This is a genomic window from Chitinimonas sp. BJB300 (assembly GCF_002735695.1).
Lineage (GTDB): Bacteria > Pseudomonadota > Gammaproteobacteria > Burkholderiales > Chitinimonadaceae > Chitinimonas.
This window is the reverse complement of sequence record NZ_PDZH01000019.1, coordinates 1-48131: the sequence shown is the minus strand read 5'-3', so window position 1 is coordinate 48131 and position 48131 is coordinate 1. Positions and strand designations below refer to the sequence as shown.

Below are 48131 nucleotides of genomic sequence, written 5' to 3'. Positions count from 1 at the left end.
GAATGCCTGAGCATCAAGACGAAGAAGAAACCATTTGCGCTTTGCCGCAAGTTATTGATCAACGCCTCCCGCGCGGCTTATGAATCAGCTACAGCTGTTTCTCGCAGCTACTGCGTAACATCAGTTATTTGCTATAGATAGGGCATGAAGCGATCAGTCGTTTGCCTTTGCGCTTTGGCCGATCTTGCCTTCTGTGCCCCCTAATAAGTTGATGAGATTTCGTTTATGACGCTGTACCAAAAGTGCCGCAATAGCGAGTACAGCACCAAAAATGGCTGGATGATCAGGTACGAGGAAGTGGCAAAGCAGTGGGGCAGAGATCGCTGCAAGGATGGCTGCCAAGGAAGAAAGTCGGGTGATGAGGGCGACCAAAAACCACACGGTCAGCACTGCAAGGCCCAGTTTCCAATCCAGTGTCAGCAATACACCTGCTGCCGTTGCGACACCTTTACCACCCTGGAAGCGGAAGAAGATGGGCCACATATGTCCCACGATAACGGCAATGGCTACTGCCGCAATCCATTCTTCTGCTACACCCAGTTGCTGAGCGACGGCCACAGCCAGCAAGCCTTTCAGCGTATCGCCCAACAAAGTGAACAGGGCGGCCTTCTTTCGGCCAGAACGTAAAACGTTGGTGGCGCCCGGGTTCCCCGAGCCATAGCTGCGGGGGTCAGCCATTTTCATAGTCCGACTGACGATGATGGCAAATGAGATGGAACCAATCAGGTAGGCGGCGATGACGAGAACAAATGGGAGCACAGCGGGCGGCATCAGGCGATTTCCTCTACAATGAGTGCCCCGGATTCTAAGCCGGATGCGGCCTTCAGCGGTAGCAAGCAAGCGCTGGAGTCGCTTCCGCACTCACCATGGACATTATTTATTTACACGGCGTGAAGGCCAGGACGCTGATCGGTGTTTACGACTGGGAGCGTATCGCCCCCCAGGTTGTCGAGATCGACCTTGAGCTTGGCATCCCTAGCGCCCGTGCTTGTCAGACCGATGATTTGGCCGACACCATTAATTACGCCGATGTGGTGGATCGCTTGCGCGCGGTATTGGCTGAACAGCATTTTCTGCTGCTGGAGCGATTGGCTGAGTACATTGCCCAGGATTTGATGGGCGCATTTTCCACCCCATGGATACGTGTATCGGTGACCAAACTAGGTATTCTGCACGAGGTAGGCCGTGTGGGTGTGACGGTGGAGCGTGGTCATCGGGGTGGTTAGAGCAGCTCAGGGTATGACAGACAGGTATGTGTGTTGTCTAACTTGTGATACCACCCAAATTAAAAGCGGCTGATCGGCCGCTTTTAATTTGGGTGGTAAACATTCACTCCTTTTCAAACCAGGCCATTGATTCCACATGCCCTGTATGGGGGAACATATTCACGACGCCCGCAGTTTTCATGGTGTAGCCCTTTACATTCACCAGTACATTAGCGTCACGTGCGAGGGTAGCAGGGTTGCAACTCACGTAGATGATGCGTTTTGGGCCGTTTTCCATTGCAATGGACTTGCACACTTCCATTGCCCCATCGCGCGGTGGATCGATCACCATGCGGTCGAAGTGGCCTAAGCTCGCCATGATTTCTTCGGTAATCTCAAACAGATTCGCCATCTGGAACTCGGTTTTATCTGCGAGACCATTCTTTTCCGCGTTTTCAATCGCTCGTTCCACCAACTGTTGGCTACCTTCTATGCCAATTACTTGCGCACCGCTGCGGGCGATGGGCAGGGTGAAGTTACCCAGGCCGCAGAACAGGTCGGCGATGCGTTCGCCCGGTTGTGGGTCGAGCATACGAATAGCGCGGCCAACGAGTACGTTGTTGATATGCGGGTTGACCTGGGTGAATTCGGTTGGCTTATAAGGCATGACGATGCCAAATTCTGGCAGGCTGTAACTTAGCTGCGGTGCATTTAGGGGATAAAAAGGGTGGGCGGTGTCAGGCCCTTTGGGTTGCAGCCAAAACTGTACCGTGTATTGGTCAGCAAACGCCTTCACTAGCACTTCGTCTTCGGGTGTCAGTGGGTCCATGATGCGCAATACCAGAACATCGACATGTTCACCCAGTGCCAACTCAATTTGTGGCATCCGTTCGCGAATCGATAGTGCCATTACCAAGCTGCGTAACGGCACTAAAAGGTCGGAAATCTTCTTAGGCAGAATCTCACAGGATTTCATGTCGGCAATAAAGCTGGATCGCTTTTCATGAAAGCCGACAAGCACGGTACCCTTTTTGGCTACATAACGCGCTGAAAGACGCGCGCGATGGCGATAGCCCCATGTTGGCCCGTAGATGGGGGCAAGCAGGGTTTGGGGTTTCACCTCTCCGATGCGGGTGAGATTCTCTTCCATAACACGTTGTTTGGCGGCGACTTGGGCGGTTGCTTCTGCATGCTGTAGCGAACAACCTCCACAAACACCGAAATGGGCACATTTTGGGGTGGTACGCATGAAACTTTCGCTTAGCACCGCGGTAACTTGGGCATTTTCGAAAGTGGGCTTCTTACGATAGCTGGAGTATTCAACTGTCTCAAAGGGGAGGGCGCCATCGAGGAAAATGGTCTTGCCATCCACATGGGCTACACCATGGCCTTCGTAATCAAGTGATTCAACAGTGGCAACGGGATTACGGCGAGGTTCAGTCATGGGGGGAGAAGGGCTGGGAAGCGAAGAAAAGTCGGCGATTATAAGCGCTTGAGACTATTCGGGAAAATGCAAAAAACGAGGCCGACACGGTGTGTGTCGGCCTGTAAGTCAGGCGGTGGTATACCGCCTTCGAGGGAGTTGTTACTCCGGAGAGACTGAATCCCGTTATAGAGGGCAGACAAATGATTACAAAGAATAGACAGGCCCCGTCTGTCGTTTCACCCTATAGGTAGTGAATTTGTTACCTTGGCAAGTTCGCGTTTCGCTGAGTGGAACCAAATTTCCGCACAGATCAATAACCGACTGTCGTCCAGTAGGCCATCTTTGTCGTAGATAGTCAGCTTGTCTATTGAAGTTTATTCAGAATAAACCGATATTCAGGTCATAAGCCGATTGATCAGAGTGCGCCATGGGCGCAGAAGGGATGCAAGATGATCACTATCTTCGAAATGGCTTCCGGCCAAGAGGATGTGGTGGCAACCCACAAAGTTGAAGTGGCGCATGCTGCATCAGCTATGACTAATCCGGCTGTGAAGTTGCGTTTGCTGACGCTGGATGAGGCGGTTGCCGTTGAACAACGTATTGCTAAGCCCAAGGTTAATTTCCAGGCTTTATTGATGATTCTTTAGCGTAGTGCTTTCTTCGGTCTGGGGGCATACGGATTATGTTATGCACGGCATAGATTTTCCCAAAACGCCCGGACTGGGAAGATAACCCTAATTAGGAAGTAAATCCTGCTTGCAAACTCTTTAAGCTACACCTAGCTTGCGTGGACGGAGTATTTTCTTCCGTAATACGCATCGAAACCGCTTAAGGAGGATTATCAATGAAAGTCTTACTTGCTAGTGTGCTTGCCGCTCTGGCCCTCGCCGTTCTGCCTGCCATGGCAGTCGTCAATATCAATACTGGTACTGTTACTGAATTGGAATCTTTACATGGTATTGGTGCCAAGAAGGCGAAAGCCATAGTCGATTACCGTACCAAGAACGGTGCATTCAAGAGTGTCGACGAGCTTGAAAAAGTCAGCGGAATTGGGAAGGCGACTGTCGAAAAGTTGCGTAAGGATATTACGGTAGGGGGCGCAGCTACTCCGCCTTCTGCTAAGCCTGTTTCGGCAGCGGCTCCAACCTCTAAAACTGGTCCTGCCCCCAAAAAACCTTGATCAGCCTAGATGGTTTATAAAAAAGCCTCGCATCTGCGGGGTTTTTTTGTGGCGAGCAAGACAATTAATAAATCTGACTGATTGTTTGCGCAACGCAATTTATTTAACCCGATCACCATATTTAATAGAAACCAATGCACCATTTTTAAATTGTAGCGTGGTCATGAATTGCCCCGGGCCTGGATTGTAGGTCCATTCGTCTATCGGCTGACAAGCTGTCTTTTCGTGCTCAGGCTTGCAATAGGAGCCGCGCGCAACCGGTTCACCGCACTTTTGCAGCCGGCGGCCTTATTGTCACCTTCCTGGGCGCTATCGCCATTGCAACGCAGGAATTCAGCGTGAGCATGAAGCCCTATGCTGATCAACATTAGGGCAAAAGCCCCGCGTATTGTTTTGTATTGCAACATTTCTTCTTTCCTTGTGGTGTGGGTATTGACTATTCCTTTGGCTTTCGGGTCAGATCAAAGTGCCCTAGTCAAAATTCCATAAATAAAAACCAGTAATTGTGTTTAGCAAGTTGCCAATCTGTGCCTCTAGAAAAGGCTAGCAGGATCTACATAAGCCCCAGCTGAATCAGTTAAAACGAATATTTCAGCGTCTCATCGTCATGAAATTTTTCTAGGTAAGGGAAGCGTGGCGGACCCGATCTCCAGTACTAATTTCAGATGTCACTAAACGTTATATTTTTGCAACAAAAATATACTATTTGTTGTAAAAACATTCTTAGTAATTGCTAATAACCTGTACCTGTCAGTACGATCAAATCAGCTTCTTGTGTAGCAGTTTCGGTATGCGAGGTGGCTGCTAAGCAAGGGCGCGCCTGATCGGCGCATCAGGATGGCGAGGGTTGATGCCTAATACCAATACACAACCAATGCCATCGAACATTTGACTTACTGTTGGGGAGATCACTCGAATGAGGATCAAACAGCTTGCTTATGCAATTGGGATGATTGGCGTTGGTTCCATTGGCTTTGCCAGTGCGGCTGATGAAGTACAAAAAGCGGAAAAAATTGAAATCACAGGTTCGAGTATCAAGCGAATCGTGAAAGAGGGAGCTTTACCAGTCCAGACGCTGAAGCGTGAAGACATTACACGCACAGGCGCCACTTCTGTTGCTGAACTGATGCAAGCGATGCCGGCCATGCAGGGTTTTACCGCAGCCAGTGATTCGGTCGGTGGCGGTGGTGGCGGCTTAGTTACGGCATCGCTGCATAACATTGGTGAAAAATATACGTTGGTGCTTTTGAATGGCCGTCGTATTGCACCTGCAGACAGCGGTGGTACGGTAAACCTTGCTTCTATCCCCCTGAGCGCAGTTGAGCGTGTTGAGATTCTTACCGATGGTGCATCTGCGTTGTACGGTTCAGATGCGATTGCGGGTGTGGTCAACTTCATTCTAAAGAAAAACCAGCAAGGTGTTGACCTTGAAGCCCGTTATACCAATCCGCAGCATCCCGGTGGCAAGAACTGGAGCGCTAGCGTTACGGCAGGGTTTGGTGATCTCGCCACCGATGGCTTTAACGCCATGGTTTCCTATTCGCATGAATCTCAAGATCTGTTGCGCGCCAAAGATCGTGATATTTCCAAGACCGGTATTATTCCGTTTGGCAACAACGGGCAGAGCTTGTTGTTCTTCAATGGATCACCCCGAAGCATTCCTGGCAATGTAGACGTCAACTACAAGGATGCGAGTGGCGCTGATCAGACTTTCTCCTTCAATCCTTACTACAAAGCGAATCAAGCTTGTCCAGCCGACCATCAGCGAGTGGATTCCACGCCGGGCCAGTACTACTGCTATTTCGACTACGCTTCGACCGTGCAGATCATGCCGGAGAGTGCCCGTGACAGCGTGTTTGCGACAGGGCGGCTAAAGGTTGGTGATGGTTGGACTTTGTTCTCTGATGTTGCCGTCTCCAAGTATGAAATGAAAACGAGAATCGCAGCGCAGACTGCGAATGTGCCGATTACGATTGATGCCAGCAATGGCACGCTTTACAGCACTTATATTCTTCCCTATTTACCTGCAGATGCAACTGCAGCGGGCGCTACGGTAGTTGATGCTGCTGCTGCATACCGTGTCCTTGATCTGGGCGGGCGAGCCTCCAAGTACAGCAACGAATCCAAGCACATAGTGCTTGGTGCCGAAGGAGACTTGGGAAGCTGGAGCCTGAAGGGTTCGGGTACGATTGCTGAGAACACTTTGAGTGAAGATCGGATTGGCGGCTACGTTCTACAGCAGCCGTTTGTTGCTGCCGTCCAGTCTGGTCAGGTGAATCCCTTTGTTGGACCCGGGCAGCAGACTGCGGCAGCGATGGATTTGCTGAACAAGGCGCTGTATTTCGGGCCCTTGTCGAAAGATAAGGTCAAGTACAAGGGCATTGAAGGAAGTGGTTCGACTGAGCTGATGGAGTTGGCTGGTGGCCAGGCAATGATCGCGGTTGGGGGCGATTTCCGAGACTATGCCTTTATCACTACCAGGGACCCTGCCTCTAACGGCAATATTTTGAATGAGCTGGCCCAGCCGAATTACGATCTGACCCGTCAGTCGATGGGGGTGTTTGGTGAAGTCGCGTTGCCGGTACTTGATAGCTTGGAACTCAACGTATCCACGCGTTATGACAAGATCGACAGCGTTAAGGATAAATTGGCAGGGGTGAACGTTGGCAGCAGTAATGCAAAAGCCACCTATAAAATCAGCGGTCGCTATCAGCCGACCAAGTCGACACTACTTCGCGCGTCTTACGGCACAGGCTTCCGCGCGCCATCCATGTTGGATATTGCCCGCCCATTGAGCGATTTTGGGGTGAGCGCAGGAACGTACACTTGTCCTAACTTCCCCGCAGGCGACATTCTGGGCACCTACTGTAAGGTAGGTAAACAGCAGGCTGAAGTTTTCAAGCAGGGTGAAGCGACGCTGAAGCCAGAGAAGTCCGAGCAGTGGTCAGTGGGCTTCCGTATTGAGCCCAGTAGCTCGTTTGGCTTTGGTATGGATATGTGGGATGTATCGATTACTGATGCGGTCAGGGAGATCGATGAATCCGTCATCTTTGATGATCCTGTGACTTATCATGACCGGTTCACTTATAAGACCAACACAGCTACGGGCCGTAAGGATTTGGCTATCATTTTGAAGGCAGAGAATATCGGCAAGCTCCATAACCGGGGTATCGACTGGGATACGGTAGGCCGCTTCAAAGTGATGTCTGCGCGGGTAACCACCAATTTGACGGGTACCTACTTGCTGAAGTCGGAGTATACCAAGCCAGGTTCACAGGCTTATGAGTCCAGCCTGGGGCAATACGGCTCCGATGATAAGGTTGCCTTCCGCACCCTTGCTAACCTAGCAACGACAGTTGAGTTAGGGAACTGGGCTAATACCGTGGCGATTAAGTACAAGTCCGGTTACAAGGATAAAACTTATTCGGTGGCGGATTGCAGTGTGACGAAACCCGACCTGGTTACATGCATGCCGTATGAAGGGACGGTATCCAGCTACACCACAGTAGACTTTCAGGCTCGTTATACGGTTAAGAAGGGCTTTATGATTACCGGTGGTATTAGTAATCTGTTTGATCGTGATCCACCACGCTCGCTACGTAATACGGGTTCGCATCAGCTGGGATATGACCCGCGTTATGCAGATGCGCTTGGCCGTGCGTATTACGTCAGTGGTAACTACAAATTCTAATGGTTATTGCGATTTTTTAGTTTAAAAGCCGCCCTGTGTCAGGGCGGCTTTTTTATGTTGGTGTTACTGCAGGATCAATGATTGGCCTTAGCGGAAAAATCCATTAGTAATGGGATATCGCCAATCTCGCCCAAATCCCCGTGGCGTAATTCGTGCGCCTACCGCTGCTTGCCGACGCTTGTATTCATTGACCTTTAATAGTTTTACCACTCTCAAGACATCGGCTTCGGCAAACCCGGCAGCAATGATGTCGGCAATAGACTCGTTGTCTTCTACATAGCGCGCCATGATGGCGTCCAGGACCTCATAGGGTGGCAGGCTGTCTTGGTCGACCTGATCCTCGCGCAATTCGGCAGAAGGGGGGCGGGTAATGATGCGCTCGGGAATGATGTCAGACAGGCTATTACGGTAGCTCGACAAGCGATAGACCAAGGTTTTGGCAATATCCTTGAGCACTGCATAGCCTCCAGCCATATCGCCGTAGAGCGTAGCGTAGCCAGTCGTCATCTCCGATTTATTGCCCGTAGTTAGCACCAGCCGGCCGGTCTTGTTAGACAGCGCCATCAAAATGACACCGCGAATGCGTGACTGAAGATTCTCTTCCGTGGTATCGGCGGCCAACCCAACGAACTGTTGTGCGAGTGCTGTGCTGAAGGCATCGTACATGGGCTCGATGCTGATTTCATCGTATTGCACACCTAGTCGGCGGACCATCTCGCGAGAGTCGTCCAGGCTGATTTGGGCGGTATAGCGAGAGGGCATCATGACGGCGCGGACACGATCGGCGCCGAGTGCATCGACGGCGATGGCAAGGGTCAGCGCCGAGTCGATACCCCCTGAGAGGCCGATGATGACACCAGGGAAGTGATTCTTCTGGATGTAGTCTTGGGTAGCCAGGGTGAGTGCCTGATATACGCTGGCTTCCAGATTGGGTGTTGCTGCGATTTTGCCTGTCAGCAAGTCCTTGTCGGCAAATTCCAGTAGCGCCAAATCGGGGGTGAAACTGGGCGACTTGGCGACAAGATCGCCTTGGCGATTCAGCGCAAAACTGCCACCGTCGAAAACCAATTCATCTTGGCCGCCTACCCAGTTGCAATAAACGATGGGCAGCCCCGTTTCTTCCACTCGCGCGCGAACCATTTGCTCGCGCATGGCCTCTTTGCCTACATGGTAGGGAGAGGCATTAGGCACGAGCAGAATCTCTGCGCCTTGGTCGGCCGCCTCGGCGGCAGGTTCCAAATGCCAGATATCTTCACAGATCAATACACCTACTTGTACGGTACTGCCATCGTGGCAGCGCTGTTCAAATACGCAGGTGTTTGCGCCGGGCGTGAAGTAACGGCATTCATCAAATACTTCGTTATTGGGCAGGACCATTTTGTGGTACCGCGCCACGTAGTTTCCATCACGCAATACGGTGACGGCATTAAAGCGTTCTGCACCGAGCTGCTGTGGGTGGCCAACCACCAGCGTAATGTCATCCGCTGCATCAAGCAGGCGGTCTAGCTGTTCATTGCACGCTTGGTAAAAGCTGGGCCGTAACAGCAGATCCTCCGGTGGATAACCGGAAATGGCCAATTCGGGCACCAGCAGAATATCCGCACCGGCTTGCCGTGCTTGCTCGAGCTGGGAAAGGATCTGATCAGTGTTACCAATATGATCACCGACAGTGGCGTTGAATTGGGCTACGGCGATTTTCATAGGATTGGATAAGGGTGATTAGGGCTGGTTTTTGATGTAAGTGGGGCCTTTAGAACCTGTCTAAAGTCTCGCGAGCTAGGGCAAGATAAGGCAAAAACAGCCGAGGAAGCGAAGTTTACAAGTGGTAAATGAGCATTCCGAGGGTGTATTCAACGCCATATTGCCGACGCGCAGCAGACTTTAGGCAGGTTCTTAGGCTTGAGCACCGATTTGCAATGAAATGGATGTCGGGTTCGGGCAGTGTTCGAATCGGCCCCGTTCCGCGCATAGAAGCATCATCAAATAGCATAGGCGGCGAGCAAAATGGATGGGCTTCCGCTTATTATTTACCCGCATACAGCACAAACATGGCTGGGCGTTTTTTCAATTCGGGGCGAGGTTGGTTTTTCCAGCGCGAGAGGGCTTGTGAAATCACCAGCTCATCGTCTGTCGTCAGGTCCCGTGCGATGGTAAGCCAAGTATTGGGTTTACAGGCTTGTAGGGCCGCATCAAGCATCGCCTCGTTACGGTAAGGGGTTTCGATGAAAAGCTGGGCTTCATCGAGCTTGGTTGAGTCACGTTCCAATTCCCGCAGCTTTTCCAGGCGGGGTCCAGCCTCTACGGGTAGGTAACCGTGAAAACGGAAACGCTGGCCGCTTGCACCAGAAGCCATGAGGGCCAATAAAATCGAGGACGGCCCAACCAGTGGCGCAACCCGGATGCCTTGGGTGTGCGCCAGGCGGGCCAGTTTGGCGCCGGGGTCGGCGACACCCGGGCAGCCGGCTTCCGACATCAAGCCAACATCATGGCCCGCCTGTAGCGGAGCAAGCAGGGTGGCAAGTTCGTTATCTTTTGTGTGCTCGTTCAGCTCGCTCATCTGCAGCCCAGCTATTTGCCTTGCCGGTTCATAAAGCTTAAGAAACGCGCGGGCTGTTTTGGGGTGCTCGACAATCCAATGTTCGATGCGATTGGCTATTTTCCTTACGTCGGCTGGCAAGATATTGTCGAGATTGCTATCTCCGAGCGGTGCCGGAATCAGATAGAGCGTGCCGGAACTCATAGTAATGGGAAACCTTCTGCGCGCAGCATGCGGCATAGTTCAATCAGGGGAAGGCCAATGATTGCGGCGGGGTCGCTGCCTTCCATGCGTTCGATCATGGTGATACCCAGGCCTTCGGTTTTGGCGCTGCCTGCACAGTCATACGGTTGTTCGCGCTCCAGATAGCGGCGGATTTCCGCATCGGTATAGTCACGCATGGTCACTTGCCATGGCACGACCGCTTCCTGCGTTTGACCGCTGCTTGCGTTGTGCAGAGCTAATGCCGTATGGAAAATAATGGTGCAGCCCCGCATGGCGCTGAGTTGGCGAAAGGCTTGGTCGAAATTGCCTGGTTTGCCCAATTGTTCATTGTTTAGCAGGGCAACTTGATCTGACCCGATGATCAATGCTTTCGGATAAGTCGTTGCGAGAGACTGCGCTTTGACTCGAGCCAAGCGGACGGCGGTTGTGGCTGCGCTTTCATGAGGAAGCGGTGTTTCATCGCAAACGGGGGCTGCGACGTCAAATGTTATGCCTAAGCGCTCAAGCAGTTCGCGCCGGTAGCGGGAGGTTGAACCTAATACAAGCTGTGGTGTGGTCATCGGTATTATTCGTTTGAGAACCTGTTTACGATCTTACTGCGCAGCCGTGATCAGGGCTCATGTGCTGCTCAAAATCCTCATGTACAAAAGTACATTCCGGTTTCTGCGCTGCGCTTCACCCTGCTGACGGCTGCTCGTGACAGATCGTAAACAGGTTCTGAGGCGTACAGCTGCAAAATCAGCCTGCCGCAATTAGTCGCTGCGGCTAAGCTAAGCGGCAGATTTCTTTGACGTTTCAGGGGGCGAAAGTATATCATCCGCCGTTTATGTCCGAGCTCATCTTCGATAACGGTCAGTTTGCTAGGCAGCAAAGAGTCTTGGCAGGCAAGTTGGCCCTCAGTGATTTACCCCGTGTGGCTGGCGAGTTGCTAGATGGAAGCGCCGTTGAGTATGCCTTGGTAGGTAGTACCGACCGGCTACAGCGTTTGGCGCTGGATTTACGATTGACAGCGCATTTTCAGCTCAAATGCCAGCGTTGTTTATCTGCGATGCCGTTTGAGTTGGATGTGGCGGCTCGGTTTGCGCTGTTTTCTGATGAAGACAGGCTGAATGCAGCCGAGGCTGAGGAGGAAGAGCTTGAAGGGTTGATGTTTGAGCGAGAGTTTGCGCTGCTTGACCTGATTGAGGACGAGATTTTACTGGCGTTGCCCTATTCCCCGACACATGACGAGTGTGAGTCGGAGACCGAGGGGGCGGTAGAGGCGGATGTATCGCCGCAAAAGCCTAACCCGTTTGCCGTGCTGGCGGATTTCAAGGCCAAGTTAAAGCGCGGCGACAACTAAGCCGTTTTCAGAGTTAACAGTTTTTAAAGTTTGATCTAGGAGCACAACCATGGCCGTTCAACAGAATAAAAAATCCCCGTCCAAGCGCGGCATGCATCGCGCTCATGACTTTTTGACCGCTCCTGCATTGGCTGTTGAGCCAAGCACTGGTGAGGCTCACCTGCGCCATCACATCAGCCCGAATGGCTTTTATCGCGGCCGTCGCGTGGTTAAGGCCAAGGGCGAGTAATTGCCCATTGAGTCTGTAGCTGCACGTTCATAAAGGCGCGCTCCTAGAGCGCGCCTTTTTCTTTCGAGCTAGCGCTTGGCACTGCTCGCAGTAGACCTTACTCTTCCCGCATGGAAATCACAGTCGCAATCGATGCAATGGGCGGCGATCACGGTACTCACGTTACCGTACCGGCCGCAATCAAGTTCCTCAAGGCGCATCCTGAGGTCAATGTAGTACTGGTCGGATTGAAGGATGCCATTGAGGCAGAACTGAAAGCTCGTCATATCCACCCAGGCCCGCGTCTACGTATTCATCACGCTAGCGAAGTTGTGGCGATGGACGAATCGCCACAGTCGGCACTGAAAAACAAGAAAGACTCGTCCATGCGCATCGCCATTAACCTGGTCAAGACTGGCGAGGCACATGCTTGTGTCTCGGCTGGTAATACCGGCGCTTTGATGGCGACAGCGCGTTTTGTACTGAAGACCCTTTTGGGTATTGAACGGCCGGCGATTGCCAAGATGATGCCGACCATGCGCGGCACCAGCTGCGTATTGGACCTTGGGGCGAATGTAGACTGCACACCCGAGCAGCTCTATCAGTTTGCTGCCATGGGGTCGGCGCTTTATGGTGCGCTAAACCACAGTGAGCGTCCTACTGTCGGCTTGTTGAATATTGGTTCGGAAGACATCAAGGGCAATGAAACGGTCAAGGCTGCCGGTGAGCTATTAAAAAAATCGCGCCTCAATTTCTATGGCAACGTGGAAGGGAATGACATCTACAAAGGGACCGTAGATGTTGTGGTTTGCGATGGATTTACCGGTAATGTGGCACTAAAGACTTCGGAAGGCCTTGCCAAGATGTTGACGGAGTTCCTCCGGCAGGAATTCTCCATGAGTTGGTGGCGTAAGCTGATTGCTGTTGTCGCCATGCCTGTGTTGATGAGTTTCCGGCATCGTATGGACACACGTCGTTATAACGGTGCGAGCTTGCTGGGACTACGCGGCATCGTGGTCAAGAGTCATGGTGGGGCGGATACGCTGGCCTTTTACTACGCTATGGAGCAAGCATTGGAGGAAGCCCGCTCCGGTGTTCTGAGCAAAATCAGCGAAACCATGGCAGACCATGCCACGACAGCTGCTAATTCGCTTGATGATGGCATCTAATAATCGACTGGCGCACCGACGAGTGTGCCGGCTATTCCCAAGCTAGGTGCAACCGCCTGGTTGCTGATGGAGTTTTTCAATATGAGCCGCCCCCAAATGTATTCCCGCATCGCTGGTACGGGTAGTTATCTGCCTGAACGCGTGCTGGGAAATACCGAGTTGGCACAGCAGGTAGATACCAGTGATGAGTGGATCGTGACTCGTACGGGTATTCATGAACGACGTATTGCTGCTGTCGATGAGCTGACCAGTGATTTGGCGCTGAAGGCCAGCTTGGCGGCGTTGGCGTCAGCCAGCGTTGCTGCTACAGAAATTGACCTAATTATTGTTGCGACAACCACACCCGATGTGGTTTTCCCCAGCACTGCTTGTATTTTGCAAGACAAGTTGGGTGTGCATGGTTTTCCGGCTTTTGACGTGCAAGCGGTCTGTGCCGGATTTGCTTATGCGTTGGCGACGGCCGATCAATTTGTCCGTGGTGGTATGGCCAAGACAGCCTTGGTGGTGGGGGCAGAAGTTTTTTCGCGGATTCTTGATTGGGATGATCGCGCTACTTGTGTCTTGTTTGGCGATGGCGCGGGTGCCGTGGTACTGAAGGCTTCAGAGGAGCCGGGCATTCTGGTTACCAAGCTTAAGGCGGATGGTCGTTATCGCGACATCCTTACTACGCCGGCGAGCATCATGCATGGTGATGTGCAAGGTAAGCCTTTTTTGCATATGGATGGCCCGGCGGTTTTCAAGTTTGCAGTTAAGGCGCTGGCGGAGTTGGCATCTGAAACATTGGCAGCGGCCGGGCTCAAACAGTCTGACCTCGACTGGTTGGTGCCCCATCAAGCCAACATCCGCATTATCGAATCGACTGCTCGTCATTTGGGCCTGAACATGGACAAGGTTGTAGTGACGCTTGCCCGACATGGCAATACTTCGGCGGCATCCATTCCTCTGGCGTTGGATGTGGCTGCGCGTGAAGGGAAATTCAAACGGGGTGAATTGATCATGCTGGAGGGGATAGGTGGTGGATTTGCCTGGGGTTCGGCCCTCATGCGTTGGTAATGATCAATCTGAACAAGCGCCCGCTTGGTGGTGCTTCTCCTCTTGGCCGGTTAATATCGCGGCCGCTTGAATTTTTCAGCTAGAAATTTTGCCTACAGTTTGCTGGATATTGGCGAGTTTGTTGGTAATACGGTGGAGTTTTTATGTCGCTTGCTTTTGTGTTTCCAGGTCAAGGTTCCCAAGCGCTCGGTATGCTCAATGCTTTTGCCGACCTGTCGGTGGTGCGCGATACCCTCGAAGAGGCAAATGCGGCGCTTGGTTTTGACTTGGCTGCCTTGATGGCTACTGGCCCCAAGGAGGTGCTTGACGCTACCGTGAATACCCAGCCGGCGATGCTGGTGGCGGGTGTCGCCACTTACCGGGCTTGGTTGGCGGGTGGCGGTGAGCAACCGGTTTTTCTTGCTGGCCATAGCCTGGGCGAGTATGCCGCGTTGGTGGCGTCCGGCGCGTTGGCATTTACCGATGCCCTCAAACTGGTGCGCCTACGTGCTGAAGCCATGCAGGAAGCTGTACCGGCAGGGCAGGGGGGGATGGCTGCCATTCTGGGATTGGATGACGACGCAATTCGTGCTGCCTGTGCTGAAGCGGGCCAAGGCGAAGTGGTTGAGGCGGTGAATTTCAATTCACCCGGTCAAGTGGTGATTGCAGGCAGCAAAGCTGCAGTGGAACGAGCTTGTGTATTGTGTAAAGCTGTCGGCGCGAAGCGGGCGATGCCGCTGCCGGTATCGGTACCTTCGCATTGCACATTGATGAAGCCTGCTGCCGTAAAATTGGCGGCAGCCTTGGCCGAGATCGACATCAAGTCGCCCTTGATACCCGTGTTGCACAATGCGGACGTTGCAGCCTATACCCATCCGTCCCAAATCAGGGATGCGCTTGCGCGCCAGCTATTCAGCCCGGTGCGTTGGGTGGAAACCATTCAACAGCTACAGGCAGATGGTGTAACCGTGGTGGCTGAATGCGGACCTGGCAAAGTATTGGCTGGATTGAATAAGCGCATTGTTGATGGCATGCAGTCTTTTGCTTTGACTGACCCCGCTGAATTTGAGTCGCTCAAGGCAACGTTGCAATGAAATTATTGGAAGTATTTGGGCGTATGCCTTGGATGGACCGGTTGTTTATTCCGGTTGCGCTGGTGCTCGCATTGTTGCGGATCAGTGAGGGGTTGGAGACCGGCCAAGCTTCGGCGTTGGCCGCTGGCGCCGGCTTTGCGTTATACGCCGTGGGTAAGCTGCTGCAGTACTGGTACGCTCATGACCCACGCGTAGTTGGCTTATCCCTAAAATTGCAGATGGCTGGTATTGGCCTCTGGTTGGCTTCCATGATCTGGCGCTTTGCCGCCTGATCCAAGTAAAAGGAGAAGTACCTTATGTCTTTGCAAGGCAAGCTTGCCCTGGTTACCGGCGCATCGCGCGGTATTGGACGGGCGATTGCAGAAGCACTGGGGCGCGAAGGCGCTATCGTGGTGGGTACGGCGACCAGTGAAAGCGGCGCTGCTGCCATTGGGGCGTATTTGCAACAAGCCAGGATCCAGGGAATGGGGCTGGCGCTGAATGTGAATGAGCCTGCTGCCGTCGAAGCTGCATTGGCGCAAATTGAGAAGGCGCATGGCCCGGTGGCTGTGTTGGTCAACAATGCCGGAATAACCCGTGACCAACTTTTGATGCGTATGAAAGAGGATGATTGGGATGCCGTGATGGATACCAATCTGCGTTCGGTCTATCGTCTGTCAAAGGCGGTGCTGCGGGGCATGATGAAAGCCCGTTGGGGCCGTATTATCAGCATCGCATCAGTGGTCGGTGCCTCTGGCTCTGCAGGGCAGACTAACTACGCAGCAGCCAAGGCTGGCATGATGGGCTTTACGAAGTCGCTCGCCCGAGAGGTTGGCAGCCGTAATATCACGGTCAACTGCGTCGCACCTGGCTTTATCGATACTGATATGACGGCCCTGCTGGCAGAGGATTACAAGCAGAAGTTGCTAGCCCAGATTCCGTTGGAACGGCTGGGTCGGCCGGAAGAGATCGCAGATGCGGTTACCTTCCTGGCTGGTGAAAAAGCCGCTTACGTGACGGGGAATACCCTTCATGTAAACGGCGGTATGTACATGAATTAATTGATTTTTTAGCGCTTTTACTTGCGTGCCGTGTTTTTTGTTAGAATGCGGGCGCTTTTGACCATCCAACACGAAAGGCTTGGGTTCAAGAATGGAAAATATCGAACAACGCGTGAAGAAGATCGTCGCCGAGCAATTGGGCGTCAACGAAGCCGATATCAAGATCGACTCGTCCTTCGTTGAAGACCTCGGTGCCGACTCTCTCGACACCGTTGAACTCGTGATGGCCCTCGAAGAAGAATTTGAGTGCGAAATTCCGGACGAAGAAGCCGAAAAGATCACTAACGTTCAACAGGCCGTTGACTACGTTAAGGCTCACCTGGGCAAGTAAGTCCATATGGTAAATACAGCATGCCCTGTGAGGGTGCATGCCTGCTGAACCAGTCAAGACCCCTGCACGAATTCATCGCGCAGGGGTCTCGTTGTATGTGTCATTTGATTTGAGCGGTTGCTAGTTTGAGATCGCTACATGGTCACTAACCTGTCGTATGCTGGCAGGCGTGACCTTGTTACAGAAGGAAGACTTTCATGTCCAAACGCAGAGTTGTCGTCACCGGCCTGGGCCATGTCTCGCCGGTCGGTAACGATGTCGCCACAGGGTGGGCCAATCTATTGGCCGGTAAGTCCGGTATTGGCACGATTACCCGTTTCGATGCTTCCGACCTTGCCTGCACGATTGCCGGTGAAGTGAAGGAGTTTGATCCCACCCAATACATCAGCCCCAAAGATGCACGACGCATGGATGTGTTTATCCACTATGGCATTGTCGCAGCGCTTCAAGCGATTGCAGATGCCGGCCTTGATGACGTTGCAGGGCTGGATAAGACCCGCGTGGGTATGAACATCGGCTCGGGTATCGGTGGCTTGCCCCTGATTGAAAATACGGGTGTTGCCCTCGTTGAGGGCGGCCCACGCAAGATCGGGCCGTTCTTTATTCCTGGTTCCCTTATCAATATGATCGCCGGCCACGTGTCGATCATGAAAGGATACCAAGGGCCCAGCTATGGCATCGTGTCAGCCTGTACCACAGGTGCCCATTGTATTGGTGATGCTGCCCGCACGATTCAGTACGGCGATGCGGACGTCATGGTGGCCGGTGGCGCAGAGTGTGCGATTGCGCGGCTCGGCATTGGTGGTTTTGCTGCCATGAAGGCGTTGTCGACGCGTAATGACGACCCGACCACCGCCAGCCGCCCGTGGGACAAAGGGCGCGATGGTTTTGTGATGGGCGAAGGCGCCGGCGTACTGGTGTTGGAAGAGTACGAGCATGCAAAAGCGCGTGGTGCGACGATCTACGCAGAGCTTGCCGGGTTTGGTATGAGTAGCGATGCCTACCATATGACCGCACCGTGTGAAGACGGTGAAGGCGCATCGCGTGGCATGCTGAATGCCCTGCGCGATGCCAAAGTCAATGCAGATGAAGTCGACTATATCAATGCCCATGGTACGTCCACGCCCTTGGGTGATGCGGCCGAGACCATGGCGGTGAAGCGCGCCTTTGGTGACCACGCCAAAAAGCTGGTGGTGAATTCGACCAAGTCGATGACAGGCCACTTATTGGGTGGCGCTGGCGGCGTAGAGGCGGTTTATTCGGCATTGGCGCTGCATCATCAAAAGAGTCCACCGACGATCAACCTGTTTGAGCAGGATATCGAAGGTGGGTGCGACCTCGATTACGTAGCAAATGAAGCGCGCGACATGCCGATCCGGGTGGCTATCTCGAATTCATTTGGGTTTGGTGGCACCAATGGCACGCTGGTTTTCAAGCGGATTTGATAAAAACTCAGATTGACGGCTCTTGCCAATCATCACGCCGCGCGGGAGACTGCGCGGCGTTTTGTTTTGATGGTGTTTCGATGCCCACCCTATCACTTGCTCAGCCGCCCGATCTTCTGGCGCTGGCAGCAGCCTACCCGGCTGAGTTTCCCTACCTGCTTCAGTCGGCGGGCGATACCGGCTGGGACATTCTGTTTGCGCTACCGGAGTCCGTCCGTTTATATGGGGCGGATGAAGGGGCCGCGCTCTTTGCCGATCTTACAAAAATTTCGGTAGCGCCTAAGCTTGAATCCACTGGCTTGCCTTTTACCGGCGGGTGGTTCACCTACCTGGGGTATGAATGGTTGGAGACGTTGGAGCACACAGTGCCGGCAAGAAAGGATGCCGGTTTTCCGCTGGGGTTGCTTGCGCGTATCCCTGCGGCCATCTTACATAACCGCCATACCGGCCAGACTGAACTCGTAGCGGAAAGTGCCGCGCAGCTGAAGCGATTGCGCGTATTGCTGGCTAAGCCACCTGTGTTTATATCCAAACCTATCGTGCTGGAAAGCCTGAGTGAAGACGAGCCGACCGCCTTTTTGCAGGGAACGCATCGCTGCAAGGACTATATCTATGATGGCGATGTTTTTCAGGTCAATCTCTCGCGCGGGTGGGATGCCAAGCTGGCGCACGATGCTGGCCCGCTCGACCTTTTCGCCCAGCTGCGTCATGCCAACCCTGCACCATTCTCGGCTTATGTGGACCTGGGTAATGGCCAGGCCCTTGTCAGTTCTTCACCCGAGCGGTTGGTAAAGATAGACCGGCACGGCCATGTGGAAACCCGGCCCATTGCAGGGACCCATCCACGCTCAGTCGACCCGGTGGAAGATGAAGCGCAGAAAGCCCGGCTGATAGCATCCAAGAAGGAGCGCGCCGAGCACATCATGCTGATTGATCTGGAGCGCAATGACCTGGGCCGGCTTGCCATCCCCGGTACGGTACAGGTGGATGCCTTGATGGAGGTGACCAGTTATACCTATGTGCATCACCTCGAATCAACCGTCAGTTGCGATATACGGGCCGGGCAGAATGTGGCCGAGGTGGTGCGTGCCTTGTTCCCTGGCGGCACGATTACCGGCTGCCCCAAGGTGCGCTGCATGCAGATTATCCGCGAGCTGGAAGACCGGCCGCGCCGGGCATATACCGGCAGCCTTGGCTATATCAACCTCGATGGCTCGCTCGATCTCAATATCCTTATCCGAACCTTCGTGCAGGATGGCGATGCACTTTACTTCCGTGCGGGCGCTGGCATTGTGGCGGACAGCGACCCCGAGCGCGAACTGAATGAAACTCGCGCCAAAGCGCGCGGCCTTCTAAGGGCCTTGGGTCTATGAATACCTTGGTCAATGGTCAAGCAGGCGATTACATCGCTGTACGTGATCGTGGTTTTGCCTATGGGGATGGCGTATTCCGTACGTTGAAGTGCGATGCCGGACGCTTGCTGGCCTGGCCGCGCCACTACGCCAAGCTGGCTGCGGACTGCGTAGCATTGGGCATCCGCTGCCCGGCAGAGTCAATATTGCTGGCGGATCTGGCCCAGCTTGCGCCGGAAAATGCCGCGGTCAAGCTCACGATCAGTCGTGGATTAAGCGCCAGGGGCTACGCTTGCGACCCGAATGCCAATCCAACCCGTATTGTGCAGATTGGTGTGCTGCCGACGTATCCGGCTGATCTGCACACCGTGGGTGTACATGTTCGGCTATGCGATTGGCTGCTCAGCATCCAGGCCGGCCTTGCCGGTGTTAAGCATCTGAACCGGCTTGACCAAGTGATGGCGCGGCGTGAATGGGACGACACGGTTATTTTTGATGGCTTGATGAGTAATGCCCGTGCAGAGGTGGTGGAAGGTGTGATGACCAACCTCTATCTTCTGAAGGACGGCATTCTCTACACCCACCCGCTGGCAGATTGTGGTGTCGCCGGCGTGATGCGTGATTTGGTATTGGAAGCGAGTGTCACGTTGCGCATACCAACACTGCAACAACCTTTTACGGTTGAAGCATTGGCCCTGGCAGATGCGGTGTTATTGAGCAATAGTCTGGCTGGTGTTGTACCAGTCGCCCAATGTGGTACACACCAATGGCATAATTTCACCACTGCACAGCGCTTGCACGCTGCTGTGGTTAATCAATCAATTCTGGAGAGCACCCTATGCCGAGTCGCCTGATACTACTTGCACTGTTGTCCTCCACCGTCTTGGCTGCGTTGCCTGATAAGTATTCACCGATTCTGTACGAGCACCTGGAAGGTAAGGAAAAAACCCGGTGTGACAAATATGTCGATGAATTGAAGATTATTGAAAAGCGCAAATCCGGTGGTCGCATCAAACCGTGGGATCGGGACAAGATGGACGCCAAAGAAAAGCTGATCGAAAAGAACTACGACAAGTACTGTCTGCGTTTGCCCCAACAACCCCAACCACAGTCACAACCACAAAAATGATGGCAGGCCGCCGGGCGGGGTAGGTTGCTACTACGCAGGCCACCAGAGCCAGTTGAACCTGGGGCATTTGATCCACCGTGCCGACAATTACCGGGGCAGCTTCCGGGGTGAAGTGGCGGAACGGCGCACCGACGCCATGCTGCCCGACAATATGGCAGTGGTACTGTGTTACTTCGATACTCGCATCCTGCCCGCGTTGCTGGGGGTACTGGATAAGCTACAAGCTCAAGCATAATCAACCGCCTTGGCGCTATGTGTATCGGCCGGAAATGTTGCCGCAGGCTTCAATCCTCAGTCCTCATCTTGTACACCCAATGGTTTATCTGCCCATTTAACAGGCGTTAGAACCTGTCTAAAGTCTGCTGCGCGTCGGCAATATGGCGTTGAAAACACCCTCGGAATGCTCATTTACCACGCGTAAACTCCGCTTCCTCGACTGTTTCCGCCTTATCTTGCCCTAGCTCGCGAGACTTTAGACAGGTTCTTAGTGTACTTGCGCCTATCGCGGTGTCTCCGTTTTGCCTCGTTACGTTAGACATTTTTGGCGCGTGCTCATAACCAGTAGGTGCTTGACAGCGCTAAAAGCGCATTTCGTGCCCATTTGGGTGATGGGCTGGGCGAATTTTTCGTTCAAATTCAATCCGCTTGTTTGTGGTGCCGATACTACGTGTGGGGTAATGAGGTTGCGCTTGGTATTGGAAGGCGGTGCGGCTTTGGAGAAAACCACTGTATGAGGTTCAGAGCCGCTTCCGTGGGGCTTTTGAGCGTATGTACGTATGGCAACCGCATGATGTGAATAGGGTATTGCACGCGATTTCAGGCGTGGATGCCCACTGCAACAGCTTGCAAGCCGTATTTAATTTTGCACATTGTGTTGATTGCTGGCTGCCATTCTCCAATACGCAAGCTATATAGATAGCGCGCTCCCTGCCATCAGTCGGCTTGTTTGCAAGCTGCAAGGCCCTGGTGACGGGGGTAAGTGACCCGGCTGTACCGCTCGCTTTATGGTGCAAATATGCCGCATGACTTACTTTTGCGCGTCGCCAGACCGTATTTGCTTCGAGTAGACTTGGCACTCGATCGGCCTGGGGTGTAGGCGGTCGTTTTCAACCATCTGAGGATTGAGGGGCATACCAATGAACAAGAGTGAACTGATTGATGTCATCGCCGAAAAGGCCAACCTGAGCAAGGTCGCTGCTGGTAACTGCTTGGACGCTTTCCTGGAAGCTGTGTCCCAGGCGGTTTCCGATGGCGACAGCGTGACGCTGGTCGGCTTTGGCACATTCAAACCGCTGGCGCGTAATGCCCGTGAAGGCAAGAACCCACGCACCGGCGAAAAGCTGAAGATTGCAGCTACCACTGTGCCCAAGTTCACTCCGGGTGCGACCTTCAAGGCTCGGGTGGCTGAAAAGGCCGCTAAGAAGGGTAAGAAAAAGTAAGCAGCTGTATCAGGCGCCTGCACCCCTGCGTTTGCCCTCTTGGTGCGTGAGTAACGCTGCATAAGGGTGTACGTAATAGATGGAGAGGGAATGCGCCCTGTGCGCAGTACGCCGGGCTAAGCCGTGTGATTTGGTTTGCTCGTCGGTAAAAATTATTAAGAAATTTGCAATACCAGTTACAACGCCGGATCGGGTTGACCATCGCAGTGGTTTGCCCGGTCCGGCGTCATTCATTGTGGCGGTGTTGGACGTTTGCACCATAAGGCATTAAGACCTACCTCAACTGCACTTGGCTTGATTCACATCAACGTTGTGCGCTGCCCGGAGGCTTAGTCTGAGCACGTTACGTTTCGGGTGCCCAAGCCATGTTTGCCAGTCTGCCGTCCGCTCAAACCCTGCAATACGATGCCTTTGATGTACAGGCGCTTAGTTTTGACAAGTGCCTGATCGAAAAATTGGCCGGCACCGGCCCGCGCTATACCTCCTACCCCACCGCCGACCGGTTTGAGCCAGCCTTTGGCGAACAGGAATATCGCCAGGTCGCTAGTGTATGTTTCGAACAAGACCAACGCCGGCCTTTGTCGCTGTATGTGCATATCCCGTTTTGCAACACCATTTGCTACTACTGCGCCTGTAACAAAATCCTTACCAAGGACAAAGCGAAGGCCGAGGTCTATCTCGACTATCTGGAGCGGGAAATAGCGCTAAAGGCGGCACTGATAGGCCCGTCGGTGCAGGTGGTGCAGTTGCATCTGGGTGGGGGGACGCCGACTTTTCTGTCTGATGCGCAATTGAGTCGGCTGATGGCGACGCTGCGTAGCCATTTCGAGTTTGCTCCTGATGCCCAAGGGGAATATTCGATTGAAATCGACCCACGCAAAGTGGGGGTGGAAACGGTAGCGCTGCTGGGGCGGTTGGGTTTTAACCGTATGAGCGTGGGGGTGCAGGATTTCGACCCGGACGTACAGGCGGCAGTGAACCGGCTACAAAGCGAAGCGGAAACCCTGGCGGTCATGAAGGCGGCGCGCGCGCATGGTTTCCGGTCGGTTTCCATTGACCTTATCTACGGCTTGCCCAAGCAAACGCTGGTCGGGTTTGACGCCACCTTGGACAAGGTGATCGCGGCGCAACCAGACCGGCTTTCCATCTATAACTATGCGCATTTACCGCAGCTTTTCAAACCGCAGCGGCGCATTGCCAGTGGTGATTTGCCGTCGTTCGATATCAAGCTCGATATCCTCAGCCTTGCCATCGATAAGCTGACTGCGGCAGGCTATGTGTATATCGGCATGGATCACTTCGCATTGCCCGATGATGAACTGGCGATTGCGCAGCGGGCAGGGACCTTGCAGCGTAATTTCCAGGGTTACTCAACCCGTGCCGATATCGATTTGCTGGGTTTTGGGGTGTCGGCCATCAGCAAGCTGGGTGACAGCTATAGCCAGAACGTGCGTACTACCGAGGCGTATTACACCCTGCTGGAGGCGGGGCGGTTGCCTTTGTTTAGGGGCCTGCAGCTTCAGTATGATGACAAGTTGCGGCGTGACTTGATCCAACGCCTTATGTGCCAGTTTGCAGTAGATCTGGCTGCATTCGGCAGAGCCTGGGCGGTGGATTTTCTCGACTACTTCGCCGTTGAGCTACCAGGGCTGGAACGCATGGCCAGTATGGGACTACTTAGCCTAGACAAGCAGCATCTGCAGGTATTGCCACGCGGCCGGTTGCTGGTGCGCAATATCGCGATGTTGTTCGACCGTCATCTGCGCCAGGATCAGCCGCATATGCGTTATTCGATGATGTGATCAAGCACCTGTTCAACGCCGTATCACCGAAGCGCAGACATTAAACGGTTTCTGAGGATCTGCCGACATTTACGAAGGAACAGGGGGCACGCCCCGCCTGTTCTACCACGATACAGTTGGCAAAACCTGCTTGCAGCGCTTCAGTGGGCAGCCCACGACCTATCAGTACGATGTCTGAACGCGGTGGGGATTCCGCCCAGTCTCGGCCGTAGTCAAAACCGGCGATGTTATGCACGCCTTGGAAAATCAACCGGCGGGGTTCGCCGGCGATGGCGAGTACCCCTTTGTGCCGCAATAGGTCGCCTCCGTATTGCGTCATCAGTTGGTTCATGAATGCGCTGATCCGCCCCAGGTCGAGCGGGCCAGCATGCTGCAAGTGCAGGGCGGCGATGTCGTCGTTGAAGGACTTGTCGGCAGCAGGTTGGCCGATACGGCGTAGTTTGCTCTGTATCGGGGCATACAGGCGGGTAGGACTGGCTGGCTGACGATTCAGCAGATCTTCGTCAAGATGAAAGCCGCGTACATCGAACAGCAGGGCCAGGTCGATTTTCCCTTGCATCAGCCTGTATTGTGGCGCGGTTGAGTTGATTGTGGCCAGCCGTGTGCTGAGCATTTCTACGTGGGCTGCATTGACCAGGTCGGTTTTTGACAGCAAGAGCCTGTCGGCAAAGCCAGCCTGTCTACGCGCTACGCTGTGCTCATCCAATTGCTGTAGGCCATGCAATGCATCGATCACGGTGATGACGGCATCAAGCACGTAGGATGTTGTCAGTTCCGGCGAGGCAAAGAAGGTCTGGGCAATCGGTGTGGGGTCGGCCAAGCCGGTTGTTTCGATCACCACGCGTTCGAATTGCAACTCACCGGCTTCTTTACGCTGCTGCAAAGTGTGCAGAGTTTTGGCCAAATCGCCGCGAATGGTGCAGCACAGGCAGCCATTGCTCATTTCAACCACTTCGGTGGCCGATACGATCAGCAGGGTGCTGTCGATATTGACGGGGCCGAATTCATTCTCGATCACTGCAATCTGATGGCCATGGCTTGCTTGCAGAATGTGATTGAGCAGTGTCGTTTTGCCGGCGCCGAGAAAGCCGGTTAGAAGGGTGACAGGAATAGGTGACATGGTGTCTTCACTGGTAAATGTAAGTCGTAGAGCCCAGTTAAGTGCCTATATCAAGGTTTGGGACGATGATGCTGAACGGGGTTCGCAAGTGCTGGAATACTGTTTGTGATAGGAGAACCTGTGCGTGCTACCAGAGGTTAGTACTCACGGGATACAGATATCGTTATCTTCACGCATTCGCTTATGCACAGCATCGCTTGCCGCTAAAGCTGCTTGTTACAACCGTTGAACAGGTGCTGGCAAACTTTGAAATGACTTTGCGGGTTAACAGCATTTGCCCGCCCCCTTGCCGTAACGTGCCTCTTGGCGCTCGCGGAAAAATGCCTCGTAACTCATCGGTTCGCGTTCCGGGTGAGTCTGACGCATATGTTGTACATAGACTTCGTAGTCCGGCACGCCAACCATCAGGTTGGCAGCCTGCCCTAGATATTTACCTAGTTTGCTCAGTTGGTCGAACACATTCAAGCCTGATTGGGTACAGCTTGGAACGGGGTTTCTTTATCGGTGGGGTCGGTTTCGCGATAAGCCTTGATGCAGGCGCGGATACCAAACAACAGAATGCTGACCACCAGCAGGATGAAGCCAAAAGCCAATGCAGCATCAACATAATCGTTGAAGACCACCTGCTGCATCTGCGCCATGCTCTTGGCTGGGGCCAGCACCTCGCCTTTTGCCAATGCCTCTTGGTATTTATGGGCGTGTGCCAGGAAACCGACTTTGGGGTTATCCGAGAACACCTTCAGCCAACCTGCGGTCAGGGTACAGATCAGCAGCCAGATAGTCGGCAGTATGGTTACCCAGGCGTACTTTTCGCGCTTGAGTTTGAACAATACGACGGTAGCGAGCATGAGGGCGATGCTGGCCAGCATCTGGTTGGCGATGCCGAACAAGGGCCACAGGGTATTGATGCCACCAAGTGGGTCGACCACGCCCTGGTACAGGAAGTATCCCCAGGCTGCCACGCACAGGCCAGTGGCCGTAAGGCTGGCCACCCAGGATTCAGTACGCTTGAGCGATGGTACGAAGGTGCCCAGCAGGTCTTGCAGCATGAAGCGGCCTGCGCGGGTGCCGGCATCTACGGCGGTGAGGATGAACAGCGCTTCGAACAGAATGGCGAAGTGATACCAGAAAGCCATCATCGTCGTGCCGCCGAATACGCTGGACAGGATTTGCGCCATACCCACGGCCAGCGTGGGAGCACCCCCTGCACGCGAGATAATGCTGTGCTCGCCCAGGTCCTTCGCGGTTTGGGTGATCATGTCCGGCGTGATCAGAAACCCGAAATTGGAAACCGCCGTGGCGGCTGATTCGGCCGTAGTACCAATGGCGGCCGCGGGGCTGTTCATGACGAAGTAGATGCCTGGGTCGATGACGGATGCTGCTACCAAGGCCATGATGGCGACGAAGCTTTCCATCAACATGCCGCCATAGCCAATGAATGGCATGTGCGATTCGTTTTCCAGCAGCTTGGGGGTTGTGCCGGATGCGATTAAGGCATGAAAGCCTGATACCGCACCGCAGGCGATGGTGATGAACAGGAAGGGGAACATATTGCCTGCCCAGACCGGGCCGCTGCCGTCGATAAACTTGGTCAAGGCGGGCATCTTCAGTTCGGGTGCGACTAGCAGAATACCGATGGCGAGCCCGACGATGGTGCCGATCTTTAAGAAAGTCGAGAGATAATCACGCGGGGCTAATAGGAGCCAGACTGGTAATACCGAGGCGACAAAACCGTAGCCGATCAGCATCCAGGTCAACTGTATCCCGGTAAAGGTGAAAGCCGGGCCCCAATCTGGGCTGGCTGCCACAAGGCCGCCACCCCAGATCGCCAGCATCAGCAAGACAAAGCCGATGATGGAAATCTCGCCGATCCGGCCGGGCCGTATGTAGCGGGTGTAGACGCCCATGAAGAGGGCAATGGGAATGGTGGCGGCTACAGTGAACGCACCCCATGGGCTTTCGGCCAGGGCTTTCACGACGATCAGCGCAAGTACGGCGAGGATGATCACCATGATCATGAACGTGCCAAACAGGGCGATCACACCAGGGATGTCACCGATTTCGGACTTAATGAGGTCGCCCAGCGAGCGGCCATCGCGCCGGGTAGAGATAAACAGCACCATGAAGTCCTGTACTGCGCCCGCCAACACGACGCCAGCCAGAATCCACAGCATGCCGGGCAGATAGCCGAGCTGTGCTGCCAATACCGGGCCAACCAATGGGCCTGCGCCGGCGATAGCGGCGAAGTGATGGCCAAACAGGACATATTTGTTGGTAGGTACGTAGTCCAGCCCATCGTTGTTACGTACTGCGGGCGTAGCGCGTTTTGGGTCGAGCTTCATGACCTTATTGGCGATGAAGAGACCGTAATAGCGATAGGCGATCAGGTAGACTGAAACGGCCGCGACAACAATCCACAGCGCATTGATCGATTCGCCGCGGTGCAGGGCGACGGTGCCGAGTGCAAAAGCACCGATGGCCGCAACAACGCCGAAAATCGCGTGGTGCAAGAGGTGATGCATGATGGAATCTCCAAGCCGATGAGTCTTTTTTTGACGCTGTTTTGTCCGGTGCCAGGTTAAATTGTCCAGCCTGCCGAGTTTGGGCTCTACTATTCGCGTTTTTTTACTAGGTTAGAATTCGCAGTACTACTTATCTTAGATACGCATTACTACGTAGTGCTGTGCCGCAAAATTGATAACACTCAAATATAAAATCCTGGCTTTAACCGTTTTGCCATTGCTTCTGGCCATCAGCGCTGTCGGGGTTTTGGTGAAATACCGTGCCGGACAATTGGCAGAGCAGCAGGCTGCGCTGATTGAAGAGAACTTTATGGCGGCCAAGCGGACGGAGTTGAAGCATTACCTGGGGCTTGCACTCAGTTCCATTGAGCGGTTATACGCTGCAGGTGGTGACGAAGCACAAAGCCAGGCGCAGGCAAAGGCGATTCTAGCCAAGGTTAATTATGGCGACGATGGTTATTTCTTCGTTTATGACACCAGCGGCCGAAATCTGGTGCATCCGCGCCAACCCGATTTGGTGGGGCATAGCCTGTTGAATCTGACCGATCCGCAGGGCCGGTACGTGATTCGTGCGCTGCTGGATAGCGCCCAGCAGGGCGATGGTTACCTGCGCTATGGTTGGAAAAAACCGTCAAGCGGCCAACTTACCGAAAAACTCAGCTATGTAGTGTTGCTGCCACGGTGGGGCTGGGTCATCGGCACTGGTATCTATTTGGATGATGTTGAGCGGGCGACTTCCCTGGTGCGGGAGCGTGCACGTGTCAATGTCCATGCGTCCCTGCTTGATCTTGGCGGGATAGCGCTGGTGGCGGTGCTGTTGGTTTTTGCGGGCGGCTTGGCCCTCAATATCACCGAGCATCGCTTGGCTGACAATAAGCTTAAGGTCCTGGCCCAGCGCATTGTGAATTTACAGGAAGAAGAACGTGCTCGCGTTTCACGCGAGCTGCATGATGGGATTTCCCAAGTGTTGGTCTCAACCCAGTTCCATTTCGAACTGGCCGAGCACAAGTTGGAAACAGGCGGAGAGGGCGCCGTGGCAGATTTACGCAAGGGGTTGTCGGGTTTGGCGGAAAGCATTTTCGAGGTGCGGCGCATTTCGCATGGCTTACGTCCTTCTATTCTAGACACGTTGGGGTTAGTGGTTGCCATCGTCCAATTAGCCAACGAATTTGCACAGCGTACCGGCATCCTGGTCGAGGTTGATAAGCCCACGGGCAGGCTGGATGTGCCAGATGACCAAGCCGTGGCGCTGTTTCGTATTGCCCAGGAAGCCTTTACCAATATCGAGCGACATGCAGGGGCAAGTGAGATCAAGGTCCAGTTGGCGCAGCGTAATGATGGTGTATGGCTGGAAATAATCGACAACGGCCGTGGGTTTGACCCGCGCAACATGGAGCGGGCTGGTGGCATAGGTTTGCGTAATATCCGTGAACGGGTTGAGCACTTGGCTGGTCAATTCACCTTGTCCTCTACTACTGGGCATACGTGCCTACGGGTAACGCTGCCTGTGATACCGAAAGCAACGCCATGATTTTTGCCAAAGCGGCTCCCTATCGTATTCGCCTGATGCTGGTGGATGATCACCCGCTGGTTAGGGATGGCCTGCGCGCTCGGTTGGGGGCGGTGGAACAGATTGATGTAGTGGGAGAGGCGGGTAGTGGCGAGCAGACATTGCAAATGGCCGAGCAATTGCTGCCTGACTTGATGCTGGTGGATATCGGCATGAAGGACATGAATGGTATATGTCTGACCGAGCTTCTGCTGGCGCGTCTCCCTAGTATTCGTGTATTGATACTCAGCATGTACGACAACGCAGAATATGTGATTAGCGCCATGCACGCAGGCGCCAAGGGCTATGTGCTCAAGGATGCGGGTTCACATGAAATCATTGCCGCAATCAACGCTGTGGCGGCGGGGGGCACCTTCTACAGTGCTGCCGTAGCCGATGTGCTGCTGGCCCAACCTTTCCCAGAGTACAGCTTGACCGAGCGTGAGCGTGAAGTGTTGATACTGCTGGCGAAAGGGCTGTCGAACAAAGCCATTGCCCAGCAGCTGGAGATCAGTGTGCGGACGGTAGAAACGCACCGGTTGAGCATACGGCGCAAACTGGGCATCGACAGTGCGGCGGGTTTGGTGAAATACGCGTTAGAGCAGCGGTGGCTCAATTAGGCGACGGGTTATGAATTTAAAGTAGTACGCCAGGGTTGAAGAAGCCGTCTGGGTCCAGACTTGCCTTGATCTGCCGCATCAATGCCCGCTCGACGGGGTCGTGGCCCGCATCTGCGGCTGCAATACGCAAGCGGCCAATGCCATGTTCGGCGCTGATATCCCCACCATGGCGCGCCACCAGGTCAAACAGTAATTGATTGGCCAGTGCTTCTGATGTGGCAAAGTCTTCACTGACAGGCAGGCTCAGGTTGTAATGCAGATTGCCATCGCCCACGTGGCCAAACACAACCGGCTTGGCGGCGGGTAATCGTTGCGCCAGCAAGGTGGCGGCTTCCGCAACAAAAGCAGGAATAGCGCTGATGGGCAGCGCCAGGTCGTGCTTGATGGAGGGACCCTGGCGGGTTTGGGCTGAGGGGATATGTTCACGTAGTGCCCATAACGCTTTGGCTTGGCTGCCATCCTGAGCCAGGGCTGCATCCTCGTAGCCATTGGCCAGCAAACACTCGGTAAGGCGCTCCATCAGCACGGCGTCGGTTTCCCCGCCACTTAAGGCAATGAGCACCGCAAAGGGTGGTGGCACATCAAAAGGCTGGGCAATGGTGGAATGGTGGTGCGCCATCAGGTTCAGCGATTCGCGGTCTATCATCTCAAATGCAGTCAGTACTTCCCCCAGGTTTGCCTTGGCTTCAGCAAACAATGCCAATACCTGTTCTGCATCATCCAATGCCACCATGGCGACTGCGGCGCCACGCTCCAAGGGGAATAATCGCAGGGTAGCTGCGGTGACAAATCCCAAGGTGCCCTCTGCGCCGATAAACAACTGCTTCAGGTCGTAGCCGGCATTACGTTTACGCAGTGGGTGCAAACCCTTAAAGATGCTTCCATCGGGTAAGACAGCTTCAATACCCAGAACCAGCTCACGTGTGTTGCCATAGCGCTGAACCTGCAAGCCGCCAGCATTGGTACCGATCAGACCACCAAGCCTGGCACTGCCGGAAGAACCTAGCCATAACGGAAACAATCGCCCGGCGACTTCCGCTACGGCACGAATGTCATCCAGAATGCAGCCTGCTTCCGCGGTAAGCGTATACCCGGTTGGATCGATGTATCGGACCTGCTTGAGTCTGTCGCAGCCCAGAAGCAAGCTGGTAGGGCTCATCGGTGTAGCGCCACCTACAAGACTAGTATTACCCGCCTGGGGCACGACAGACACACCGTGTGCATGGCATCGGCCAATGATTTGCGCCGCTTCTTCCGCGCTGCCCGGCAAAGCCAATGCAAGGGTCTGGCCTTGCAAGCGCTTGCGTGCATCAACCAACCGTGGTGCAAGGCGTGTGGGTGAAGTAATCAATGCTTCAGCTGGCAAGCTGTTGGCGAGTTCGGCAAGGAGAGCATGCGGCATAAAACAATCTTAAATGGCAAACAGTGAGTACTTATTACGGTAAATTGCCCAAATAATTTCCCCATACCATTAATGCTGAATAGCGGTACGGGGACTGCAATTAGACATCAAATTGTAATCTACATAGCCAGGGCTAGCTCGCTGCCTTGGCTCGCGCCATCTTGAACATACCAATCGAATATCAGCAAGATATTCTGTCAGGCTCCAGATGTGCAGTTCTGCTTTCTTTTCAGATAACGTGCCCACAACATATCAGCCCCGCCATCAGTTATTGACATTGACGCTGACAGTGCCTGCAATGGCTAGCTGAAATTTTCGGAATTTGGGCTGCTGTGCTTATTGTCTGTTGCGCATTTGCCTACGGGAAGAAGTTAAATCAACCTCTTAGTGTACTTGGTCGTTCCCTCTTGGCTGATTGCTGGGTAACGTCGCCATGGTAGCCTTGAGCAAAAACAATAATACGAGGAGTACGTAGTGCATCAGCCAACACTTCCTAGTCGTTCATCAACCTTATTCTTAGAGTCCGTACTTCAGTCATCTGCCCGAACACGCCAATGGGCGAAATGCCTCAGTTCATTGGGCGGCTTGATTTCGTTGGTATTGGTCAGCAATATTGCCTTGGCGATGGTCCATGACATTGCAGCGGTCGAACAATCACCAGCTGCGCATCAAATCCATACCGATACCAAGCAGATACGCGTTGGGGGGCGTACTTACAAAGATGCGATTTTCCGTGATGGATTGGGCCGTGAGGCTGTCTTTCGCGGTTGGAACGTATCGGGTTCCACCAAATTGGCAGAGAGCGGTTTCAAGCCTTTTCGAACACTGGAAGATGCGCGTAGCGGGTTAAGTGATCTACGTGCCAAAAGCGGCGCGAATGTGGTTCGGCTGCTGGTGGCGTGGGAAGCAATTCATCCCGAGCCCGACCGCATCGATACAGCCTACCTTGACGACATCGCGCAGCAGATCGAAGCTGCTACCGAGCGTGGCATGCATGTATTGATCGACTACCACCAGGATCTATATTCCCGCCACTTGTTCAATGCGAACTCCTGGCATACCGGTAATGGCGCGCCCAAATGGATTATCAGCGGCGGTAATTATCCAGCGGAATATTGCGGCATCGTTTGCGTTAGCTGGGCGCAGCACAATATGACGGATGAAGCGGTACGGCGCGGCTTTCGTAATTTCTGGAACAATGCGCCGGTCAATACCTCTGCTGGGTGGCGTAAGGTGCAGGATAGTTACCTGTGGCAGATAACAGAAGGCATGCGTTATCTGCGTAGCCGACTACCGGCGCAGGTATACGACAAGGTGTTGGGGCTGGACCCGCTTAACGAGCCAGTGGATGGCGGTATGGAAGGGTTGTCTGCCCGGGAATGGGACAATCGCAAGCTATGGCCTTTTTACGAACGTGTCCGGCAAGCGATGGATGCGGCTGGTTGGGCGGACAAGCTGGTGTTTGCTGAGCCCCTGGTATTTTGGAATAGCACCGTTGGCATTTTTGCCCCCGCAACGGGGGGCAGGTATTTGCAATCGCCAGCCGGCGGCCGATTCGTGTTTACACCGCATTTCTACGATGGCGGGCGGCAAGGGACGGATTTACGCGCGGTCAATAATGGTGCCTATCTCACCCATTTCGAGGAAATCCGCGAAGAATCGCGGCATTGGCAGTCGCCCACTTTCGTTAGCGAATTCGGCATGATTCTGGGGCAGAGTGGCCGTAAAGACACCAACCGTACCATTAAGGCTATCTACCAAGGTCTGGAGGTGACGACGAATGGGCATAGCAAGGATCGTTTTATTGATGTTTATGCGCCTGCATTGTCGAGCACCCAATGGCAGTGGGACCGCTACTACGGCCAGCATCATGAGGCGATGAACAGCAACCCAGCCAAGATAAAAACCACCGCTGATGCCTGGAATGATGAGGACTATTCCGTCGTGCGCTATGTGGCGGATAAGCCGGTTTACAACATCGACCAAGCCAATATCGAACGCATCTATCCGCGCCGTGCCCAGGGCGATATTGTGCAATTCCACTTCAACGCGTTGGCAAAAGACGCCGACAGCAAAGTGCTCGACTGGGCGATGCTGAAGCTGGACGACAAGGAATGGTTACGAGGCCACGAATTTGCGCTGTTGGTTTGGCAGGGGCGTAAAAGTGATGCCCCGACGGAAGTCTTCCTCCCAGCCCGCTTTGATGCAATGCGCACCATTGCCATTACCGACAAGGCAATTCGCAATTGACTATCCGTAGCGAATACTGCCAACCAAACGCAAAATGAAATCCTATTGATGCAGGATACTGGGGGGGCTGGCCTCAACGGCAGTGGTCGCCGTGTGTTGGTATGGGATGACCAGGATAGCGATGAAACGCAAGACAGCTGGCATTTCCTGTTGCTGGTACCCCAATCGACTGGTGAGGTGATTCAACCGGCAGTGCAAGAGGAATGGCAACGCGAGCTTAATCGCCTATTGGTAGCAGGGCGGAAAAGCGTGGTGTATTTGACGGGGAGCATGACGGATAGCGGATACCCCCGAAATTAGGAGATAGTGCGGACTCCGTTTCGTTTTAATGTTGCTTTGATGAGATTAGGGAGAATCAGCCTGTTTATACCCAGCTGATATTCTCCCTTCGTATCACATTTTCTTATCAGGGTTGTTATCACTCGAGAGCGTCAGGATAGTTGCTGCCTTGGGCGAAGACAGGAGACGCCTAAGTAGAGAAGTACCAATAAATGCAAAGATGAACGCAGTCACCCAATGTAGTGTGGATGGTTCCCACGAATAGCTGAGATCTTCACTATAGAATGTGTAATATAAATACATACAAACGGAATTGTAGAGACTATGAAGAAAAATACCGGGATATAAAGAGTGCGTACGTTCATATAGCCACCCTAAGATACTCCCTATAACAACGCCAACAACAAATTGATAAATATTTAAGTGAGCGAAGCCAAATATAAAAGATGAACCAATAATGGCAGGCCACTTGCGATATTGATATAAAAAACTGCGCAAGATAATGCCTCTGAAAAGCATTTCTTCAAGTATGGGAGCTAGAATGCATACAGTGATTATCGATATCACGCCATTCGACATCATACGATGATAGGACGCGGTAAACCATTCCGAAGGTGGGAAGAGAGAGGTTAATAGCGTATCACTTGTCCACATAAAAAGCGTTAATGCAGGTACGGTAAGCGAGATTGGTAGTATCAGCAGTCCTGTTGTTAATAATGGTGAGTTTTTTGAAAAATGAAATAGAGAGCCATAGCTCATATTCTTATAGTAAAGTAAAGCGCAGAAAATCACACCATTTCCTAATAAGGAAATAACCCCTTGGGTTTGTTGTATGTCAATGTCGATGCTACTGCGAAAGTCATAAAAAAGCGCACCAAGTAGATATTCTATTATAAAGAGAAATATTATGAGAAAAATTGCTTCAAGCGCAGTGGGAAAGGTTTCGTTTTTTTGCATCAAAGTAACTTTTATTTCTATTGAGATGGAATTGAAATTTAACTAGAATTAACCTGGTTAAGTTAATAATATTTTTGTGGGAAAATTTTCCTATTTAATCATAAAGTTAGTATTTAATAATTCATCGAATAATAACATAAAGAAATGGATTGGCGAGCCCAATAAGCTGTAAAAGTAAAGGTCTGCGGATAGGTGGTAAGCAAGCTTGGCGGTATAAAGCTTGCCAAGCAATGTTATGAGGTGTGCTTATCCTACCTCTAATTCTAAGGCTTATTTCTTCCCTGGCTTTCTTACTTCCAATGCAGCCGCTCCACCTTAAAACTGTCATTCGGCGTAGGTTCCACACCCAGCAGTTTACGGTCGTGGATAACGACGGGTAACGCGTAGGCGAGGGTGGTAAAAGGGACTTCGTCAGCCAGGATTTTCTGTACTTCGATATAGGATTTGGCTCGTGCTGCCTGCGTGGTGGCGACCCGGGCAGTGTCGAGCGCGGCGTCGGCTGGGTTGTTGCACCACTGGGCGAAGTTATAGCCGTTGGCGGCGGCATCGCAACTGGCGACGTTGCTGTAGAAACCGTCAGGGTCAAGCGTGCCGCTCCAGCCGCTCAGCAGCGAAGGCGCTTCGCCTGCACGTGCTTTTTTTACCAGGCTGACCCATTCAACGTTGACGAGGTTCAGTTTCACGCCCAGCTTGGCCCAATCCGACTGGATGAGTTCAGCGGTAAGGCGGAAATTCGGATTGGTAGCTGATCCACCGGGGCGCACCCACATCTCTGCTTCAAACCCGGTTGGGTAGCCAGCCTCGGTGAGTAGTTTCTTGGCTTTGGGCAGATCGGGAGCGACCGGCTTCACCAACTCAACTCCCCATAGGCTGCGTGGTGAATAGGGCATGGCAGCGACTTCTGCGCGGCCATCGAACACACTTTTTACAATCGCTTGGCGGTCGATCACCATCGATAGCGCTTGCCGTACACGTTTGTCGTCAAACGGCTTTTTGCCCACGTTGAAAAAGAGCTGTGCGCTGGACTGCATGCGTAATGGCGTAGCCACAAACTTCGGGTTGTGATCGAACTTGGGCAGGTCTTGAGGCTTGATGGTGTCGGCCAGATGGCATTCGCCAGCCAGAAGCTTCTGCGTGCGTACCGCGGGGTCGGTGACGATAGCCAGGATCAGCTTGTCGATGGCTGGTTTGTTGCGCCAGTAGTTAGGATTGGCCTCATACCGTGCCTGCGCGCCCTTATCGTACTTTTTCAGCATATAGGGGCCGGTGCCAATGGGTTGGCTGCTGATGAGATTGGGCGTGCCCGCGTGGTTCAGTTGTTGGCCATATTCGGCAGAAACGATGGCGAAGGCTGGGTGGGCAAAGCGCTCTAGCAATGGAGAGTACGGTTTGTTCAGCGTGAGCTTCACCGTGTAATCGTCGATTTTTTCCACTGTCTTAAACAGGTTCTTCCAGTCGCCTGCATTGGCATAAGGAAACCCCGCCGGTGCTGCTTTGGCGCCAGGATGGTCGGGCTGGATTTGGCGTTGGATGGTCCACAGTACATCGTCGGCATTGAAATCGCGGGTGGGTTTGAAATGCTCATTGTGTTGCCACTTCACGCCGTGACGTAGCTGGAAGGTATAGACGAGGCCATCGGCCGAGATCGTCCATTGCTGGGCCAGACTAGGGCTGAATTTGAACGGGCCAGGTTCGTATTCGATCAGGTTGTTGTAGATCTTGGTGGCTGACGCCTGGTGGGTGGCGTTATTGGCGCTTTGGGCAGGGTCAAAGCCATCGGGGTCGGCATCTGCGCAGATAACGAGTGGCTTTGCAGCGATAGCAGAACCGGTGGCGAGAGCAAGCAACAACAAAGGTAGGCGTGGCATGGAGGGGCTTCCTGGGCTGTTTGCGTAATGCAGCGAACGATAGATGGCAAGCCCTGCGCATAGGGTACAACCTATGGGCGTGAGCATGACACTATGTTGGATGCTAACCGCGTCATGATTGGCGCAAACAACCTTTTTTTGGCAGTGCCAGGCTGGTGTTGGCCTGCCGGCACAATACGGGTTGATCAGGCTGACAAATTTGGGATTGCGCCTGAGTCTGGTCATGCTGGCGTTTAGCGCGGCGACTGTCCAGCAAGGTACACGTATTGGTGGCTGGCTGCAGTGTGTTTACCACGCTAGTTCAATACGGAATCGGGCTTGGGGAGTGTTTCATCTGCGAATGCAAAGCCGGCATGTTCGCTGCCTTTGACGAGGTACATGGCTTTGTCGGCCGCCTTGAGCAGCTCATCCAGCTTTCTGCTGTGTTCAGGGCAGAGCGCAATGCCCAGGCTGCTGCCCACTTCCAGTTGACGATGATCGACTGTGATCGGCATGGCGATACGGTCGACCAATCGTACGGCGATGCTCGAAATGATGTTGCGTTCGTGCTGGTTGCTCAACACCACCACAAACTCGTCCCCTCCAATACGTGCTACCACATCGCTATCGCGCACCTGCTCCTCCAGTCGGCGCGCAATCTCAATCAATACCTTGTCGCCGGCATCGTGGCCAAACTGGTCATTTACTGGTTTGAACCGGTTCAGGTCGATCAGGATGATGGCGTGTTGACCGGTGTCCAGCAGCCGGGTGGTGCGCGCCACCAAGCCCGCTCGGTTGGCTACACCCGTCAGCGAGTCGGTTTCTGCTGCGGCGGTCAGCACATGGGTGCGGGCGCGCAATTCACGGTTCTTCAGTTGCATCATGCGCATACGGCTACCCATGGCGAGGGCGAAGATCACGACTTCAAGCGCCGCGCCGACTTGAAGGCCATAGCTGCGCATCCAGGGCCAGCTGATGAGGTTACGATTGTCGGCAATGACGATAATGGCGGAGACATGCAACGTGAGCTGGCCAAACAGGTACCAACGCGCAGGGTGAAAGCCCTGGCGCAGGGTGAATATCGCGGCGGTGATCAGGATGATGGCGGACACTGCCGCGACCAATTCAGTCATGCCTTGAGCCAGCGAAACATTTTCTACCATGGCAGCGCCAAAGGCCACAAGCAGCAAGGCGAGCATTGCATGGGTACTGAGATAAAGCTTGGGCGTGTATTTGGCCATGCTGAGAAAATCACGGCTGAACAGCATGGTGAATATCGCCCATAACACGGGCGCGCCGTTGTAGCTGCGCATTAGCAGTGCGGGTGAGTCAGAAATGACGTAGTGGGCCAAATGCCCGTTGTAGCCAGAGATGCTGATGGCGGCGAAAGCAACGGTAAGCACGTACCAGATATAGGTACGGTCACGCATGATATTCAGCAGCATCAGGTTGTACAGCAACATGGCCAGCAGCGCGCCGTAGCAGATGCCATCAATCAATTGGCGTGTACGCACCGCCACGGTGTATTCCCCCAGCTCCCGGATGCGGGGTTGGTATTGCTGAGGCAGCTCGGACTGCAATTTAAGATAAAGGGTATAGGGTTCGGCTGTAGGCAGGTGAAAGCGGAATACGGTGTTCTCTGATGCCAGCTGTCGATTGGCATAAGGCCGTTTGTAGCCAATATCGACGGGGTCGGCATGGCTACGGCCATTTGCGTCGATGGGGCCGTAGAACGATGCTTCGGCAATAGCCACCGATGTCAATTCCAGCACCCAGTCGTGTTCGGGGCTGCCTTGCACAGTAAGGCGGAGCCAATACGCGCTTGGATCATAGGTGTACTGGATGGGGCCGGAGGGTAGGGTGAAAGCGCTTGCTGGCGCATGCTGTACGTCATCCAGTGTCATCTTGCTTGTCGTATCGACCAACAACTGGAGTCGGCCATTGAAATACTGGCCTTCGGCAGCAGTGGTCAGGCGGACAGGCGTCGGCGTGGCGGCTGCCCATAGGGAGCAGCTCTGTAAGACCAATAGCAGAAGGGCAAGCAGTCGCAGCACTGTCGGTTCCTGCGGTGTCTGTGCGGGTGCAGCTTCAGCCTAGTGCCTTAGTCACGCGAAGCGCAACCCAGAGAGACGTTTTGCAAGATATGGCAGGTGGCTTTGCTACGGGTGGCTGCTGTCACAGCAAGGCCTTATAACAAGAGTTGCCAATAACCGGTATCTATCCAGCGGCCAAATTTATAGCCAGTTTGTTCAAACAACGCCATTTGCCTAAAGCCCAATTTTTCGTGCAATGCCACGCTGGCTGCATTGGGCAGGGCTATGCCACCAATGACGGTATGTTTGCCAACCTTTCTCAGTTGTTCGATCAAGGCAAGGTAGAGGCGTTCTCCTATACCTAACCGTTGTGCCTGGGGTGCCAGGTAGACCGAGCTTTCCACCGAGTGGCGATAGGCTGGTCTGGATCGCCAAGGACTTGCATAGGCGTAGCCCAGTTTTTGTCCATCGTGCTCGGCAACTAGCCAGGGTAGGCCATCCGATTTGATTTTGGTGATCCCGCGGGCGATATCCACCGGTTGGATTGGGCTTTCTTCAAAACTGATGACTGTTTCCAGTACATAAGGGTTGTAGATAGCTGCAATAGCGGCTGCATCGTCAGCCGTGGCGTCGCGTAGGGTGGGTGACATAGTGCAGGTTGCCTTCCGGTTTCATTGTTGATGTTATGCCCAGAACATCAGCCCAGTAATGCTGGGCTGCATCATGGTGAATTGGTGCGAGAAAGCCGAGACTGGCTCCGTTCTCTACGGCATTGGTGAGTAGCGTAATGAGCGCTGATACACGTTGTGCACCATCCTGGGCGGTAACAGCTTCGATAAGGATAGGTTTGGCCATTGCTTGTCGACATCAATTGGGATGGGCGGGGCGATAGGACTTGTTTGCAATAGAAAGCCGGCAGTCTGATCAACCAGATGGGGCGCGATATGCCGTTGCTTTACAGCGCAAGTCGTATGGTGTTCATCCTGGCTACGCAAATGCTGTGCCTGAAGAGACCGCGTTAATGAATTCAAAGGATTACGGCGTGAGTGCTCGACCGACCATTCATGGGCTGCACCAAATCAGTGCCGCTAGCCGAAGAACTCGCGCAATAGAAAGTCTTCCAGACCCGCGCCATCTTCCTGCCGGGCCGATAGCACGATCACCCGATTGAGTCGTTGCGACTCCCAGTTGAAGTCGCCGCTGTAGTGAGTGCGAATGATGGCGATCATGCGTCTGATCATTGCGCGTTCGAGGTCGCCACCAGGGGAGACTGATACATCGAATATTTCACTACGGGCACGGCTGCTATCGCCCGTCCAGCCACGGAACATGAATTGAGCGCTGAGCGTGCCTTTGCTGACGATCTGAAATACCCCATTGGTACCGGGCCGTTGCAAATTACGGCTGATATTGGCCATGCGTTGCTCTTCGGCCGAGGCTGGTGGGGGCGCGTACCCGCTGGCTTGCTGTTCTGCCGCTTGGCGTTTTTCTCGCATGGCCTGCATATAGCTGCTCAGGTCTGTGGCTGGTGGTGGTGTCAGATCAAGCGGCTTGGTTACCTGTGTGGGAGGCAATTCAAGCGGGCGTGGCACCGGCACTATCTCAGCAGGTTCCTCATCACGCGGCTTAGAAGGCGTGGGCGTAATCGCATGTTTGGGTTGTGGTAAGACCTCTACCTTGACGGGGTCGGGTACCTGGGGTTTTGCCGTTGGCTTGTCCTGCAGGTTCATCTCTAACTGCAATGGAGCCTGACTTGCCGGTGCCGTGGTTTCTCCCACGTGGGGGGGGGGGCGGGTAAAAACATATATCAACAGCAAATGCAGCAACAGTGTGGCAACCAGGGCAATCAACGTCTTCCGCTGGATGGAAATTTCAATATCCTGGTCGCGCCAGCCACCCATGCGCCAGACCGGCTGAAAGCGGGTCTGGGTCATAGTAGCGGGCAGATGTTGGCCCAGGGAGATCGAACTAGTGGTCAAGGGAAGTTCCGAAATACGGGAAAGAATATATAAAGTTGAATGATTACCGCGTTGTGATGGAGAGCAGAATGATTTGTTCCCTGGAATTGGAAGTCTGCTTTGGCACTGCCGACGCGTCGCGACTGTAAACACTGTTGCGCGGTCTTGCTAGAGGGTGATGCCATTACACTCAGCTATCGTTGTGCCTGCTGCATAGGGTGTCGGAAACATGCAAAAAGGGCAGACCGGTATGGCCTGCCCATGTCGAGTGAGAAACGCGAAAGAAGCTTCAGAACCTGTCTAAAAGTCTGCTGTGCGTCAGCAATGCGGCGTTGAAAATGCCCTCAGAATGCGCGTTTACCACTTGTAAACGCCGCTTCCTCGGCTGTTTTCGCCTTTTCTTGTCTAGCTCGCGATACTTTAGGCGGATTCTTACAACTGCATCGACTTGATCTCGTAAAACTCATGGATACCAAACTCACCCCACTCGCGGCCGTTGCCAGACTGCTTGTAACCGCCCAATGGTGCATCGTAATTGAAGTCGCCTCCATTCACGTAGCAGCCGCCAGCGCGAATCTGGCGGGCGATGCGGATGGCTTCTTCTTGGGTGCCTGCCCAAACCCCGCTCGATAGTCCGTAGATGCTGTCGTTGGCGATGGCGATGGCTTCGTCAAGGCTGTTATATGGAATCATGCAAATCACTGGGCCGAAAATTTCTTCCTGGGCAATCGTCATCTTGTTATGCACATCGCGGAAGATGGTCGGCTTTACATAAGCGCCGTGGTTCAGGCCCGTAGGGCGCTCAAGGCCACCAGTAACCAGCTTGGCGCCTTCATCCAGCCCTTGTTGAATGTACTTGAGCACGGTTTCGCGCTGACTCATCGAACTCATAGGGCCGACATAGGTGTCCTTGTCGAACGGGTCGCCCACCTTGAGGCTTTCCGCCACCTGCTTGGCAATTTGCGTGGCTTCTTCATATTTGCTGGCAGGCACCAACATACGCGTCAGGGCGATGCAGGTTTGGCCGGTATTGATCATCACATCCTTGACGCCAAAGCTGACAGCCTGCTCCAACGGTGCGTTTTCAGTAATGATGAAGGGTGATTTGCCACCTAATTCCAGGCACACACGTTTGACGCTATCTGCCGCCAATGTCTGGATACGTTTGCCGGTGGCGGTGGAGCCCGTGAAGGAGACCATGTCCACTTCAGGATGCGTGACCATCGCATCGCCCAGTACGCCCCCCTTGCCGGTAATAAGGTTGAATACCCCCTTGGGTAAGCCGATGTCGGCGACGACCTCGGCAAAGATGATGTCTTGCAATGGGGTAATGGAGGAAGGTTTGATGACCATGGTGCAACCGGTGGCCAAGGCAGGGGCAACCTTGCCGATCAATTGGTACAGGGGGTAGTTCCACGGCGTGATGAATGCGCATACGCCCACGGCTTCGCGTACCACGAGGGAATTGTTTACCCGTTTCTCGACTTCCATCTCATAGGCGCGCCCCGCGAATTTTTCGAGGGCTTTCACGCAGTTTACCTGGATGATCTTGGCGATTTCGAGCGGACAACCCATCGATTGGGTAATCGCCTGCGCCAAGTCTTCCTTACGTTTCTCCAATGCAACATGCAGCTTGCGTATCCAATCGGCGCGCTCTGCGGCGCTGGTGGCGGACCACCTTGGAAAAGCGGCGCGAGCAGCGGCGAAGGCTGCGTTGACGTCATCCAGATCCGCATTGCAGACCTGGGCGAAACCTTCCTCCGTGGCGGGGTTGAACACGGTGGTGTAGCCACTGCCGTGTGGGGCGACCCATTCGCCATTGATAAATAATTTGTCGAAGCGTTGCATGAGTGCGCTCTCCAAAGCGTTTGTTATGGTGGGGCGGGGGCGAAATAGGCGTATGGGCCTTTTGGCTCTAGTGGTTATCAGTAAACTTTATTTCATCTAAACCTAAAAAATAGGCGCTGCGTTGGGGCTGACCAAGCTGGCACTGATGATCTCGGCCTGTTGTTGGCCCAGGTTGCGGAATCGGTGCGGCAATGTCGAGTCAAAGTAATAACCCTCGCCGGAAACCAGTACACGGGTTTGCTCGGCAACCGTCAGCTCGATTTCACCCCGAATCACCATGCCGACTTCCTGGCCTGCATGGCTTAGCATTTCGGCTCCGGTATCCGAACCTGGTTCATAGACTTCGTGCAGCATGGTGATGTGACGATTGTGCACTCCATGGCCCAACAAGAACAGGCTGACGCCTTCGCCACCAATATCTGGCATCTGTTCACGTTCGAAGAACGGTGATGGGCGGGCGGGTTCTTCTATGTCAAATGTAAAGAACTCTGCCAGGCTCATTGGCACGCCATCCAGTACCTTTTTCAAGGAAGAGATCGACGGACTTACCCGATTCTGCTCAATCAGCGAGATGGTGCTGTTCGTCACCCCGGCACGCTTGGCCAGTTCGCGTTGCGACAGCGCGTGCTTTTCACGAACCAGTTTGAGCCGGGTGCTGACTTCCCGTGTCATGGTCTTTTCCTTGCTGGGTACCTATCGAAAGTGTCCAAAATTGTGAACACCCTGTAAGGGGAAATTATACGGCCATATATTCTCTAACAAGCATGATATAGCACGAAGTCATTGATATTAGGCTTATTGCGGCGCACAACCGAACTTGCTTGTGTGGTGTTTGAGGGCTGGTGTTTAATATGTTTGACATTGTACTGCGACGGCGCGTTGAGAATGTTTGACGCGTAAGTGCGGAAATGAATGGTGTCGCAAGCCCTATCCAGCGCCACAAGCAATCAAATATATATAACGGAGACAACAGCATGCTGATCGGCGTACCCAAGGAAATTAAGAACCATGAATACCGAGTGGGCCTGACACCCGCCGGCGTCAAGGAACTCAAGCGTAACGGCCACGATATCCTGGTGCAGGCCAATGCCGGTACGGCGATCGGCTTCCCGGACGAGCAGTATGTTGCCGCCGGGGCGCAAATCGTGGCGGCAGCGGAAGAAATCTTCAAACGCGCGGACATGATCATCAAGGTCAAGGAGCCCCAGCCGGTGGAGTGCGCCATGCTGCGTGCCGGCCAGATCCTGTATACCTACCTGCATCTCGCGCCGGATCCTGAACAAACCGCTGCCTTGGTAAAGAGCGGCTGTGTCGCGATTGCCTATGAAACCGTGACGGATGGTCGTGGTGGATTGCCCCTTCTGGCGCCCATGTCGGAAGTAGCAGGGCGGATGGCGATTCAGGCGGCTGCGCGTTGTCTGGAAAAATCAGCAGGTGGTTCCGGCGTGCTGTTGGGTGGTGTACCGGGCGTGTCGCCCGGCCACGTCACCGTGATTGGCGGTGGCGTTGTCGGCACCCATGCCGCGCGTATGGCGGCGGGTTTTGGAGCCGATGTCACGCTGTTGGACCGGTCTTTACCGCGCCTCAAGGAAATTGATGAGACCTTTGGCGGGCGGATCAAGACCCTTTATTCCACACAGGATGCCATTGAGAGCGAACTCAAGCAGGCCGATGCGGTGATTGGCGCGGTGCTGATTCCCGGCGCGGCAGCACCGAAGCTGGTCAGCAAAGCCATGCTGAAGTTGATGAAGCCAGGCTCTGTGCTGGTGGACGTGGCGATTGACCAGGGCGGCTGCTTCGAAACCTCGCGTGCGACGACTCATCAGGAACCCACCTACGTGGTGGACGGCGTGACGCATTACTGCGTTGCCAATATGCCCGGCGGTGTGGCTCGTACTTCTACCATCGCCCTGACCAATGCCACGCTGGTGCACGCGGTGGCGATTGCCAACAAGGGCTGGCAGCAGGCGATGAAGGACGATGTACATTTGAAGAATGGTTTGAATGTCTGCAATGGCAAGATCACTTACGAGGCCGTAGCCAATGATCTCGGCTATGCCTATGTGCCGGCAGAGGCCTTGCTGGGCTAATTTGATCAACTGAAGCAGTGCACGCGCTTGGTGCTGAAGACCGAGGGCGTGCTGAACAAGGTGATGAGAGCATGAAACGCAAACCGCTGGTCGCCCTGGTGGCGGATCGTAAGCAGTTGGGTCTGCATCCCTTCCATTGTGTGGGCGAGAAATACATTACTGCCGTGATCGGGGGAGCGGATTGTCTGGTGATGCTGGTGCCGGCGCTGGGGGACTTGCAGGAAGCTGATGCGATACTGGATTGCGTCGATGGCCTGCTGTTTACGGGCAGTGTATCGATGGTGGACCCCAAGCATTACAACGGCCCCACTTTGCCTGAAGGGCAGCAACTGGATGCAGCGCGCGACCAGACCGCCATGCCGTTGATGAAAGCCGCCGTAGCCCGGGGCATGCCGGTGTTCGCGATTTGCCGTGGCTTTCAGGAAATGAATGTGGTGTTTGGCGGTTCGCTGCTGCAAAAAGTGCATGAAACACCGGGCATGATTGATCACCGTGAAGACAGCGATGCCAGCCTGGACGTCCAGTATGGGCCGGCGCACCTTGTGCAATTCACCCAAGGTGGCTTGATTCAACGCACCAGTGGATTGCAGATGTATCAAGTCAACTCCATCCATAACCAGGGCGTTGAACGCCTGGGCGCGGGCCTCATAGCCGAGGCGATTGCGCCGGATGGCTTGGTTGAAGCGTTTTCTGTGCAAGACGCCAAAGCCTTTGCGCTTGCGGTGCAATGGCACCCCGAGTGGCAATATGCCAGCAATCCACTTTCTGAAAGCCTGTTCAAGGCCTTTGGTGACGATTGCCGGCGGTATCAAGCGAGCCGTTAGTCTAGCGACTAACCCAAGGTCGGAAAGCGACGAGGAATCCGCCTCGCCGCGCTTTCCCACCTTGCTGTGTTCGTTCACAACCGGAGGTTCGCCGCATTGCGGCGAAAAACAGCATGAATCAGTTCCAAGACTTTTTCCGTGAGAATGGTATTACCGAAGTTGAGTGCGTCGTTCCTGATATGACCGGCGTGGCGCGTGGCAAGATCCTGCCCAAGAGCCAATTCAACTCCGCCAACATGCGCCTGCCCAAGGCGGTACTGATCCAGACCGTCACCGGCGACTGGCCCGATGATGACAATATCACCGGCCCGACCGACCCGGACATTATCTGCGTGCCGGACCTCAATACCGTGCGCATGGTGCCATGGGCGCCAGACCCCACTGCCTTGGTGATTCATGACTGCGTGAATTTCGACGGCAGCCCGGTGGAAATTTCGCCGCGCTATGTATTGCGTAAGGTCCTTAAGCTGTTTGAAGCGCGTGGTTGGAAGCCCGTTGTGGCACCCGAGCTGGAGTTCTATCTGGTCGAGCGCAACATCGACCCCGACATTCCGCTCAAGCCGCCCATCGGCCGTACTGGCCGGGCTGAAACAGGCCGAATGAGCTATAGCATCGATGCGGTGAATGAATTCGACCCGTATTTCGAAGATGTATACGAGTACAGCGATGTCATGCGGCTGGATGTTGACACGCTGATCCATGAAGTCGGCGCGGGCCAGATGGAGATCAATTTCGTCCATGGTGATGCGCTCGACCTGGCCGACCGGGTTTTCCTTTTCAAGCGCGTGGTGCGCGAGACGGCGCTGCGACACAATATCTACGCTACCTTCATGGCCAAACCCATGCAGGAAGAGCCAGGCAGCGCCATGCATATTCACCAGAGCGTTGTGGACATGCAGGGCGAGAATGTCTTCTCGAATGCAGATGGCGGCCCATCCGACCTATTTCTCAGCTACATCGCGGGCTTGCAGCGCTATATGCCGGCCGTGATGCCGATCATGGCCCCGTTTGTGAACAGCTATCGTCGGTTGTCGCGCTTCACGGCGGCGCCGATTAATCTGCAATGGGGTTACGACAATCGTACGGTGGGTATCCGCATACCGAACTCCGGGCCGGAGGCACGTCGGGTGGAAAACCGCGTACCGGGCGTGGATGTGAACCCTTACCTCGCCATGGCGGCAACCCTGGCCTGCGGTTATCTGGGCATGATCAAAGGGCTCAAGCCCACCGCGCCGATGAGCACCAGCGGATATGACCTGGATTACGATTTGCCACGCCATCTGGAAGACGCCATTGAAGCCATGCGCGATTCGGCGGACATTGCCGACGTATTCGGTGCTGACTTTGTCCATGCTTTCTGCGCGGTGAAGGAGAAGGAGTACGACACTTTCTTCCGCGTGATTAGTTCATGGGAACGCAGTCACCTGCTGCTTAATGTATAAAGCGCGCCCTGCTACCTATCCCTTTTCAGTCATCCCTCGCTGTCACAATCAGCTGGTACGGAGAATCTCATGAGCAATGTGTTTGACAATCGCCCCGCTATTTACGTGGAGGCGCACAAGGCTGGTGGTAGCGTGTTTGCTGCGCGTAGCACGAAGGAATACCAACAGCTGGATGCCGCCCACCATCTGCATCCATTCAGTGATATGGGTGCGCTGAACAAACAAGGCAGCCGGGTGATCACCAAGGCTGAAGGTGTGTACCTGTGGGATTCGGACGGCAACAAGATCATCGACGGCATGGCAGGCTTATGGTGCGTCAACATCGGCTATGGCCGCCGCGAAATCGCCGAGGTGGCGTACAAGCAGATGTTGGAATTGCCGTTCTACAACACCTTTTTCAAGACGACCCACCCACCTGTGATCGAGTTGTCGAAGTTGCTGAGTGAAGTGACACCGGCTGGCTTTGAGCACTTCTTCTATTGCAATTCCGGCTCCGAAGGCAATGACACGGTCTTGCGCGTGGTGCATCAATACTGGGCAGCGGTAGGGCAGCCCCAAAAGCGCTACATCGTTTCGCGTAAGAACGGCTATCACGGCTCCACCATTGCCGGCGCTTCGCTGGGTGGCATGGACTATATGCATGAGCAGATGCCTTCGCAGGTGCCAAATATCGTCCACATCAACCAACCGTATTGGTTTGGTGAGGGTGGCGACCTTACACCAGCCGAGTTTGGCCTCAAATGCGCGCGCGAGCTGGAAGCCAAGATTCTGGAACTGGGTGCGGAAAACGTCGCGGCCTTTATCGGCGAGCCCTTCCAGGGTGCGGGTGGGGTGATATTCCCACCAGAAAGCTACTGGCCGGAAATCCAACGTATTTGCCGTCAGTACGATGTGCTCTTGTGTGCCGACGAGGTGATTGGCGGCTTTGGCCGTACCGGTGAATGGTTTGCCCATCAGCACTTCGGTTTTGAGCCGGACACGATGACCCTGGCCAAGGGGTTGACCAGTGGCTATGTACCTATGGGTGTCGTGGCGATTCGCAGAAAGGTGGCGGAAGCGTTGATTGCCGGGGGCGATTTCAACCATGGCTTGACCTACTCGGGCCACCCGGTTGCTGCGGCCGTTGCGGTCGCCAATATCAAAATCCTGCGTGAAGGCGGGATGATCGACCAGGTCAAGAATGACACCGGGCCTTATTTCCAGAAGTCCTTGCGCGACGCGTTGGCGGGCTCGCCACTGGTAGGTGAGATTGCAGGTACAGGTCTGGTGGCCGGTATGCAGCTGACTGAAGACAAAGCCAGCCGTAAGCGGTTTGCCAACGGTGGTGACATTGGCTTGAAGTGCCGGGATTATTGCTTTAAGAACAATCTCATCATGCGCGCCACTGGCGACCGTATGTTGTTGAGCCCGCCCTTGGTGATCAACAAGACCGAAATCGATGAGTTGGTCGAGAAGGCGGCACGTTGTATTGACCTGACAGCGCGAGATCTGGGCATGGTTTGATCTAGGTATTGGACGGAGGCACAATTTATCGCCGTGCTTTCTGTCCGCTGATGGGCCCGTCTTTAAGCGCAATGCCAAAAATAATTAATAACTGATGTTACGCAGTGCATACGCTAACCTGTCGCCATGAAGAACAAAGAACTCGATTTGTACACCGACTATTTGCTGAGCACGTTTGGCGCGGCGACAGCAACGGGCTTGTCGGCGATGGTAGGTGGTGCAGTGAGCCACGACCAGGTGA

45 protein-coding genes are annotated in these 48131 nt (G+C 54.1%); 27 read left to right on the top strand and 18 right to left on the bottom strand.

Features of this window, described 5'->3' with window-relative positions; all coding sequences use genetic code 11:
• Positions 1-153 precede the first annotated feature (153 nt).
• Positions 154-771 carry a glycerol-3-phosphate 1-O-acyltransferase PlsY gene (gene plsY, locus CSQ89_RS05185; protein WP_099405120.1) on the bottom strand — a complete coding sequence of 206 codons (618 nt, stop codon included), beginning with the start codon at positions 769-771 and terminating at the stop codon, positions 154-156.
• Positions 772-866: 95 nt separating this feature from the next.
• On the opposite strand from plsY, the gene folB reads away from it, so the two are divergent.
• Positions 867-1226 (top strand): dihydroneopterin aldolase, encoded by a 360-nt coding sequence (gene folB / locus CSQ89_RS05180; RefSeq protein ID WP_099405119.1) that lies wholly within the window; start codon positions 867-869, stop codon positions 1224-1226.
• A 103-nt stretch (positions 1227-1329) separates the two neighbouring features.
• Here folB and rlmD read toward each other — a convergent pair whose 3' ends face one another.
• Positions 1330-2649 carry a 23S rRNA (uracil(1939)-C(5))-methyltransferase RlmD gene (gene rlmD, locus CSQ89_RS05175; RefSeq protein ID WP_099405118.1) on the bottom strand — a complete coding sequence of 440 codons (1320 nt, stop codon included), beginning with the start codon at positions 2647-2649 and terminating at the stop codon, positions 1330-1332.
• 431 nt (positions 2650-3080) lie between these two features.
• Between rlmD and CSQ89_RS05170 the strand changes: the two genes are divergently transcribed.
• Both CSQ89_RS05170 and CSQ89_RS05165 read left to right on the top strand, forming a co-directional pair.
• Positions 3081-3278, top strand: a complete 198-nt coding sequence (locus CSQ89_RS05170) for a hypothetical protein (protein ID WP_099405117.1) — start codon at positions 3081-3083, stop codon at positions 3276-3278.
• Between the two features lie 197 nt (positions 3279-3475).
• Positions 3476-3811: a ComEA family DNA-binding protein gene (locus CSQ89_RS05165; protein WP_099405116.1), complete on the top strand. Its 336-nt coding sequence runs from the start codon at positions 3476-3478 to the stop codon at positions 3809-3811.
• A gap of 99 nt (positions 3812-3910) precedes the next feature.
• Here the strand turns inward: CSQ89_RS05165 and CSQ89_RS23775 are convergent, their stop codons facing one another.
• On the bottom strand, positions 3911-4090 hold the full coding sequence (locus CSQ89_RS23775) for a DUF2845 domain-containing protein (RefSeq protein ID WP_099405123.1): 180 nt from the start codon (positions 4088-4090) through the stop codon (positions 3911-3913).
• A gap of 637 nt (positions 4091-4727) precedes the next feature.
• Here CSQ89_RS23775 and CSQ89_RS05150 point away from each other — a divergent pair.
• A complete protein-coding gene (locus tag CSQ89_RS05150; RefSeq protein ID WP_099405114.1) occupies positions 4728-7502 on the top strand; it encodes a TonB-dependent receptor domain-containing protein in 2775 nt (924 codons plus the stop codon).
• 87 nt (positions 7503-7589) lie between these two features.
• Here the strand turns inward: CSQ89_RS05150 and CSQ89_RS05145 are convergent, their stop codons facing one another.
• The 3 genes from CSQ89_RS05145 to CSQ89_RS05135 all read right to left on the bottom strand — a co-directional run bounded on the left by CSQ89_RS05145 (position 7590) and on the right by CSQ89_RS05135 (position 10823).
• The gene (locus CSQ89_RS05145; RefSeq protein ID WP_099405113.1) at positions 7590-9203 is read right to left on the bottom strand and encodes an NAD+ synthase; all 1614 of its coding nucleotides are present in this window, start codon (positions 9201-9203) and stop codon (positions 7590-7592) included.
• 322 nt (positions 9204-9525) lie between these two features.
• Positions 9526-10242, bottom strand: coding sequence for an SAM-dependent methyltransferase (locus CSQ89_RS05140; protein WP_099405112.1), 717 nt, complete (start codon positions 10240-10242; stop codon positions 9526-9528).
• Entirely contained in the window at positions 10239-10823 is a 585-nt protein-coding gene (locus tag CSQ89_RS05135; protein WP_099405111.1) for a Maf family protein, read from the bottom strand. The genes CSQ89_RS05140 and CSQ89_RS05135 overlap by 4 nt, the downstream gene beginning before the upstream one ends.
• Before the next feature lie 266 nt (positions 10824-11089).
• On the opposite strand from CSQ89_RS05135, the gene CSQ89_RS05130 reads away from it, so the two are divergent.
• The 15 genes from CSQ89_RS05130 to hemN all read left to right on the top strand — a co-directional run bounded on the left by CSQ89_RS05130 (position 11090) and on the right by hemN (position 23646).
• Complete coding sequence (locus tag CSQ89_RS05130; RefSeq protein ID WP_099405110.1) at positions 11090-11605, top strand: YceD family protein; 516 nt, start codon at positions 11090-11092, stop codon at positions 11603-11605.
• Between the two features lie 49 nt (positions 11606-11654).
• Positions 11655-11834 carry a 50S ribosomal protein L32 gene (rpmF, locus tag CSQ89_RS05125; protein ID WP_099405109.1) on the top strand — a complete coding sequence of 60 codons (180 nt, stop codon included), beginning with the start codon at positions 11655-11657 and terminating at the stop codon, positions 11832-11834.
• A 110-nt stretch (positions 11835-11944) separates the two neighbouring features.
• Positions 11945-12982: a phosphate acyltransferase PlsX gene (gene plsX / locus CSQ89_RS05120; protein ID WP_099405108.1), complete on the top strand. Its 1038-nt coding sequence runs from the start codon at positions 11945-11947 to the stop codon at positions 12980-12982.
• Between the two features lie 81 nt (positions 12983-13063).
• Complete coding sequence (locus CSQ89_RS05115) at positions 13064-14035, top strand: beta-ketoacyl-ACP synthase III (protein ID WP_304441791.1); 972 nt, start codon at positions 13064-13066, stop codon at positions 14033-14035.
• A gap of 143 nt (positions 14036-14178) precedes the next feature.
• The gene (fabD, locus tag CSQ89_RS05110) at positions 14179-15108 is read left to right on the top strand and encodes an ACP S-malonyltransferase (RefSeq protein ID WP_099405107.1); all 930 of its coding nucleotides are present in this window, start codon (positions 14179-14181) and stop codon (positions 15106-15108) included.
• Positions 15105-15380 (top strand): hypothetical protein, encoded by a 276-nt coding sequence (locus CSQ89_RS05105; protein WP_099405106.1) that lies wholly within the window; start codon positions 15105-15107, stop codon positions 15378-15380. The genes fabD and CSQ89_RS05105 overlap by 4 nt, the downstream gene beginning before the upstream one ends.
• Positions 15381-15404: 24 nt before the next feature.
• Complete coding sequence (gene fabG, locus CSQ89_RS05100; RefSeq protein WP_099405105.1) at positions 15405-16148, top strand: 3-oxoacyl-ACP reductase FabG; 744 nt, start codon at positions 15405-15407, stop codon at positions 16146-16148.
• 91 nt (positions 16149-16239) lie between these two features.
• The gene (gene acpP / locus CSQ89_RS05095) at positions 16240-16479 is read left to right on the top strand and encodes an acyl carrier protein (RefSeq protein ID WP_072428619.1); all 240 of its coding nucleotides are present in this window, start codon (positions 16240-16242) and stop codon (positions 16477-16479) included.
• 197 nt (positions 16480-16676) lie between these two features.
• A complete protein-coding gene (fabF, locus tag CSQ89_RS05090; RefSeq protein WP_099405104.1) occupies positions 16677-17924 on the top strand; it encodes a beta-ketoacyl-ACP synthase II in 1248 nt (415 codons plus the stop codon).
• Positions 17925-18004: 80 nt separating this feature from the next.
• Positions 18005-19297 (top strand): aminodeoxychorismate synthase component I, encoded by a 1293-nt coding sequence (locus CSQ89_RS05085; protein ID WP_099405103.1) that lies wholly within the window; start codon positions 18005-18007, stop codon positions 19295-19297.
• Entirely contained in the window at positions 19294-20130 is an 837-nt protein-coding gene (pabC, locus tag CSQ89_RS05080; protein WP_099405102.1) for an aminodeoxychorismate lyase, read from the top strand. Before CSQ89_RS05085 ends, pabC begins: the two co-directional genes overlap by 4 nt.
• Positions 20115-20405 carry a hypothetical protein gene (locus CSQ89_RS05075; RefSeq protein ID WP_099405101.1) on the top strand — a complete coding sequence of 97 codons (291 nt, stop codon included), beginning with the start codon at positions 20115-20117 and terminating at the stop codon, positions 20403-20405. The genes pabC and CSQ89_RS05075 overlap by 16 nt, the downstream gene beginning before the upstream one ends.
• 52 nt (positions 20406-20457) lie before the next feature.
• A complete protein-coding gene (locus CSQ89_RS22845) occupies positions 20458-20640 on the top strand; it encodes a type VI secretion system Vgr family protein (RefSeq protein ID WP_099405100.1) in 183 nt (60 codons plus the stop codon).
• 901 nt (positions 20641-21541) lie between these two features.
• On the top strand, positions 21542-21844 hold the full coding sequence (locus CSQ89_RS05065; RefSeq protein ID WP_099405099.1) for an HU family DNA-binding protein: 303 nt from the start codon (positions 21542-21544) through the stop codon (positions 21842-21844).
• A gap of 365 nt (positions 21845-22209) precedes the next feature.
• On the top strand, positions 22210-23646 hold the full coding sequence (gene hemN / locus CSQ89_RS05060) for an oxygen-independent coproporphyrinogen III oxidase (protein ID WP_099405098.1): 1437 nt from the start codon (positions 22210-22212) through the stop codon (positions 23644-23646).
• 40 nt (positions 23647-23686) lie between these two features.
• On the opposite strand, the gene CSQ89_RS05055 is transcribed toward hemN, so the two are convergent.
• The 3 genes from CSQ89_RS05055 to CSQ89_RS05045 all read right to left on the bottom strand — a co-directional run bounded on the left by CSQ89_RS05055 (position 23687) and on the right by CSQ89_RS05045 (position 27288).
• Positions 23687-24766, bottom strand: coding sequence for a CobW family GTP-binding protein (locus CSQ89_RS05055; RefSeq protein ID WP_099405097.1), 1080 nt, complete (start codon positions 24764-24766; stop codon positions 23687-23689).
• Positions 24767-25030: 264 nt separating this feature from the next.
• Complete coding sequence (locus tag CSQ89_RS05050) at positions 25031-25225, bottom strand: YbdD/YjiX family protein (protein WP_099405096.1); 195 nt, start codon at positions 25223-25225, stop codon at positions 25031-25033.
• Positions 25226-25227: 2 nt separating this feature from the next.
• A complete protein-coding gene (locus CSQ89_RS05045; protein ID WP_099405095.1) occupies positions 25228-27288 on the bottom strand; it encodes a carbon starvation CstA family protein in 2061 nt (686 codons plus the stop codon).
• Positions 27289-27499: 211 nt separating this feature from the next.
• Between CSQ89_RS05045 and CSQ89_RS05040 the strand changes: the two genes are divergently transcribed.
• A complete protein-coding gene (locus CSQ89_RS05040; RefSeq protein ID WP_233202966.1) occupies positions 27500-28819 on the top strand; it encodes a cache domain-containing protein in 1320 nt (439 codons plus the stop codon).
• On the top strand, positions 28816-29457 hold the full coding sequence (locus CSQ89_RS05035) for a response regulator (RefSeq protein ID WP_099405094.1): 642 nt from the start codon (positions 28816-28818) through the stop codon (positions 29455-29457). The genes CSQ89_RS05040 and CSQ89_RS05035 overlap by 4 nt, the downstream gene beginning before the upstream one ends.
• Before the next feature lie 16 nt (positions 29458-29473).
• On the opposite strand, the gene CSQ89_RS05030 is transcribed toward CSQ89_RS05035, so the two are convergent.
• Positions 29474-30859: an FAD-binding oxidoreductase gene (locus CSQ89_RS05030; protein ID WP_099405093.1), complete on the bottom strand. Its 1386-nt coding sequence runs from the start codon at positions 30857-30859 to the stop codon at positions 29474-29476.
• A gap of 474 nt (positions 30860-31333) precedes the next feature.
• Here CSQ89_RS05030 and CSQ89_RS05025 point away from each other — a divergent pair, with 474 nt between their 5' ends.
• Both CSQ89_RS05025 and CSQ89_RS05020 read left to right on the top strand, forming a co-directional pair.
• The gene (locus CSQ89_RS05025; protein ID WP_143747049.1) at positions 31334-33109 is read left to right on the top strand and encodes a cellulase family glycosylhydrolase; all 1776 of its coding nucleotides are present in this window, start codon (positions 31334-31336) and stop codon (positions 33107-33109) included.
• A 48-nt stretch (positions 33110-33157) separates the two neighbouring features.
• Positions 33158-33409, top strand: a complete 252-nt coding sequence (locus CSQ89_RS05020) for a hypothetical protein (RefSeq protein WP_099405091.1) — start codon at positions 33158-33160, stop codon at positions 33407-33409.
• A 93-nt stretch (positions 33410-33502) separates the two neighbouring features.
• On the opposite strand, the gene CSQ89_RS05015 is transcribed toward CSQ89_RS05020, so the two are convergent.
• The 8 genes from CSQ89_RS05015 to CSQ89_RS04980 form a co-directional block, all read right to left on the bottom strand.
• Positions 33503-34345 carry a CPBP family intramembrane glutamic endopeptidase gene (locus tag CSQ89_RS05015; RefSeq protein ID WP_099405090.1) on the bottom strand — a complete coding sequence of 281 codons (843 nt, stop codon included), beginning with the start codon at positions 34343-34345 and terminating at the stop codon, positions 33503-33505.
• Between the two features lie 290 nt (positions 34346-34635).
• Positions 34636-36213: an ABC transporter substrate-binding protein gene (locus CSQ89_RS05010; protein WP_158228907.1), complete on the bottom strand. Its 1578-nt coding sequence runs from the start codon at positions 36211-36213 to the stop codon at positions 34636-34638.
• Between the two features lie 296 nt (positions 36214-36509).
• Positions 36510-38246, bottom strand: coding sequence for a diguanylate cyclase (locus tag CSQ89_RS05005; RefSeq protein ID WP_099405088.1), 1737 nt, complete (start codon positions 38244-38246; stop codon positions 36510-36512).
• 134 nt (positions 38247-38380) lie between these two features.
• The gene (locus tag CSQ89_RS05000; protein ID WP_099405087.1) at positions 38381-38875 is read right to left on the bottom strand and encodes an arsinothricin resistance N-acetyltransferase ArsN1 family B; all 495 of its coding nucleotides are present in this window, start codon (positions 38873-38875) and stop codon (positions 38381-38383) included.
• A complete protein-coding gene (locus CSQ89_RS04995; protein ID WP_099405086.1) occupies positions 38844-39080 on the bottom strand; it encodes a hypothetical protein in 237 nt (78 codons plus the stop codon). The genes CSQ89_RS05000 and CSQ89_RS04995 overlap by 32 nt, the downstream gene beginning before the upstream one ends.
• A gap of 233 nt (positions 39081-39313) precedes the next feature.
• Positions 39314-40204, bottom strand: coding sequence for a hypothetical protein (locus CSQ89_RS04990; RefSeq protein ID WP_139022794.1), 891 nt, complete (start codon positions 40202-40204; stop codon positions 39314-39316).
• A gap of 411 nt (positions 40205-40615) precedes the next feature.
• Entirely contained in the window at positions 40616-42031 is a 1416-nt protein-coding gene (locus CSQ89_RS04985) for an aldehyde dehydrogenase family protein (protein ID WP_099405084.1), read from the bottom strand.
• 102 nt (positions 42032-42133) lie between these two features.
• On the bottom strand, positions 42134-42703 hold the full coding sequence (locus tag CSQ89_RS04980) for a cupin domain-containing protein (protein WP_099405083.1): 570 nt from the start codon (positions 42701-42703) through the stop codon (positions 42134-42136).
• A 302-nt stretch (positions 42704-43005) separates the two neighbouring features.
• Here CSQ89_RS04980 and ald point away from each other — a divergent pair, with 302 nt between their 5' ends.
• The 4 genes from ald to CSQ89_RS04960 all read left to right on the top strand — a co-directional run bounded on the left by ald (position 43006) and on the right by CSQ89_RS04960 (position 47890).
• Positions 43006-44121 carry an alanine dehydrogenase gene (gene ald / locus CSQ89_RS04975; protein ID WP_099405082.1) on the top strand — a complete coding sequence of 372 codons (1116 nt, stop codon included), beginning with the start codon at positions 43006-43008 and terminating at the stop codon, positions 44119-44121.
• 71 nt (positions 44122-44192) lie between these two features.
• Positions 44193-44945 (top strand): gamma-glutamyl-gamma-aminobutyrate hydrolase family protein, encoded by a 753-nt coding sequence (locus tag CSQ89_RS04970; RefSeq protein WP_099405081.1) that lies wholly within the window; start codon positions 44193-44195, stop codon positions 44943-44945.
• Positions 44946-45058: 113 nt separating this feature from the next.
• Positions 45059-46387 (top strand): glutamine synthetase family protein, encoded by a 1329-nt coding sequence (locus CSQ89_RS04965; protein ID WP_099405080.1) that lies wholly within the window; start codon positions 45059-45061, stop codon positions 46385-46387.
• Between the two features lie 69 nt (positions 46388-46456).
• Positions 46457-47890 carry an aspartate aminotransferase family protein gene (locus CSQ89_RS04960; RefSeq protein WP_099405079.1) on the top strand — a complete coding sequence of 478 codons (1434 nt, stop codon included), beginning with the start codon at positions 46457-46459 and terminating at the stop codon, positions 47888-47890.
• The last annotated feature ends 241 nt before the right edge of the window (positions 47891-48131 follow it).

Excerpts from the sequence above, each read along its gene's own strand:
- plsY (WP_099405120.1), bottom strand. The coding sequence starts at position 771 with ATGCCGCCCGCTGTGCTCCCATTTGTTCTCGTCATCGCCGCCTACCTG.
- folB (WP_099405119.1), top strand. The coding sequence starts at position 867 with ATGGACATTATTTATTTACACGGCGTGAAGGCCAGGACGCTGATCGGT.
- rlmD (WP_099405118.1), bottom strand. The coding sequence starts at position 2,649 with ATGACTGAACCTCGCCGTAATCCCGTTGCCACTGTTGAATCACTTGAT.
- CSQ89_RS05170 (WP_099405117.1), top strand. The coding sequence starts at position 3,081 with ATGATCACTATCTTCGAAATGGCTTCCGGCCAAGAGGATGTGGTGGCA.
- CSQ89_RS05165 (WP_099405116.1), top strand. The coding sequence starts at position 3,476 with ATGAAAGTCTTACTTGCTAGTGTGCTTGCCGCTCTGGCCCTCGCCGTT.
- CSQ89_RS05150 (WP_099405114.1), top strand. The coding sequence starts at position 4,728 with ATGAGGATCAAACAGCTTGCTTATGCAATTGGGATGATTGGCGTTGGT.
- CSQ89_RS05145 (WP_099405113.1), bottom strand. The coding sequence starts at position 9,203 with ATGAAAATCGCCGTAGCCCAATTCAACGCCACTGTCGGTGATCATATT.
- CSQ89_RS05140 (WP_099405112.1), bottom strand. The coding sequence starts at position 10,242 with ATGAGTTCCGGCACGCTCTATCTGATTCCGGCACCGCTCGGAGATAGC.
- CSQ89_RS05135 (WP_099405111.1), bottom strand. The coding sequence starts at position 10,823 with ATGACCACACCACAGCTTGTATTAGGTTCAACCTCCCGCTACCGGCGC.
- CSQ89_RS05130 (WP_099405110.1), top strand. The coding sequence starts at position 11,090 with ATGTCCGAGCTCATCTTCGATAACGGTCAGTTTGCTAGGCAGCAAAGA.
- rpmF (WP_099405109.1), top strand. The coding sequence starts at position 11,655 with ATGGCCGTTCAACAGAATAAAAAATCCCCGTCCAAGCGCGGCATGCAT.
- plsX (WP_099405108.1), top strand. The coding sequence starts at position 11,945 with ATGGAAATCACAGTCGCAATCGATGCAATGGGCGGCGATCACGGTACT.
- CSQ89_RS05115 (WP_304441791.1), top strand. The coding sequence starts at position 13,064 with ATGAGCCGCCCCCAAATGTATTCCCGCATCGCTGGTACGGGTAGTTAT.
- fabD (WP_099405107.1), top strand. The coding sequence starts at position 14,179 with ATGTCGCTTGCTTTTGTGTTTCCAGGTCAAGGTTCCCAAGCGCTCGGT.
- CSQ89_RS05105 (WP_099405106.1), top strand. The coding sequence starts at position 15,105 with ATGAAATTATTGGAAGTATTTGGGCGTATGCCTTGGATGGACCGGTTG.
- fabG (WP_099405105.1), top strand. The coding sequence starts at position 15,405 with ATGTCTTTGCAAGGCAAGCTTGCCCTGGTTACCGGCGCATCGCGCGGT.
- acpP (WP_072428619.1), top strand. The coding sequence starts at position 16,240 with ATGGAAAATATCGAACAACGCGTGAAGAAGATCGTCGCCGAGCAATTG.
- fabF (WP_099405104.1), top strand. The coding sequence starts at position 16,677 with ATGTCCAAACGCAGAGTTGTCGTCACCGGCCTGGGCCATGTCTCGCCG.
- CSQ89_RS05085 (WP_099405103.1), top strand. The coding sequence starts at position 18,005 with ATGCCCACCCTATCACTTGCTCAGCCGCCCGATCTTCTGGCGCTGGCA.
- pabC (WP_099405102.1), top strand. The coding sequence starts at position 19,294 with ATGAATACCTTGGTCAATGGTCAAGCAGGCGATTACATCGCTGTACGT.
- CSQ89_RS05075 (WP_099405101.1), top strand. The coding sequence starts at position 20,115 with ATGCCGAGTCGCCTGATACTACTTGCACTGTTGTCCTCCACCGTCTTG.
- CSQ89_RS05065 (WP_099405099.1), top strand. The coding sequence starts at position 21,542 with ATGAACAAGAGTGAACTGATTGATGTCATCGCCGAAAAGGCCAACCTG.
- hemN (WP_099405098.1), top strand. The coding sequence starts at position 22,210 with ATGTTTGCCAGTCTGCCGTCCGCTCAAACCCTGCAATACGATGCCTTT.
- CSQ89_RS05055 (WP_099405097.1), bottom strand. The coding sequence starts at position 24,766 with ATGTCACCTATTCCTGTCACCCTTCTAACCGGCTTTCTCGGCGCCGGC.
- CSQ89_RS05045 (WP_099405095.1), bottom strand. The coding sequence starts at position 27,288 with ATGCATCACCTCTTGCACCACGCGATTTTCGGCGTTGTTGCGGCCATC.
- CSQ89_RS05035 (WP_099405094.1), top strand. The coding sequence starts at position 28,816 with ATGATTTTTGCCAAAGCGGCTCCCTATCGTATTCGCCTGATGCTGGTG.
- CSQ89_RS05030 (WP_099405093.1), bottom strand. The coding sequence starts at position 30,859 with ATGCCGCATGCTCTCCTTGCCGAACTCGCCAACAGCTTGCCAGCTGAA.
- CSQ89_RS05020 (WP_099405091.1), top strand. The coding sequence starts at position 33,158 with ATGCAGGATACTGGGGGGGCTGGCCTCAACGGCAGTGGTCGCCGTGTG.
- CSQ89_RS05015 (WP_099405090.1), bottom strand. The coding sequence starts at position 34,345 with ATGCAAAAAAACGAAACCTTTCCCACTGCGCTTGAAGCAATTTTTCTC.
- CSQ89_RS05010 (WP_158228907.1), bottom strand. The coding sequence starts at position 36,213 with ATGCCACGCCTACCTTTGTTGTTGCTTGCTCTCGCCACCGGTTCTGCT.
- CSQ89_RS05000 (WP_099405087.1), bottom strand. The coding sequence starts at position 38,875 with ATGTCACCCACCCTACGCGACGCCACGGCTGACGATGCAGCCGCTATT.
- CSQ89_RS04995 (WP_099405086.1), bottom strand. The coding sequence starts at position 39,080 with ATGGCCAAACCTATCCTTATCGAAGCTGTTACCGCCCAGGATGGTGCA.
- CSQ89_RS04985 (WP_099405084.1), bottom strand. The coding sequence starts at position 42,031 with ATGCAACGCTTCGACAAATTATTTATCAATGGCGAATGGGTCGCCCCA.
- CSQ89_RS04980 (WP_099405083.1), bottom strand. The coding sequence starts at position 42,703 with ATGACACGGGAAGTCAGCACCCGGCTCAAACTGGTTCGTGAAAAGCAC.
- ald (WP_099405082.1), top strand. The coding sequence starts at position 43,006 with ATGCTGATCGGCGTACCCAAGGAAATTAAGAACCATGAATACCGAGTG.
- CSQ89_RS04970 (WP_099405081.1), top strand. The coding sequence starts at position 44,193 with ATGAAACGCAAACCGCTGGTCGCCCTGGTGGCGGATCGTAAGCAGTTG.
- CSQ89_RS04965 (WP_099405080.1), top strand. The coding sequence starts at position 45,059 with ATGAATCAGTTCCAAGACTTTTTCCGTGAGAATGGTATTACCGAAGTT.
- CSQ89_RS04960 (WP_099405079.1), top strand. The coding sequence starts at position 46,457 with ATGAGCAATGTGTTTGACAATCGCCCCGCTATTTACGTGGAGGCGCAC.